Source organism: Rhodococcoides corynebacterioides (genome assembly GCF_019834675.1).
Taxonomy (GTDB): Bacteria; Actinomycetota; Actinomycetes; order Mycobacteriales; family Mycobacteriaceae; genus Rhodococcoides; species Rhodococcoides corynebacterioides_A.
In genome coordinates this window covers 1-57,671 of sequence record NZ_JABUBU010000012.1, presented here as the reverse complement: position 1 = coordinate 57,671, position 57,671 = coordinate 1, and the positions used below count along the sequence as shown (strand labels likewise).

41 protein-coding genes and 1 rRNA gene (1 of these 42 running past the window's edge) are annotated in these 57,671 nt (G+C 70.4%); 19 read left to right on the top strand and 23 right to left on the bottom strand.

Features of this window, described 5'->3' with window-relative positions; genetic code table 11:
- A protein-coding gene (locus tag HQ603_RS12955; protein ID WP_222684934.1) for an NAD(P)H-quinone oxidoreductase crosses the window boundary here: on the top strand, positions 1-233 show its 3' portion. 757 nt of this gene lie to the left of the window's left edge; only the last 233 of its 990 coding nucleotides appear in the window; its start codon lies beyond the left edge, outside the window; the stop codon is at positions 231-233.
- A 28-nt stretch (positions 234-261) separates the two neighbouring features.
- Here the strand turns inward: HQ603_RS12955 and HQ603_RS12950 are convergent, their stop codons facing one another.
- Positions 262-1,461: a cysteine desulfurase-like protein gene (locus HQ603_RS12950; protein ID WP_222684933.1), complete on the bottom strand. Its 1,200-nt coding sequence runs from the start codon at positions 1,459-1,461 to the stop codon at positions 262-264.
- 93 nt (positions 1,462-1,554) lie between these two features.
- Here HQ603_RS12950 and HQ603_RS12945 point away from each other — a divergent pair, with 93 nt between their 5' ends.
- The 5 genes from HQ603_RS12945 (at position 1,555) to HQ603_RS12925 (ending at position 5,677) form a co-directional block, all read left to right on the top strand.
- Positions 1,555-2,175: a bacterial proteasome activator family protein gene (locus HQ603_RS12945; protein ID WP_222684932.1), complete on the top strand. Its 621-nt coding sequence runs from the start codon at positions 1,555-1,557 to the stop codon at positions 2,173-2,175.
- An 18-nt stretch (positions 2,176-2,193) separates the two neighbouring features.
- Entirely contained in the window at positions 2,194-3,054 is an 861-nt protein-coding gene (gene wzm / locus HQ603_RS12940) for a galactan export ABC transporter permease subunit Wzm/RfbD (protein WP_222684931.1), read from the top strand.
- 15 nt (positions 3,055-3,069) lie between these two features.
- Positions 3,070-3,906, top strand: a complete 837-nt coding sequence (gene wzt / locus HQ603_RS12935; protein ID WP_222684930.1) for a galactan export ABC transporter ATP-binding subunit Wzt/RfbE — start codon at positions 3,070-3,072, stop codon at positions 3,904-3,906.
- Positions 3,899-4,786: a galactofuranosyltransferase GlfT1 gene (glfT1, locus tag HQ603_RS12930; protein WP_222684929.1), complete on the top strand. Its 888-nt coding sequence runs from the start codon at positions 3,899-3,901 to the stop codon at positions 4,784-4,786. Before wzt ends, glfT1 begins: the two co-directional genes overlap by 8 nt.
- Before the next feature lie 75 nt (positions 4,787-4,861).
- The gene (locus tag HQ603_RS12925) at positions 4,862-5,677 is read left to right on the top strand and encodes a class I SAM-dependent methyltransferase (protein WP_222684928.1); all 816 of its coding nucleotides are present in this window, start codon (positions 4,862-4,864) and stop codon (positions 5,675-5,677) included.
- A 9-nt stretch (positions 5,678-5,686) separates the two neighbouring features.
- Here HQ603_RS12925 and HQ603_RS12920 read toward each other — a convergent pair whose 3' ends face one another.
- From HQ603_RS12920 to rfbB, 5 genes are all read right to left on the bottom strand, one after another.
- The gene (locus tag HQ603_RS12920) at positions 5,687-7,558 is read right to left on the bottom strand and encodes a glycosyltransferase (RefSeq protein ID WP_222684927.1); all 1,872 of its coding nucleotides are present in this window, start codon (positions 7,556-7,558) and stop codon (positions 5,687-5,689) included.
- Positions 7,559-7,641: 83 nt separating this feature from the next.
- Positions 7,642-9,924 carry a YfhO family protein gene (locus tag HQ603_RS12915; RefSeq protein WP_222684926.1) on the bottom strand — a complete coding sequence of 761 codons (2,283 nt, stop codon included), beginning with the start codon at positions 9,922-9,924 and terminating at the stop codon, positions 7,642-7,644.
- Positions 9,921-10,325, bottom strand: a complete 405-nt coding sequence (locus HQ603_RS12910) for a GtrA family protein (protein ID WP_222684925.1) — start codon at positions 10,323-10,325, stop codon at positions 9,921-9,923. The genes HQ603_RS12915 and HQ603_RS12910 overlap by 4 nt, the downstream gene beginning before the upstream one ends.
- Positions 10,326-10,335: 10 nt before the next feature.
- Positions 10,336-11,427: a glycosyltransferase family 2 protein gene (locus HQ603_RS12905; RefSeq protein WP_222684924.1), complete on the bottom strand. Its 1,092-nt coding sequence runs from the start codon at positions 11,425-11,427 to the stop codon at positions 10,336-10,338.
- Positions 11,428-11,512: 85 nt separating this feature from the next.
- Positions 11,513-12,532 (bottom strand): dTDP-glucose 4,6-dehydratase, encoded by a 1,020-nt coding sequence (gene rfbB / locus HQ603_RS12900; RefSeq protein ID WP_222684923.1) that lies wholly within the window; start codon positions 12,530-12,532, stop codon positions 11,513-11,515.
- A gap of 54 nt (positions 12,533-12,586) precedes the next feature.
- Between rfbB and rfbA the strand changes: the two genes are divergently transcribed.
- Complete coding sequence (gene rfbA / locus HQ603_RS12895) at positions 12,587-13,459, top strand: glucose-1-phosphate thymidylyltransferase RfbA (RefSeq protein WP_222684922.1); 873 nt, start codon at positions 12,587-12,589, stop codon at positions 13,457-13,459.
- Positions 13,456-14,016, top strand: a complete 561-nt coding sequence (locus HQ603_RS12890) for a dTDP-4-dehydrorhamnose 3,5-epimerase family protein (RefSeq protein WP_222684921.1) — start codon at positions 13,456-13,458, stop codon at positions 14,014-14,016. The genes rfbA and HQ603_RS12890 overlap by 4 nt, the downstream gene beginning before the upstream one ends.
- A 37-nt stretch (positions 14,017-14,053) precedes the next feature.
- Here the strand turns inward: HQ603_RS12890 and HQ603_RS12885 are convergent, their stop codons facing one another.
- A complete protein-coding gene (locus HQ603_RS12885) occupies positions 14,054-14,509 on the bottom strand; it encodes a GtrA family protein (protein ID WP_308116065.1) in 456 nt (151 codons plus the stop codon).
- A gap of 85 nt (positions 14,510-14,594) precedes the next feature.
- Here HQ603_RS12885 and HQ603_RS12880 point away from each other — a divergent pair, with 85 nt between their 5' ends.
- The 7 genes from HQ603_RS12880 to HQ603_RS12850 are packed head-to-tail and all read left to right on the top strand — an operon-like array spanning position 14,595 to position 28,396.
- Positions 14,595-15,842 carry a hypothetical protein gene (locus tag HQ603_RS12880; RefSeq protein WP_222684920.1) on the top strand — a complete coding sequence of 416 codons (1,248 nt, stop codon included), beginning with the start codon at positions 14,595-14,597 and terminating at the stop codon, positions 15,840-15,842.
- An 11-nt stretch (positions 15,843-15,853) separates the two neighbouring features.
- Complete coding sequence (locus HQ603_RS12875) at positions 15,854-17,260, top strand: FAD-binding protein (RefSeq protein WP_222684919.1); 1,407 nt, start codon at positions 15,854-15,856, stop codon at positions 17,258-17,260.
- On the top strand, positions 17,257-18,021 hold the full coding sequence (locus HQ603_RS12870; protein ID WP_222684918.1) for a decaprenylphospho-beta-D-erythro-pentofuranosid-2-ulose 2-reductase: 765 nt from the start codon (positions 17,257-17,259) through the stop codon (positions 18,019-18,021). The genes HQ603_RS12875 and HQ603_RS12870 overlap by 4 nt, the downstream gene beginning before the upstream one ends.
- Complete coding sequence (locus tag HQ603_RS12865) at positions 18,018-19,967, top strand: galactan 5-O-arabinofuranosyltransferase (protein ID WP_371831052.1); 1,950 nt, start codon at positions 18,018-18,020, stop codon at positions 19,965-19,967. The genes HQ603_RS12870 and HQ603_RS12865 overlap by 4 nt, the downstream gene beginning before the upstream one ends.
- A complete protein-coding gene (locus HQ603_RS12860) occupies positions 19,964-21,760 on the top strand; it encodes a glycosyl transferase (RefSeq protein ID WP_222684917.1) in 1,797 nt (598 codons plus the stop codon). The genes HQ603_RS12865 and HQ603_RS12860 overlap by 4 nt, the downstream gene beginning before the upstream one ends.
- Positions 21,757-25,038: an arabinosyltransferase domain-containing protein gene (locus HQ603_RS12855; protein ID WP_222684916.1), complete on the top strand. Its 3,282-nt coding sequence runs from the start codon at positions 21,757-21,759 to the stop codon at positions 25,036-25,038. The genes HQ603_RS12860 and HQ603_RS12855 overlap by 4 nt, the downstream gene beginning before the upstream one ends.
- A 49-nt stretch (positions 25,039-25,087) precedes the next feature.
- A complete protein-coding gene (locus HQ603_RS12850) occupies positions 25,088-28,396 on the top strand; it encodes an arabinosyltransferase domain-containing protein (RefSeq protein ID WP_222684915.1) in 3,309 nt (1,102 codons plus the stop codon).
- A gap of 51 nt (positions 28,397-28,447) precedes the next feature.
- Here HQ603_RS12850 and HQ603_RS12845 read toward each other — a convergent pair whose 3' ends face one another.
- The 14 genes from HQ603_RS12845 to glf form a co-directional block, all read right to left on the bottom strand.
- Positions 28,448-28,867: a lipase family protein gene (locus HQ603_RS12845; RefSeq protein WP_222684914.1), complete on the bottom strand. Its 420-nt coding sequence runs from the start codon at positions 28,865-28,867 to the stop codon at positions 28,448-28,450.
- 57 nt (positions 28,868-28,924) lie between these two features.
- Entirely contained in the window at positions 28,925-30,469 is a 1,545-nt protein-coding gene (locus HQ603_RS12840) for an acyl-CoA carboxylase subunit beta (RefSeq protein WP_222684913.1), read from the bottom strand.
- Positions 30,466-35,727: a polyketide synthase Pks13 gene (gene pks13, locus HQ603_RS12835; RefSeq protein WP_371831050.1), complete on the bottom strand. Its 5,262-nt coding sequence runs from the start codon at positions 35,725-35,727 to the stop codon at positions 30,466-30,468. The genes HQ603_RS12840 and pks13 overlap by 4 nt, the downstream gene beginning before the upstream one ends.
- 29 nt (positions 35,728-35,756) lie before the next feature.
- Positions 35,757-37,679: a long-chain-fatty-acid--AMP ligase FadD32 gene (gene fadD32 / locus HQ603_RS12830; RefSeq protein WP_222684912.1), complete on the bottom strand. Its 1,923-nt coding sequence runs from the start codon at positions 37,677-37,679 to the stop codon at positions 35,757-35,759.
- 156 nt (positions 37,680-37,835) lie between these two features.
- Positions 37,836-38,822: an LLM class F420-dependent oxidoreductase gene (locus HQ603_RS12825; RefSeq protein WP_222684911.1), complete on the bottom strand. Its 987-nt coding sequence runs from the start codon at positions 38,820-38,822 to the stop codon at positions 37,836-37,838.
- 182 nt (positions 38,823-39,004) lie between these two features.
- On the bottom strand, positions 39,005-39,994 hold the full coding sequence (locus HQ603_RS12820; RefSeq protein ID WP_222684910.1) for a cutinase family protein: 990 nt from the start codon (positions 39,992-39,994) through the stop codon (positions 39,005-39,007).
- A 6-nt stretch (positions 39,995-40,000) separates the two neighbouring features.
- Positions 40,001-40,534: a DUF732 domain-containing protein gene (locus HQ603_RS12815; protein WP_371831049.1), complete on the bottom strand. Its 534-nt coding sequence runs from the start codon at positions 40,532-40,534 to the stop codon at positions 40,001-40,003.
- A gap of 116 nt (positions 40,535-40,650) precedes the next feature.
- Complete coding sequence (locus tag HQ603_RS12810) at positions 40,651-42,516, bottom strand: alpha/beta hydrolase-fold protein (protein WP_222684908.1); 1,866 nt, start codon at positions 42,514-42,516, stop codon at positions 40,651-40,653.
- A gap of 245 nt (positions 42,517-42,761) precedes the next feature.
- Positions 42,762-43,715, bottom strand: a complete 954-nt coding sequence (locus tag HQ603_RS12805) for an alpha/beta hydrolase (RefSeq protein WP_261773795.1) — start codon at positions 43,713-43,715, stop codon at positions 42,762-42,764.
- Between the two features lie 388 nt (positions 43,716-44,103).
- Positions 44,104-45,993: a flagellar motor control protein ZomB gene (gene zomB, locus HQ603_RS12800; protein WP_308126509.1), complete on the bottom strand. Its 1,890-nt coding sequence runs from the start codon at positions 45,991-45,993 to the stop codon at positions 44,104-44,106.
- Entirely contained in the window at positions 45,971-46,876 is a 906-nt protein-coding gene (locus tag HQ603_RS12795; protein ID WP_222684907.1) for a decaprenyl-phosphate phosphoribosyltransferase, read from the bottom strand. Before HQ603_RS12795 ends, zomB begins: the two co-directional genes overlap by 23 nt.
- Positions 46,873-47,385 (bottom strand): phosphatase PAP2 family protein, encoded by a 513-nt coding sequence (locus tag HQ603_RS12790; RefSeq protein WP_222684965.1) that lies wholly within the window; start codon positions 47,383-47,385, stop codon positions 46,873-46,875. Before HQ603_RS12790 ends, HQ603_RS12795 begins: the two co-directional genes overlap by 4 nt.
- A gap of 28 nt (positions 47,386-47,413) precedes the next feature.
- The gene (locus HQ603_RS12785) at positions 47,414-49,273 is read right to left on the bottom strand and encodes a glycosyltransferase (protein WP_222684906.1); all 1,860 of its coding nucleotides are present in this window, start codon (positions 49,271-49,273) and stop codon (positions 47,414-47,416) included.
- Complete coding sequence (glf, locus tag HQ603_RS12780) at positions 49,270-50,481, bottom strand: UDP-galactopyranose mutase (protein ID WP_308126508.1); 1,212 nt, start codon at positions 50,479-50,481, stop codon at positions 49,270-49,272. The genes HQ603_RS12785 and glf overlap by 4 nt, the downstream gene beginning before the upstream one ends.
- Before the next feature lie 240 nt (positions 50,482-50,721).
- Here glf and HQ603_RS12775 point away from each other — a divergent pair, with 240 nt between their 5' ends.
- Positions 50,722-52,809, top strand: coding sequence for an N-acetylmuramoyl-L-alanine amidase (locus HQ603_RS12775; protein ID WP_222684964.1), 2,088 nt, complete (start codon positions 50,722-50,724; stop codon positions 52,807-52,809).
- A 19-nt stretch (positions 52,810-52,828) separates the two neighbouring features.
- On the opposite strand, the gene HQ603_RS12770 is transcribed toward HQ603_RS12775, so the two are convergent.
- Entirely contained in the window at positions 52,829-53,650 is an 822-nt protein-coding gene (locus tag HQ603_RS12770) for an HAD family hydrolase (RefSeq protein WP_222684904.1), read from the bottom strand.
- Between the two features lie 80 nt (positions 53,651-53,730).
- Between HQ603_RS12770 and HQ603_RS12765 the strand changes: the two genes are divergently transcribed.
- The 3 genes from HQ603_RS12765 to HQ603_RS12755 all read left to right on the top strand — a co-directional run bounded on the left by HQ603_RS12765 (position 53,731) and on the right by HQ603_RS12755 (position 57,466).
- Positions 53,731-55,413 (top strand): ABC-F family ATP-binding cassette domain-containing protein, encoded by a 1,683-nt coding sequence (locus tag HQ603_RS12765; protein ID WP_222684903.1) that lies wholly within the window; start codon positions 53,731-53,733, stop codon positions 55,411-55,413.
- A 120-nt stretch (positions 55,414-55,533) separates the two neighbouring features.
- Positions 55,534-56,913, top strand: a complete 1,380-nt coding sequence (locus HQ603_RS12760) for a GntP family permease (protein ID WP_222684902.1) — start codon at positions 55,534-55,536, stop codon at positions 56,911-56,913.
- A gap of 1 nt (position 56,914) precedes the next feature.
- On the top strand, positions 56,915-57,466 hold the full coding sequence (locus HQ603_RS12755) for a gluconokinase (RefSeq protein ID WP_371831048.1): 552 nt from the start codon (positions 56,915-56,917) through the stop codon (positions 57,464-57,466).
- A 106-nt stretch (positions 57,467-57,572) separates the two neighbouring features.
- On the opposite strand, the gene rrf is transcribed toward HQ603_RS12755, so the two are convergent.
- Positions 57,573-57,671 (bottom strand): 5S ribosomal RNA (rrf, locus tag HQ603_RS12750); the annotation flags it as partial.

Here is a 57,671-nt window from a genome sequence, read left to right as displayed (position 1 = left end):
TGGCCCGCCGCGGCACCGTGCACTGCGCGGGACTGCGGGCGCGCCCGGTGACGGGGCCGGGCGGCAAGGCCGAGATCGTGCGTCAGGTGCGCGAGCGCGTGTGGCCGATGATCGCCGACGGGTCCGTCACTCCCGTTGTGCACGAGGAGGTTCCGATCGCCGAAGCACCGCGGGCACACCGTCTGCTCGACGAGCACTCCACGGCCGGCAAGGTGATCCTGCGAGTGCGGTGATCGACTCCGGGGCCGATCGCACCGCGCCTCAGGCCATCGAGTCCAACACCGACGCGAGCTGATCGATCTCGTGCCGCGTGGTGTACGGGGCGAGGCCCACCGTGATCGCTCCCCCGGCATCGGCGACACCGAGCGCCTCGAGCAGTCGGCTGCCGCCGTGCACCCCGCCGACGACGTCGATGCGGTGGTCCGCCAGCCGCGCCGCGACCTTGTCCGACTCGACCCCGTCGACGCTGATGCTGACGCACGGCACCCGGCTGGCGGCGGTACCGATGGTCATCAGGTGCGGACGGTCGAGCCGCTCGAGCAGGTAGGCGAACAACGAGTCGTGGTAGTCCTGCAGCGAGCCGATGGACAGCTCGAGCTTCTCCCGACGCGTGCCGCGGGCGCTCTCGTCGAGCGAGGCCAGGCAGTCGATGGACGCCGTGGCGCCGGCGAGCAGCGAGTAGTGCAACCCGCCGAGCTCGAGCCGGGCGGGACCTGTGGCCTGCTGATCGAGCGCGATGGAGGGCAGCCGGTCCAGCAGACCCGGGTCACGGAACACCAGCGCCCCCACCCGCGGGCCGCCCCACGCCGCCGCGTTCACGGCCACCACGTCGGCCTTGAGGTCCTCGATGTCGAGGACCGCGTACGGCGCCGCACCGGAGGCGTCGACCACCACGAGGCCACCGACGTCGTGCACCCGGTCCGCCGCCACCCGCACGTCGGGCGCGGAGCCGACCAACGACGACGCGGCCGTCACCGCGACCAGGCGCGTGTTGGCGGCCACCAACTCGTCGAACTGCCAACTCGGCAACTCGCACGTCTCGATGTCGACCTCGGCCCACTGCACCTGCGCGCCGTAGCGGTTGGCGATGCGGAGCCACGGTGCGACGTTGGCCTCGTCGTCCAGACGGGAGAGCACGATTCCGGTGCCGAGTCCGAGCCGAGTGCTGAGTGCCTCGGCGAGCCACGCCAGGAGAACGGAGTGGTCCGGACCGAGCACCACCCCCTCCGGAGTGCCTCCGACCAGATCTGCGACGGCCTGCCGGGCCTCGTCCACCACCTGCGTGCTGCGCTGCGCTGCGGGGTAGCGGGACGCGTGCGACGTGGCCGATTTCCGGAACGTCGTCGACACCGCCGTCGCGACGCGGTCCGGGATCTGGGCACCCAGCTGCGGATCGAGATGAATCCAGCCGTCGCCGAGCGAGGGAAAGAGCCCTCGTACGCGGGCGACGTCGTAGGTCATGCCGAACACTCTAGGCGTCGACACCGACTGCTCGGTGGGTCAGGCGGGTCGGCCGCCTTCTGTCCTGTCGGTGTCCCGGGTCAAGATGGAGGCATGACCACTTCCCCCGGTTCGGCTTCCCCCGGCGGCTCGGACGGCCACGACGGTGACGGGTCGGACCACGTCGTCGTCATCGGCCCGGACGGGCAGCCGCTCGCGCTGAGTCCCAGCGAGGCCGCGGCCGCGGCGGCGCGGGCCAACGTCACCGGGGCGGCCCGCTCGGGCGACGACGACGCCGAGGAGTCCCTGGCCGACATGGTGGAACAGCCGGCCAAGGTCATGCGCATCGGCACCATGATCAAGCAGCTGCTCGAGGAGGTGCGCGCCGCTCCGCTGGACGACGCCAGCCGCACCCGCCTCAAGGAGATCCACACCTCCTCCATCCGCGAGCTCGAGCAGGGGCTCGCGCCCGAGCTGCGCGAGGAACTCGAGCGGTTGGCGCTTCCGTTCGGGGAGGACGCCGTGCCGTCGGACGCGGAACTGCGCATCGCTCAGGCGCAGCTGGTGGGCTGGCTGGAGGGGCTGTTCCACGGCATCCAGACGGCGCTGTTCGCGCAGCAGATGGCTGCCCGCGCCCAGCTCGAGCAAATGCGGCAGGGCGCGCTGCCGCCCGGCGTCGCCATCGCCGGTGGCGGTCCCGCCCAGCACAACCAGGGAACCGGTCAATATCTCTGACGGGTACTCTCGTCCGTCGTGGTAGCACCAGCGATCGACTCGGACACCGGCGGCGAGCCCGCGTCGGACTCCCAGACCTATCGCCGGGCGGTCCGCGACCTCCGTGACGGCTACGCGCAGCGTGAGCTGTGGCTGAGCCTGGGGTGGCAGGACATCAAGCAGCGCTACCGCCGGTCCGTGATCGGCCCGTTCTGGATCACCATCGCCACGGGCGTCCAGGCCGTCGCCATGGGCCTGCTGTACTCGGTGCTGCTCGACATCGACCTGCGCTCGTTCCTGCCGCACGTCACCGTCGGCCTCATCATCTGGAACCTCATCAGCGCGTCGATCCTCGAGGGCGCCGACGTCTTCATCGCCAACGAGGGACTGATCAAACAGCTCCCCTCGGCGCTGAGCGTGCACGTCTACCGCCTGGTGTGGCGGCAGGTGCTGCTGCTCGCGCACAACCTGCTGATCTACCTGATCATGTTGGCGGTGTTCCGGCCGGAACTGCACTGGACCATCATCACGGCCGTTCCGGCGTTCTTCCTGATCGTCGTGAACATGGTGTGGGTGGCGCTGCTGTTCGGCATCGTCGCCACCCGGTACCGCGACCTCGCGCCGATCCTCGGCAGTCTGGTCACGCTGCTGTTCTTCATGACGCCGATCGTCTGGACCACCGCCAACCTGCAGACCATGGGCGGTGAGGCCGCGCAGCGCGCCCGCCTGGTCGAGATCAACCCCCTCTTCCACTACCTCGACATCCTGCGCGCGCCGTTGATCGGCGAGGACCAACAGGCGTACCACTGGTACATCGTGCTGGGCTGCACCGCGGCCGGCATCGCCCTCACCATGGTCGCCATGCGCACCTTCCGCGCCCGCGTGCCCTACTGGGTCTGATCGGAGACCGCGACCATGACCGTCAGCATCGACACGCATTCCGCGTGCGTCGACTTCCCCATCTTCGACGCCAAGACCCGCTCGCTGAAGAAGGCGTTCCTGGGCAAGGCCGGCGGAACGATCGGCCGCAACGCCAGCGACGTCGTCGTCGTCGAGGCGCTGCGCGACATCACCCTCTCTCTCCGCGAGGGCGACCGCGTGGGCCTGGTCGGCCACAACGGCGCGGGCAAGTCGACGCTCCTGCGACTGCTGGCCGGGATCTACGAGCCCACGCGCGGCAGCGCCGTCGTCCGCGGCCGCGTGGCCCCGGTCTTCGACCTCGGCGTCGGGATGGACCCCGAGATCTCGGGCTACGAGAACATCGTCATCCGCGGCCTGTTCCTGGGGCAGACCCGCAAGCAGATGGCGTCCAAGATCGACGAGATCGCCGAGTTCACCGAGCTCGGCGACTACCTCGACATGCCGCTGCGCACCTACTCCACCGGCATGCGCGTACGCATCGCGATGGGGGTGGTGACCAGCATCGACCCCGAGATCCTGCTGCTCGACGAGGGTATCGGCGCCGTCGACGCCGAGTTCATGAAGAAGGCCCGCACGCGCCTGCAGGAGCTGGTGAAGCGCTCCGGCATCCTCGTCTTCGCCTCGCACTCCAACGAGTTCCTCGCCCAGCTCTGCGACACCGCGATGTGGATCGACCACGGCCAGGTGCGGCAGCAGGGCGGGATCGAGGACGTCGTGCGTGCCTACGAGGGCGACGACGCCGGTGACCACGTCGCGCACATCCTCCGCGAGTTGGCCGTGAGCGACGGGGAGCGTGACGGCACCGCGAGCGACGGGGAGCGCGGTGCCTGAGACGATCGTCGGCGTCGTCGTCACCCACCGTCGTCGAGCGTTGCTGGCGGAGTCCCTCGCCGTCCTGGCGTCGCAGACGCGGCCGTTGGACCACCTGATCGTCGTCGACAACGCGTGCGAGGACGACGTCCGGACGTTGGTGGAATCTCAACCCCTCGCGACGACGTACCTCGGCAGCAAGCACAACCTCGGCGGCGCCGGCGGCTTCGCCCTCGGCATCCTCTACGCCCTGTCCCTCGGTGCGGACCGCGTCTGGTTGGCCGACGACGACGGTCGGCCGGAGGGTCCCGACGTGCTCGCGACGCTGCTGCGCTGCGCCGAGACCCACGCGCTCGACGAGGTCTCGCCGGTGGTCTGCGACATCGACGAGCCGGACCGGCTGGCCTTCCCGCTGCGCCGCGGCACGGCGTGGCGACGGTGGCGGTCGGAGTTGGGAACCGAGGAGTTCCTCCCGTCCTACGCGTCTCTGTTCAACGGGGCGCTGTTCACGGCGGCGGCCGTCGAGGCCGTCGGCGTGCCCGATCTGCGCCTGTTCGTGCGTGGCGACGAGGTCGAGGTGCACCGTCGCCTCACCCGCTCCGGACTGCGGTTCGGGACGTGCCTGCAGACGGCGTACCTGCATCCCAACGGCAGCGACGAGTTCAAGCCGATCCTGGGCGGTCGGATGCACACGCAGTACCCCGACAACGACGTCAAGCGGTACTACACCTACCGCAACCGTGGGTACGTGCTCGCGCAGCCGGGAATGCGGAAGCTGTTGCCGCAGGAATGGATTCGGTTCGGGTGGTACTTCCTGGTCACCACCCGCGACGTCGCGGGACTCCGCGAGTGGCGGCGTCTGCGGGCCCTCGGTCGGAACGAGCGATTCCGCCGCCCCTGACCCGACGAACCGGACGCGTCGGCGACGGGGCCGTGAACTACGGTATGTGTCCATGACACGACTGCGGTGGCCGCGATGAGGTGGGGTCGGCGCATCCGGTCGTCGGCACGCGCGAAGGTGGTCCGGGCCGTGCACGAGGTGGTCGCGGAGACCACCGAGGACGCCGAACGTCGGCACCGCGAGCTGCTGGATCTGCTGGTGGGCCAGGCCCGCACGATCGCCGAACTCCAGGAGTCGGTGTCCTCCCTCGAGTTCCGGATGCGACGCGATCTGCCGTTCGCCTCCGACGTCGAAGCGGCCGCGTCGAGCGCCGACTTCGTCGAGCAGCACCTCCCGACGGTCCCGTCGTTCACCCACCCCACCGCCATCCTGCGGCACGCCGTCGACGCCGTGTCGATCGACGGCATGGCACTGGAGTTCGGGGTCGCCACGGGCACGACGCTCAACGTCGTCGCCGAGCAGTGGGCCGCCAACGCCAACGTGGGCGTCGTGGCGGGCTTCGACACGTTCGAGGGCCTCCCGGAGACGTGGCGAACCGGCTTCGAGGCCGGCACCTTCGCACAGGACACCCTGCCCGAGGTTCCCGGAGCGCACCTGGTCCGGGGCCTGTTCCAGGAGACGCTCGGCCCGTTCCTGTCGAAGAACCGCGGGCCCGTGGCGTTCGTCCACATCGACGCCGACCTCTACTCCTCGGCCGACTTCGTCCTGCGCCGCCTCGAATCCCGTCTCCGGGCAGGCACGGTGATCGTGTTCGACGAGTTCTTCAACTTCCCCGGCTGGCAGGCGCACGAGTACCGGGCGTGGACCGAGTTCGTCGAGCGGACGGGCGTGAAGTTCGAGTACCTCGCCTACACCTCGAACAACGAGCAGGTGGCCGTCCGGCTGCGCTGACGCGGTCGGTCAGCGCATCTCGGCGTGGGCAGGGGTGTCGAGTCCGTAGAGGCGGGCCCAGTTCTCGCGCGTCGTCAGGTCCGATCGCGCGGCGCGATAGGTCTGCGCCACCGCCGGCGTCTCCTTGCGCAGTCGGTCCAGTACCCGGCGACCGCGCTTCAGCAGCTCCAGCGCCCGCTGACGGTCGCGTACCCGTACGCGGACACCCTCCTGCGACCGGTCGGTGACGACGGCGTGAGCGAAGAGCGAGACGTGCCACCAGTGGGCGTCGTCGGCCGAGATGGCGACGGGGCCGGGATGAACCCTGCCGTGGAACTGCTGCACGATGCGCTTGGCCAGCACCGCCCATTCCATGCTGGGCTTGGGATTCGGTCCGGCCGGCGTGATGACCATGTCCGCGGGACGGACCCCCGGAACATCGTTGGCGTTGTGACGCTTGGTCTCTCCGTAGCGGGCGCGTTCCCGACGGATCGCGGCGGCGGCCTCCATGCCGCCGTCCGCCAGCAGCGCCGGGCCGCCGAGGAAGTCCTCGACGGACTTGATGAGGGTGTACGCCATGCCGTACTGCATCGACACGAGGTACCGCAACAGATCTCGCCGCAACTGCTTGGCCAACGCGACGCCGTCGAGTTCGGTGTGCAGTGCGGCCGTGATCATGCCGTTCCGGAGGTTGAAGTAGCGGTGCCACTCGTCCCAGTCCTTCCAGGCGAAATCGGCATGCCAGACCGCCGCCCCGGGCAGCGTGACCGTCGCGAATCCGTGTGCGCGCGAACGGTAGCCGTACTCGATGTCGTCCCATTGGAAGAACAGGGGAAGCGGGTAGCCGACCTCCGCCACGATCTCGGACGGGATCAGGCAGGACCACCAGCCGTTGTAGCCCGCGTCCACGCGGACTTCCTGCTGCTTCTTCTTCAAGACGCTGCGGTCGGCGAACGCGTCCTTGACGTGCAGTCCGGCCTCGAGCCGCTGGAGGTTCGCCACCTCGGCCCCGACGTGCACGCGATCCGGGTGCAGCAGGTAGAGCATCTGCGCACCCACGATGGCCGGCTCCACCGTCTTGTTGGCGAAGGCGTTCATCCGCACGAAGGCTTCCGGCTCGCACAACACGTCGTCGTCCATGAACACCACGTTGGCCGGATCGCCGCCCTTGCCCTGCACCTCGTACAGGCCGCGGGTGAACCCGCCCGCACCGCCCAGGTTCGGCTGGGTGATGTACACCAGCTTGTCTCCCAGATCTCCTGCCACACGCTGGAATTCCGCCCGCGTCTCGACCCGGTCGGTACCTTGGTCGACGACGTAGACGTGGTCGACGTCCCGCAGGGCGAGGGGATCGTCCGCCAGTGCGGCCACGGTGGCAGCGCAGTCGTCCGCCCGGTTGAACGTGCACACCACCACCGAGGTGGGGCGCATCCGTTCCGGTGCCTCGACCCGCCACGTCGCATCGTCCAGAACGAACTCGTCGGCCGACGTCATGATGCGCACGAACAGCGCGCCGCCGTCGAGGAACTGCGTCGTCGGCACGGTGAGGCTCACGCGGTCGTCGGCGTCGGTGATTGCGCGACTGGCCATGATGCGCTCGCGACCCAGGTAATCGGTGGCCACCACGTCGAGTCGCGCCCGACCGTCGACCCGTGCATCGAACGTCACCTCGGTGACGGTGGTCCACCGCTGCCAATAACTCGCCGGAAAGCGGCCGAAATAGCTGTTGGTGGAGACCACGCTGCGCTTGGCCATGGCGACCGCCGCGCGGGAACGCTCGGCGGACCCCTTGGCGATCTCGGCGTACATATCCGCACTGACCAGCGGAGAAGGACCGTCGAACAGGACCCGCTGGGCCACCGTCGTCCCGGATGTCGTCGGCACGACAGCGTCGCTGTTCATGATGAGAAATACCCTCCGCGTCGCGTTCTCTCGGCATTGTCCCGTGAAAAGCGGACAATCGTTCTTCGACCGTCGTCAGGCTATCAATCCGCGCGTGCGGGGCCCGCATTCACGACGGAGCGGCGACGGCGGCGGCGATCCAGCACCGAGATCGCCGCCGATGCCAGGACCGCGACCACGGCCGCGGCAACGGCGACCGCGCGGCCGGGTGCCAGTCCCGGGGACGAGTAGACGACGTCGAGCTGCCCACCACCGGCCGGAACGTCGACCGAGAGCAGGCCGGCCGGTCCCTCCGCCACCTCCACGGGCCGACCGTCGACGGTGGCGGAGTACCCGGGCCAGGCCAGTCGGGAGAACAGCACTGTTCCCGCGCGGTCGGCGGTGACGACGACCGTCTCCGATGTCGGAGTGCTCGACCGGGTCTCGGTGTCGATGCCCGCGGACGCCCACGTGACCGGACCCGCCGACGCCGCCATCGGGCTGTCTCGCACCCATACCACGCGCGCGGGGTCGGCTGCCGCCAGTCGCCACCCGGGCGGCGGCGGTCCCGCCGTCTCCACGGGCGCCAACGTGCGCTGAACGACGAGGGTGGACACTCCCATCACGTCGACGAGAGGAGCGTCGACCGCAGCGGACGCCGGTGCGAAGATGCGCTCCACCGCGCCCGAACAGACGGCGCCCCGGTAATCCATGCAGAGCTCGTCGGCGAACGAGTCGAATCCCATTCCGGTGTAACTGGTCACGGCACCGGGGTCCGCCACTCTCGCCAGATTCCCGAAGAGGAGTCGTCCTTCTCGCGAGTCCTCCGTCGTCACGGAGAGGCGGTCGGCCAACTGCAGCACCACCCCTCGGTACTCGGCGGCGCCGCGCCGCATGTCGGCGACCGAAAAGACCGGCGATCCCCCGTCCGGCAGCGGGTCCGGCCGAGGTTCGTCGTCGACCGCTATCGGTTGCGCGACCGAGGGAAAGGCCGAGAACTGCACCATCGACACCGCAGCGGTGCCGACGACGGCGACCACGGCCAGCGCCGCGACGCCCGCTCGTCGGCCTACGGTGACCGCGGCCGCCACTCCGGCCCCCACCACGAGCAGGCCGACCAGATGCTCGAGCCACAGATCGGGACGGACGGCCCAGGCGGAGTAGGCGCCGAACGCCACGATCGCCACGGTCGCTCCCACCCGCCGTCTCGTCATCGGAGCGAGCCCCCGGCTCAGCAGCACGGCGAAGACGACCGCCACGACCACGTAGAGATACTCGACCAGACGGAACGGCCACCTGAACAGCCAGAGATTCGAGGGTGCGAGGGTCGCGATCAGATAGAAGGAACCCACGACGAGCAGCCCGACTCCGCCCGGGATCCGACGCCGACCACTCCAGCGCAACCAGGGCAACAGCGGCAGAACGAACCAGGCCAGGTACGTCGAGGGCACGCTGTCGAGCGGCCCCTTCCAGTTCGAGATCGACGGGAGATACGTGGGCGAGCTACCCGCCGCCAGGTCACCGAGATCCGGCACGAGGAACGTGTCGTTCGCGATCGCCGCCAGGCTCTGCCGGGTGGTCACCTCGCTCGCCCCGAGCAGGGGCAGGAACACCATCGGAGCGATGGCGCCGACGCAGGCACCCATCACGGTGAGCAGGACGAGGCGACGGCCGTCGCGACGCAGGATCAGCTCGATGCCCAGCGCGGCCAGGACGACCACCAGACCCAGCGGGGCGTACGGGTTACCGGCGGTCATGGCGAGGAAGCCGAACGCGAAGGGGACGATCATCGGGGCGCGACCGAGGGCGAAGCGTCTCGCCGACCACCAGAAATGCACGAACCAGGTGAACGCGGCGAGTCCGGCCGGCCACCCGGCGGCCTCGTACCAGAGCGTCAGTCCGGACACCGGTATCGCGACGGCGACCAGGAACGACGGCCCCCGGTGAGCGCCGTAGGTCCGTGCGAGCAGGTAGACCCCGATCGACAGGATCGCGAGCATCTCGGCGGCGACCACGAACGCCGCGAGCGAGAGATTGTCGAAATAGGACACCAGGACGAAGTTGGCCAGGTTGACCGGGTTCCAGATGCCGTCGAGCGCTTCGGCTGCGTAATTGCCGCCCATCCACGCAGCCGGGTCCATCGCAACCCACTGCCCGCTACGCAGCTGCGACCCCAGGACGTGCCAGAGTGGCGCGAACTGCTCGTACATGTCTCCGACGTAGAAGAACCGAGTGCCGCGCCACTGCGCCAGAGCCACCAGGCCGACGACGGTGACGGCGGCCAGAATTCCGAGCAGAACGTCCCATCGACGTCCGGGACGCGGGTTGCCGACGGCGGCGTCGCCCGTCGCCTCGATCGCCTCCGTGGTGTCGGCCGATGCGGTCACGGGTCACCCGCCCCGGTCGGGTCCGCCGGCGCAGGCGCGCTCCGACCGATCAACAGGCGCCGGGACAGCAGGAAGGTCACGGGAATGGCAGCTGCCGCCGCGACCAGCGGCGCGACGCGCTCGTCCATTCCGAGACCACTGACGAGGACGATCACTCCGACCGTCGTCATCACGTAGTTGGTCGCATTGGTGAGCGGCCACAGGGCGAATTTCCGCCAGGTCGGTCGAGTGCGAAAGGTGTACAGACAGTTGAGAAAGAAGGAGAACACCATCGCCGACGCGATGGCGAGCAGATGCGCGGCCCAGTACGGAACGACCAGGCGGAAGGCGAGGTAGAGACCGTAGTAGACGCCGGTGTTCAGAACACCGACGAGCGCGAAGCGAAGGATGTGCGTGGGCATACGTCGGTCGTCAGGCGTCCCCGCCGCGGCGGGACTCGCGCCGGGTGGGTCCGTTCGGGCCGGAGTCGAACGCCGGGACCGCATGGGACGGCCGAAAGCGTCCGCTCGGCATTCCGGAGGACTGCTCGATGCGGGGATCGATGTGGCCACCCGTCGGGATGCCGGGCTCGGTCTCCGCGACCAGGTAGTGCGGGCGTTGCTTGACCTCGTAGTAGATGCGCCCCACGTACTCCCCGATGACGCCGAGGAAGAGCAGCTGCAGACCACCGAATCCGATGATGGCCGCCACCAAGGTGACGTACCCGGGCACCGTGACCCCGGCGACGACCGCCGCGCAGATGAGGAACACCACATAGGCGAAGCCCACGACCATCGCTGCGGCGCCGAGATAGATCGCCAGCCGCAGCGGCGCATTGTTGAACGACATCACGCCGTCGAGCCCGTAGTTGAGCAGGCGCCGGAGCGTCCATTTGCTCTCACCGCCACCCTGGCGAGGCTCGTTGCGGTAGTCCACGGTGACGGCCGGGAAGCCGATCCACGAGAAGAGGCCCTTGGAGAACCTGTTGTATTCGCCCATCTGCAGGAGCGCGTCCACGGCCCGCCGACTCAGCAGGCGGAAATCGCCCGCGCCGTCCTCGATGGACACGTCGACCACACGATTGACCAACCGGTAGTACATCCGCGACATCGCGGTTCGGCCACGCGAATCTCCGTCACGCGTCCGCCGGGCGACCACCTGGTCGTACCCCTCGCGGTGCAGTCGGACCATGTCGGCGATGAGGTGCGGCGGGTGCTGCAGATCGGCGTCCATGATGACCACGGCATCGCCCCGCGCGTAACTCAGTCCGGCCAACATCGCGGATTCCTTGCCGAAGTTCCGGCTGAAGGAGACGTACCGCACGCGCTCGTCACGCTCGTGGCGGGCTCGCATGATCGACTTGGTGGCGTCGCGACTTCCGTCGTCGACCAGAACCACCTCGAGACGCGGAGAGTCACCGTCCACGGTCTCGGGCAGATCCGCCTCGACCGCGAGGACCGCATCGACGAGGGCATCGAGAACGCTCTCCTCGTTGTGACACGGAACGACGACGCTGAGCAGCACTACTCCCCCATCGTCGCCTCCGCGCACCCGGACGGGCGCCGGCCGTGAAGTCTACCCATACCGCTCGTCACGGTCGGCGACTCGATCAGTGTCGTGAACCGGCCCCGGTCACCCGCTCGGTGCCGGCGTAGACGGCTTCGGTGGCGTCCTTCTGCGGTCGCCACCAGTTCTCGTTGGTGCGGTACCAGTCGATGGTGGCGGTGAGGCCGGCGCGGAAGTCGGAGTAGGTGGGGGTCCAGCCGAGTTCGGTGCGCAGGCGGGTGGAGTCGATGGCGTAGCGCAGGTCGTGGCCGGGGCGGTCGGTGACGAAGTCGAAGTCGTTCGGGTCCTTGCCGCAGAGTTCGAGGATGGTTTCGACGACGGTGCGGTTGTTCGCTTCGCCGTCGGCGCCGATGAGGTAGGTCTGGCCGAGTTCGCCGCGCTCGACGATGGTCCAGACGGCGTCGTTGTGGTCGTCGACGTGGATCCAGTCGCGGACGTTGGCGCCGGTGCCGTAGAGGCGGGGGCGCACGCCGGTGAGGACGTTGGTGATCTGGCGGGGGATGAACTTCTCGACGTGCTGGTAGGGGCCGTAGTTGTTGGAGCAGTTGGAGATGGTGGCGCGGATGCCGAAGGAGCGTGCCCACGCGCGCACGAGCAGGTCCGAGGAGGCCTTGGTGGAGGAGTAGGGGCTCGACGGGTTGTACGGGGTGGTCTCGGTGAACCGGGCCGGGTCGTCGAGTTCGAGGTCGCCGTAGACCTCGTCGGTGGAGATGTGGTGGTAGCGCACGTCATGGGTGCGGACGGCCTGGAGCAGGGTGGTGGTGCCGACGACGTTGGTGCGCACGAACGGCCAGGGGTCGGCGAGGGAGTTGTCGTTGTGCGACTCGGCGGCGAAGTGGACGACGAGGTCGGTCTCGGCGACGAGGCGGTTCACGAGGTCGGCGTCGCAGATGTCGCCGTGGACGAACGTGATGCGGTCGGCGACCGGGGCCAGGGAGGCGCGGGTGCCGGCGTAGGTGAGGGCGTCGAGGACGGTGATCCGGGCGTCCGGGCGGGTCGCCAGGGTGCGGTGGACGAAGTTCGCGCCGATGAATCCGGCCCCGCCGGTGACGAGCATCCTCATGCGCGAAACAGTACGTGGCGTGCGGTCGCTTCTGCAGTCTGGGAGACTCCCCCGGTGCGAGGAATCATTCTGGCCGGGGGAACCGGGTCGCGGTTGCATCCCATCACGCAGGGGATCAGCAAGCAGTTGGTGCCGGTCTACGACAAGCCGATGATCTACTACCCGCTGACGACGCTGATGCTCGCCGGGATTCGCGACATCCTCATCATCACCACCCCGCAGGACGCCGACCAGTTCGCCCGCCTCCTCGGCGACGGCTCCCGGTTCGGCATCTCCCTGACCTACACCGTCCAACACGAACCCAACGGTCTCGCCCAGGCGTTCGTCCTCGGCGCCGACCACATCGGCGAAGACGCCGTCGCCCTGGTGCTCGGCGACAACATCTTCTACGGCCCCGGCCTGGGCTCCCAGCTCACCCGCTTCGAGGGCCTCGACGGCGGTGCGGTGTTCGCCTACGAGGTCGCCGACCCCTCCGCCTACGGCGTCATCGAATTCGACGAGCACGGCCGCGCGATCTCCCTCGAGGAGAAGCCCGCCGTGCCGAAGTCGACCTTCGCGGTGCCGGGGCTGTACTTCTACGACAACGACGTCGTCGAGATCGCCCGCGGCCTGACCCCGTCGCCGCGCGGGGAGTACGAGATCACCGACGTCAACCGGCACTACCTCGAGGCGGGTCGCCTGCAGGTCGAGGTGCTGCCCCGCGGCACCGCCTGGCTCGACACCGGCACTTTCGAATCGCTGCTCGAGGCGTCGAACTACGTGCGCACCATCGAACACCGCCAGGGCCTGAAGATCGGCGCCCCCGAGGAAGTCGCGTGGCGACGCGGATTCCTCACCGACGACGACCTGCGCACCCGCGCGGAGGGCCTTATCAAATCCGGTTACGGGTCCTACCTGCTCGCCCTGCTCGAGAGAGGCCACCGATGAACATCCGAGAACTGTCGGTACCGGGAGCGTTCGAGATCACCCCCCGCCAGTTCGGCGACGACCGCGGCGTGTTCTTCGAGTGGTACAAATCGTCCGCGTTCACCGAGGCCGTCGGACACCCCGTGGACCTGGTGCAGGCCAACTGCTCCGTCTCCGCCGCCGGCGTGCTGCGCGGCATCCACACCACGATCGCCCCGCCCGGGCAGGCGAAGTACGTCACCGCCGTCACCGGCGCGTTCCTCGACGTCGTGGTCGACCTCCGCCCGCAATCGCCCACCTACGGCACCTGGGACTCGGTACTCATCGACGACGTCGACCGCCGCGCGGTGTACCTGCCCGCCGGCCTCGGCCACGCCATCCTCTCCCTCGAGGACCGCTCGACGGTGATGTACCTGTGCAGCCTCGAATACAGCCCCCACCTCGACCGCGACATCCACCCACTCGACCCCGACCTCGCCATCGACTGGCCCACCCGCGGCCGCGACGGCACCGCCCTGACCTACCAACTCTCCGACAAGGACGCCGCCGCCCCCGCCTTCGCCGACTGGAACCGCTGAGCGGACGAGTCGGCTCGGCGTCACGACACCGTCGGCGTCAGGACACGCGGAAGATGACCGTCCGCTGCACGACGAAGTTGATGACCGTCGCCGTGCCCTGCGCGATGACGAAGGCCGCGGCGCTGTAGACCACCGTCTCCGGCCAGAGGTGGCCGAACAGGGTGTAGAGCACGTTCTGCACGCCGAACGTCGCCAGGTAGAGCAGCACGACGGCGACGAACCGCTTTCGGCTCGGCGCGGCGGCGAACGTCCACCGCCGGTTGATCAGGTACGCGACGGTCGTCCCGACGACGAAGCCGACGGCCTTGGCCAGCGACAACTGCACGTCCAGCCCGTACTGCAGGGCGATGGTGATGGAGAAGTCGACGATCGCCGAGAGCACGCCGGTGACGAGGAACCGCACGATCTGCGTGCGCAGATCCGGGGCGGCGTCGGCCGTGTTCTCCGTCAGCGGGAGTTCGACGGGAAGCGGTGCATGAGGCTGGTCCGACACGCGTGCGAGCCTAGCCCCACGGCCCCGGGAGCCCCCGCGCGAGAACATAACGTATGGTCTCGTGGTGCCCATGACAGCGACCCCCATGGACAGAGTGACCGACCGCGGTACACGCCGCGTCCTCGCCGCCGCGCTCGTCGCCGTCGGTGTCGCGCTGTTCGCCGCTCGCGCCCTGCCGCGTTTCCGCGACCCGGCCCTGTTCGCCGAGGACGGCGAGATCTTCCTGGCCGGCGCGTACAACGAGGGACTCGCCGCACTGCTCGAGCCCTATGCCGGGTATCTGCACCTCGTTCCTCGCCTCGTCGCGGCGGCGACGGTGTGGGTACCGATCACGGCTGTTCCGCTGGTCTACCTCGTCGCGACGGTGGTGATCCACCTGGCGTTCCTGGCTCCGGCGCTGTCCCGTCGCCTCGACCCGGTGCTTCCCTCGGCGCTGTACCGCAGCGGCCTGTTCGTGTCCCTCTGCCTGCTCCCCGCTTTGTGGGAGGTGTACGGAAACATCGCCAACCTGATCTTCGCGGCGGCGACGGCCCTGACGTTGGTCGTCATCAGCGTCGATCCGCGGACTCGACCGGGTCGCTGGATCGAGATCGTCGCGATCGGGCTCATCGGGCTGTCCGGTCCGCTGATCGTGCTCTTCGTCCCGTTCTTCGTGTGGCGCTGGCTGCGTCTCGGCAGAACGCGTCATTCGCTGGCGGTGACGATCGTCGCCGTGGCCACGGCCGCGGTCCAGCTGTCGGTCTATCTCTCCTCGGATCGCTCGACCCCCGGTGGCGGAACCGTGACGATCCTCGTTCGCAGCGCGGTCGAGCGGGTGGGCGGCGGCTACCTCGTGGGACACCGGGCGGGCTTCGTCGGCGCGCTGGGATCGCCGACGGCCGTGGCCGCGGCACTGTGGCTGACCGCGGCCGTCGTTCTGACGTGCTGGGCCGTGGGACGAATCGCTGTCCCGCTGTGGCTGCTCTTCGTCGTTCTGCTGGCATCGGCGGTGAACGCCTACGGGCCGATCGTCCTGGCCTCCGGGGAAGCGCTGCAACGACACATCACCACCCCCATGGCCATCGTGGTGATCCTGATGTGGGTGACCATCGCGTCGAGAGCGCTCACCGCTGTGCGGGTCGTCGCGGCCGGTCTACTGCTCTGCGGTGCGCTCGGCGTGGTGCGCGATTTCGCCCCTGAGCCGTATCCGTTCCGGCCCGACCTCCGCCCTCTCGAACGCTGCGTCGAGGCCGACGCCGGCGTGTGTCGGCAGCTGATCTTCGGACCGGGGTGGGAGGTGGTCCTCGCACCGGATGGGCCGCGGCTCGTCGGGGGCACGCCGACGGACGGGTAACCTGACTACCGATGTCCATCACCGATATGCCCCCGACCAGCGCGCGCACCCTCACCGGGTGGGCCCGCACGTCGCCCACCACGGCGCAGGTTCTCTCCACGCCGGACCCGGCCGTCGTCGCCGACGCGGTGCGGGTGGTGGCGGAGCAGAACGAGAGCAAGCCGTCGCACCTGCGCCGCGGTGTCATCGCCCGCGGGCTGGGCCGCAGCTACGGCGACAACGCGCAGAACGGCGGCGGCCTCGTCGTCGACATGAGCGCGATGAACCGCATCCACTCCATGAACGCGGAGACGCACATCGTCGACGTCGACGGTGGCGTGAACCTCGACCAGCTGATGCGCGCCGCGTTGCCGCTGGGCCTCTGGGTCCCGGTGCTGCCGGGCACGCGGCAGGTGACCATCGGCGGCGCCATCGGCTGCGACATCCACGGCAAGAACCATCACAGCGCGGGCAGCTTCGGCAACCACGTGCGGTCGATGGACCTGCTCCTCGCCGACGGCACCGTCCGGCACATCACGCCCGACGGCCCGGACTCGGCGCTGTTCTGGGCCACCGTGGGCGGCAACGGGCTGACGGGCATCATCCTGCGCGCCACCATCCAGATGACCCCGACCGAGACGGCGTACTTCATCGCCGACGGCGACGTCACGGCGAGCCTCGACGACACCATCGCGTTCCACAGCGACGGCAGCGAGAGCAACTACGACTACTCGAGCGCCTGGTTCGACGCGATCTCCGGCCCGCCGAAGCTGGGCCGCGCCGCCATCTCGCGCGGCTCGCTGGCGCGGCTGGACCAGCTGCCGACCAAGCTGCAGAAGGATCCGCTGAAGTTCGACGCCCCCCAGCTGCTGACGTTCCCCGACGTCTTCCCCAACGGTCTGGCCAACAAGTGGACGTTCGGGCCGATCGGCGAGCTCTGGTACCGCAAGTCGGGCACCTACCGCGGCAAGGTCCAGAATCTGACGCAGTTCTATCACCCGCTCGACATGTTCGGTGAGTGGAACCGCGCGTACGGATCCGCCGGCTTCCTGCAGTACCAGTTCGTGGTGCCGCCGCAGGCCGTCGAGGAGTTCAAGCGCATCATCGTCGACATCCAGCGCTCGGGGCACTACTCGTTCCTCAACGTCTTCAAGCTGTTCGGCGAGGGCAACCAGGCCCCGCTGAGCTTCCCCATCGCCGGGTGGAACGTCTGCGTCGACTTCCCCATCAAGGCCGGTCTCGGCCGGTTCGTCGCCGATCTGGACAAGCGCGTCCTCGAGTTCGGCGGGCGCCTGTACACGGCCAAGGATTCGCGGACCTCGGCCGAGACGTTCCACGCGATGTACCCCCGCATCGACGAGTGGATCGGTGTCCGCCGCTCCGTCGACCCCACCGGCGTGTTCGCCTCCGATATGGCCAGAAGGTTGGAATTGCTGTGACGATCGACGCCGTGGGCGACCCCCAGACCATCCTGGTGCTCGGTGGCACCAGCGAGATCGGTCTCGCCATCACCGAGGAGTACCTGGCCACCGCTCCCGCGCGCGTGATCCTCGCTGCGCTGCCGAACGATCCGAAGCGCGACGCCTCGGTCGCGCAGATGCAGGCGGCCGGCGCGCGGGAGGTCGAGGTGATCGACTTCGACGCCCTCGACACCGACGCGCACCCCGCCGTGATCGAGAAGGCGTGGGAGAAAGGCGATGTCGACGTCGCCGTCGTCGCGTTCGCGGTCGACTTCGACCCCGAGGAGCTGTGGCAGGACCAGCGCAAGGCGGTCCTGACGGCGAACGTCAACTACACCGCCTCCGTGTCCGTCGGCGTGCTGCTCGGGCAGAAGATGAAGGCGCAGGCGTCGGGACGCATCATCGTGATGTCCTCGGTGGCGGGTGAGCGGGTCCGCCGCTCCAACTTCGTCTACGGCTCCACCAAGGCCGGACTCGACGGCTTCTACCTGGGCCTGGGAGAAGCGTTGCGGGAGTACGGTCCTCGCGTCACGGTCATACGCCCCGGCATGGTGCGCACCGAGTTCAGCGCCCACGTCAAGGAAGCCCCCCTGACGGTGAACAAGGAAGACGTCGCCAAGCTGGCCGTCTCCTCGGCCCGCAAGGGCAAGGACCTGGTGTGGGCACCGGGCCCCTTCCGCTTCGTGATGATGGGTCTGCGGCACGTGCCGCGTCCGGTCTTCCGCAAACTCCCCCTCTGACGGTGCGGGCGGCAGCGCCGGCGCGGACGGCTCTCACCGTCGCCGCCGAGGCAGTGGCGGCGGTCGTGGTCGCCGCCCTCGTCGCGGCGACCGGCCTGATCGCCTTCTCCGTGGTGCAGTGGCCGGCGTTCAACTCCTCCAACGTCACTCGGGCCGTCACCACGGTCGGCCAGGTGGTGACGACGGCCGTTCTCGGGGCCGCGGTGGTGCTGGCCCGCCGGAACGGTCGGCCGCTGCTGTGGAAGCCGTTGTCGTGGATCGGGCTGTCCGGCTTCGTCACCGTCACGCTGGGCATGCCGCTGGCGGCGACGAAGCTCTACCTGTTCGGCGTCTCCGTCGACCAGGAGTTCCGCACCGAGTACCTGACGCGTCTGACGGATTCGGCTGCGCTGCAGGACATGACGTACGCGGACCTGCCGCCCTACTACCCGGCCGGGTGGTTCTGGGTGGGCGGGCGCATCGCGGACGCCCTGGGGCTCGCGGGCTGGGAGGCGTACAAGCCCTGGGCCATCGGTTCGCTCGCGGTCGCCGCCGTGATCGGCCTGGTCCTGTGGTCCGCCCTGGTGCGCCGGGATCTCGCGATCCTCGCCGCGCTTGGTGTGACGGCCCTGGTCCTGGCGTACGCCTCCCCCGAGGCGTACGGCGCGGTGATCGCCGTCCTGATCCCGCCGATGCTGATCCTCGCGTGGGGCGGTCTGCACCGCCCGGACGCTCCGCGCGGTGCAGGGTGGGCCGCCGTGGTCGCCACCGGCGTGTTCCTCGGGGTCGCGGCCACCGTCTACACGCTCTACCTGGGGTTCACCGCCTTCGCCGTCACGCTCATGGCCCTGGTGTCGGCCCTGCTGCGCTACCGCGCGTCGAGAACCCCGTCGTCCCTGGTGGATCCGGCCGTGCGCCTGATCGTGATCGCCGCGCTGTCGGGGCTGATCGCCCTGACCGTCTGGGCCCCGTACCTGGCCGCGGCCCTCACCGGGAGAACCGCCGAATCCGGCACCGCCCTGCACTACCTACCGGAGACCGGCGCCGAACTGCCGCTGCCGATGACGCAGTTCACGCTCCTCGGCGCGCTCTGCCTGGTCGGCACGGTGTGGATCCTGTTCCGGCTGAAGGACTCCCGCCGCGCACAGGCCCTCGGCGTCGGCGTGGCGGCCGTGTACCTGTGGGCGCTGCTGTCGATGCTCGCGACCGTCGCCGGGACCACCCTGCTGGGGTTCCGCCTCGAACCGGTCCTCATCGCCCTGCTCGGCGCGGCCGGCGTGTTCGGCGTCGTCGACGGCACCCGCGTGCTGTACCTCGTCGCCTCGGAGTCCCCGCGTGTCCGGACGGCCTCGGTGGCCGTCGCCGTGGTCGGGGCGCTGGCGTTCGCCCAGGACATCCCCCACGTCCTGCAGAACGAGATCACCGTCGCGTACACGGACACCGACGGCAACGGCGATCGAGCCGATCGCCGCGCGCCCGGCGTCGCGTCGTACTACGGGGAGGTCGACGCCGCTCTGCAGGCCGCCCGACCCGGCCCGCGGACCGACACCGTGGTCCTCACCTCGGACACGTCCTTCCTGGCGTTCCTGCCCTACTTCGGGTTCCAGGGCCTGACCAGCCACTACGCCAATCCGCTGGCCGAGTTCTCCGCACGGGCCGACGCGATCGAGTCGTGGAGCGAGCTCACCACGCCCGAGGAGTTGGTCGCCGCGCTCGACGCCGCACCGTGGCGGGCACCCGACGCGTTCCTGTTCCGTCGCGGCGCCGACGGCTACACACTCCGCCTCGCCGAGGACGTCTACCCGAACGATCCGAACGTGCGTCGGTACTCGGTGACGTTCCCCGAGACCCTGTTCGACGACCCGCGATTCGACGTGCAGGAGATCGGCCCGTTCGTGCTCGTCGTACGCGGTGCCGACGCCGGTGTCGCCGCGGCCGGTGCGGGTGGTGCGGGCGGCGGCTCGTGACCGAGGTGCTCGACCCGACCGTCGACGACGTCACGACGGCGCGCCGACGGCGTCGTCCCGACGTCGTGGCCGCGGGCGTCTACCTCCTGCTCGCGGTGATCGTGCTCGGCGGGCAGTGGCACCGTCTCGGCACCGGGTACCTCCGATTCTCCGGCCAGGACCAGACCATGTGGGAGTGGTTCTTCGCCGTCACCGCGAAATCGGTGGCCGCGCTGGAGAACCCGTTGTTCTCCGATCTGCAGAACGCCCCCGCCGGGGTGAACATGATGGCGAACACCGCCATGCTGGGCCTGTCGATCCCGCTCACCCCCGTGACCCTCGCGTTCGGTCCGACGGTGACGTTCACGCTCGCCCTGACGCTCGGCCTCGCGACGACCGCGTTCGGGTGGTACTTCCTCCTCTCGCGCACGGTGATCAGATCCCGCCTCGCGGCCGGGTCGGGCGGACTGATCGCCGGATTCGCCCCCGGCATGATCAGCCATGCGTCCGCCCACCCCAACTTCACCTTCCTGGGCGTCCTGCCCGTGCTGGCGCTGTGCCTGATCCGGCTGGGTCAGGGCCGGAACGTCCGCCGCCACACGGTGGCTCTCGGCCTGCTCACCGCGTGGCAGGTACTGCTCGGCGAGGAACCGTTGCTGATCTTCGCCATCGCCGTCGCCGTGATGCTGGTGGCGCACACCGCGGCGGCGCCGCGCGCCACGCTCGCCACGATCCGGCGCGGTCTCGGCCCGGTTCTGCTCGCCGCCGCACTGGCCGCCGCCCTGGTCGCGGTGCCCCTGTGGTGGCAGTTCCGCGGACCGCAGAGCTACACCCACCTCGACCACCAGCTGCCCGGCAACTCGCTGCTGTCCTTCGTGGCGTTCCCGCCGCAGTCGCTGTGGGGCACGGCGTTTCCCGCCGAGGACGTAGCACTCAACCCCACCGAGCAGAACGCCTACTTCGGCGTCCCCCTGCTGCTGCTGGTCGCGGCGTGCGTCGTCGTCCTGCGGCGTCTGCCGATCGCGCGCGCTGCCGCCGCGACCGTGCTCGTGCTCGCCGTGCTGTCGGTGGGGACCGAACTGACGATCACCGAGGATCCCGTCGCGCGCTGGCTCCCGGGCGAGTGGCTCGACCGCACGCCGCTGCTGGAATCCGTCCTCGAGACGCGGTTCGTGTTGGCCGCGGTGCCGCTCATGGCGATGCTCGTCGCCCTCGTCACCGATCGCGTCCTGTCCGCCCGCGGCGATCGGAGCGGCCGACGCCGGACCGCTCTGTGGGCGGGCGCGCTGGCCGTCGCCCTGGTTCCGCTGATCCCGGTCCCCCTGCCCACCGCCGAGCGCACCCCGGCACCCACCGTCCTCGCCGGCGGTCTGCCGGGCGCCCTGGTCGACGGCGCCGAGACCGGCGCCGAGACCGGCATGGCCACCGTGGTCACCGTGCCGATTCCGAGCCCCGGCAACGCCGACGCACTCCGGTGGCAGGTCGACGCCGGCCTGACCTACCGCATCGCCGGCGGCTACTTCGTCGGCCCGAGCGGGGAGGCCGACGGCGAGGCGAAGTACGGCGCCGTCGATCGGCCCACGGCCCTGCTCCTCGGCCGGGTCGCGCGCACCGGTGAGGTGCCGCCCCTCGCGGACGTCGATCGCACCCGCGCCCGCGAGGACCTCGCCTACTGGAACGCCGACGTCGTGATCCTGCCCACCGCGCAGTCGACGGCCGACGCCCTGCGCCGCACCGTCGCCGACCTGCTGGGCGAGGACGGCACCGTCCTCGGCGACGCGGTGCTCTGGGACGTCCGCGGCATGCGGGAATGACGGGCCCCGCGGAGCGGTCGCCTAGCATCGGGGCCGTGTCGAATGCCGTCGTCGAATCTCCATCCCCGTCCGACCCGGCAGCACGGTCGTTCCGCACGGCACGGCTGGTCGCCGTGGTCACCGGTGTTCTCGGCACTCTGCTCGCGCTGATCACTCCGTTCCTGCCGGTCGAGCAGGACGCAGCCACCGTCTCCTGGCCCGACGGGCAGTTCGAGTCCGTCTCCGCTCCCCTCGTGTCCTACCGACCCCTCGCCCTCGACGCGACCATCCCCTGCTCGGTGCTCGCGGACGCGCCGGCGGACAGCGTCGTGCTCTCCACCGCGGCGCCGGGTGCGCCCGATGCCCGCCGGGTCGGACTGGTCGTCTCCACCGGGGCCGACCGCGGCCTGTCGGTGGTGCTGCGGGACCAGTTGCTGCTCTCGGCGCCCGCCGACGCGCTCACCGGCTGCGACGGACTGACCATCACCTCGACGCAGGACGGCACGACGGCCACGCTCGGCGAGCGGGTGGGCGAGGTCGCCGGCGACCAGCGACCACAGACCGTCGGACTGTTCACCACCCTGACCGGCCCCGCACCCGACGGCACCACGGCCACGGTCGCCGTCGACTCGCGGTTCTCCTCCTCGCCGTCGACCGTCAAGTTGCTCGCGATGATCGTCGGCGCGCTGCTCACCGTCGCGTCGCTGGTGGCGCTGCACCGTCTCGACGGCGTCGACCGTCGACGTCCGCGTCGATTCCTCCCCGCCCACTGGCTCCGCCTCACCGGCGTCGACGCCGTCGTCCTGGGCACGCTCGTCGTCTGGCACGTCATCGGCGCCAACACCTCCGACGACGGCTACCTGCTCAACATGGCCCGCGTGTCCGAGAACGCCGGATACATGGCCAACTACTACCGCTGGTTCGGCGTCCCCGAAGCGCCGTTCGGCATGCCGTACTACGACATGCTCGCGGCGCTGACCAAGGTCTCCACGGCCAGCCCGTGGATGCGCCTGCCCGCCCTGCTCGCCGGCATCCTGTGCTGGCTCGTCATCAGCCGCGAGGTCATCCCGCGCCTCGGCCGCGCGGTGCGCACCCGGCCGGTCGCGGTCTGGACGGCGGGCCTGGTCTTCCTCGCCTTCTGGCTGCCCTACGACAACGGCCTGCGCCCCGAGCCCGTCATCGCCCTCGGCGCGCTCCTGACGTGGTGCTCCATCGAACGCGCCATCGCGACCGGCCGACTGCTTCCCGCGGCGGTGGCCGCGGTGATCGCGGCCTTCTCGCTGGCGGCCGGCCCGACGGGTCTGATCGCCATCGCCGCCCTCGTCGCCGGGTCCCGTCCCGTGCTGCAGATCGTGATTCGACGACGTCGTGCCATCGGGCTGCCGGCGTTGCTCGCGCCGCTGCTCGCGGCCGGCACCGTGGTGCTGACGGCGGTGTTCGCCGACCAGACGGTGGCCTCGGTCCTGGAGGCGACCCGCGTCCGGTCCGCCGTGGGCCCCAACGTCGCGTGGTTCGACGAGCGGTACCGCTGGGACGCGCTCCTCAACATCTCGCCCGACGGGTCGCTCGCCCGCCGGTTCGCGGTCTTCGCGATGCTGCTGTGCCTGGTGACCTGCATCGTCGTCATGCTGCGACGCGGCGGCCGCATCCCCGGCACCTCGCTGGGGCCGTCCCGACGCATCCTCGGCATCGTCGTCGGCGCCCTCGCGCTGATGATGTTCACGCCCACCAAGTGGACCCACCACTTCGGGGTCTACGCCGGCCTCGCCGGGTCGTTGGCCGCGCTGGGCGCGATCGCCGTCATCTCCGCCACCGAACGCTCACCCCGCAACCGCACGCTCTTCGGCGCCGCCGTGCTGTTCCTGACGGCGCTCGCCTTCACCGGCTCGAACGGCTGGTGGTACGTCTCGAGCTACGGCGTGCCGTGGTTCGACAAACCGCCGTCCATCGCCGGCAAGGGATTCGCGACCGTCCTGCTCGGGCTGACCGTCCTGACGTTGGCCGTGGCGGCGTGGCAGCACTTCCGCGCGCCGTTCCGCCCGCCGCAACCCACCCGCCTGCGGCGCTGGAGCGGGGCGCCGCTCACGATCGTGGCCGCCGCCGTCGTCCTGTTCGAGATCCTCTCGCTCCTCAAGGGCGCGGTGTCGCAGTACCCCGCGTACTCCGTGGCGCGCTCGAACCTGAACGCGCTCACGGGCGAGACGTGCGGCCTGGCCCGCGACGTCCTGGTGGAGTCCGATCCGAACTCCTCGATGCTGCAACCGCTGAACCCGACGCCGGGCGTCGATCCGCTGGCCGGGACGTCGTCCGTCGGGTTCACGCCCGACGGTGTGGCGAGCGACCTCTCCGCGGACCGGGAGACCTCGGGCACCACGGGCGGCGCCAACTCCGTCGACCCGTCCGACACCGACCAGAGCAGCACCGCCAACACGGCGGGCACCGGCGGCGGCACCACCGCGGGCACCGGCGTCAACGGCTCCCGCGTGGCCCTGCCCTTCGGCCTCGATCCCGCGACCACGCCGGTCCTCGGCAGCTTCGGCTCCGGCGACAGTGCCCCGGCGACCCTCGAGTCCAGCTGGTACGCGCTGCCGCGGACGGAGGACTTCCTGGCCATCACCGCCGCCGGGCGCATCCGGTCGGTCGACGCGGACGGCATCGTGACGCCCGGTCAGTCGCTCGAGCTGGAGTTCGCCGCCGTCGACGGTGTCGGCGGTGTCGACGGTGTCGACGGTGACAACGAGCGGCTCCTCGGCCGCGTCACCCCGATCGACATCGGCCCGCAGCCGTCGTGGCGCACACTGCGCGTCGCGCCGGCGGACATCCCTCGGGAGGCGAACGCGGTGCGCGTCGTCGCGACGGACGACGACCTCGCGGGCGACCAGTGGCTCGCCGTCACGCCCCCGCGGACACCGCGGACCGAGACGCTGAACGCCGTCGTCGGGCCGACCGCGCCGGTGCTGCTCGACTGGTCCGTCGGCCTGGCGTTCCCCTGCCAGCGGCCCTTCGACCACCGCTTGGGTGTCGCGGAACTGCCGGAGTGGCGCATCCTGCCCGATCGCACGGGCGCGGAGTCGACCAACGCGTGGCAGGACTCCGTCGGCGGCGGTCCGCTCGGCTGGACTCCGCTGATCCTGCGCGCCGAGACGGTGCCCACCTACCTCGCCGACGACCTGCGGCGGGACTGGGGTTCGCTGGAGCGGTACCTCCCGCTCGACCCCGAAGCGGAACCCGCGACGGTGGACGTCGACACGGTCGGGCGGTCCGGACTCTGGAGTCCGGGACAGATCGGCTACCAGTAGGTAACCGGCGATTCGGGTGCGGCGTCACGGTCGCATAACATCGGTAGCCGTGCCTGACGCTCCCTCCGTGCCCGCTGCGCCGACACCCGACCGCGGGACACGATCGGCAGATCTGCGTGGGCAGTACCGCACCACCCGTCTGATCGCCGTCGTCGCCGGACTGCTGGGGGCGCTGTTCGCCGTGCTGACCCCGTTCCTCCCGGTCACCCAGGAGGACGCCTCGGTTCGGTGGCCGCAGAACGGCACGCTCGACAGCGTCGACGCCCCGCTGATGTCGCAGGTCCCGCAGTCGATGAGCGTGACCGTTCCGTGCACCGCGGTCGGTGCGCTGCCCGACGCCGGCGGCCTGCTGCTGTCGACCGCACCGCCCCAGGGCGAGGGCGCCGCGCTCAACGCGATGTTCGTCCGGGTCTCGTCGTCCTCGGTCGACGTCCTCGACCGCAACGTGGTCATCGCGTCCGCCCCGCGGTCACAGGTGGAGTCGCCGGCCTGCACCGCGATTCGGTTCGACTCCGACCTCGACGCGACCACCGCCTCCTTCGAGGGACTCACCGACGACCAGGGCGCGCCGCGCGCCGGCCGACTCGACGGGGACTTCCGGCCCCAGGTGGTCGGCGTCTACTCCGATCTGTCCGGACCGGCGTCGTCGTACCCCGGTCTGTCGGTCGACCTCTCGGTCGACTCCCGGTTCTCGTCGTCGCCCGGGTTGCTCAAACTGCTGGTGATGATCGGCGCGGCCGGCACCACCGCCCTCGCCCTCGGCGCACTGGCGCGGCTCGACGGTCTCGACGGCCGCTCGCACCGCCGCTTCTTCCCCACCGGCTGGTGGCGACCCACCGGGATCGACGGTGTGGTGGTGGGCGCCCTGGTCGGCTGGCACTTCTTCGGCGCCAACACCTCCGACGACGGCTACCTCCTCACCATGGCCCGGGTGTCGGAGAACGCCGGGTACATGGCCAACTACTTCCGCTGGTTCGGCGTACCCGAGGCCCCGTTCGGCTGGTACTACGACGTGCTCGCCGCCTTCGCGAAGATCTCCACCGCCAGCCCGTGGATGCGCCTGCCCGCCCTGGTCGCCGGCGTGCTCTGCTGGCTGGTCATCAGCCGCGAGGTCGTCCCGCGGCTCGGCCGCGCCGTCCGCACCAACTCGGTGGCGCTGTGGACCGGCGGCCTCGTCTTCCTCGCGTTCTGGCTGCCCTACGACAACGGCCTGCGTCCCGAGCCGGTGGTCGCCCTCGGTGCGCTGGTGACGTGGTGCTCGGTGGAGCGGGCCATCGCCACCGGACGATTGCTCCCGGCCGCGGTGGCGGCCCTGGTGGGCGCGTTCACCCTCGCCGCGGCGCCCACCGGACTGATGTGTGTGGCCGCGATCATCACCGGCATCAGGCCGCTCACCCGCATCGTGGTCAAGCGGCACCGCGCCGTCGGCACCCTGCCGCTCCTCGCCCCGATCGCGAGCGCCGGTCTGCTGGTGCTCATCGTGGTCTACGGCGACCAGACGTTCGCCGCCGTGCAGGAATCCACCCGCGTTCGCACCCTGATCGGGCCGAACCTGCCCTGGTACAACGACTTCCTCCGGTACTACTACCTCTTCGTCCAGACCGTGGACGGCTCGGTCACCCGCCGCTTCGCCTTCCTGGTGATGCTCCTGTGCCTGTTCACGACGCTCGTGGTCCTGTTGCGTCGCAAGCGCATTCCGGGTGTCCCGTCCGGTCCGGCGTGGCGACTGATCGGCGTCGTCTTCGGGACGATCTTCTTCATGATGTTCAACCCCACCAAGTGGACGCACCACTTCGGGGTCTACGCGGGCATCGCCGGATCGCTCGCCGCGCTCACCGCCGTCGCCGTGTCCGCCAGCGCGCTGCGCTCGCGCCGCAACCGCACCGTCTTCGTCGTCGGCCTCGTCTTCGTTCTCGCCCTGTCCTTCTCGGGCATCAACGGCTACTGGTACGTCTCGAGCTACGGCGTGCCGTGGTTCGACAAGGTGGTCTCCGTCGCCGGCATCCAGTCGAACACCGTCCTTCTCGGGCTGTTCTTCGTCGCGGTCGCGCTGGCCGGATGGCACTACCTCCGTGAGGGATTCGCCGCGCCGCAGCCCAAGCCGGGCAGCGTCCGCGGCCGCCGCATCCGGAAGTTCGCCGCCGCACCGCTCACGGTGGTGGCCGGCCTGATGGTGCTGTTCGCGATCGCGTCCCTGCTCAAGGGCGCCGTCTCGCAGTACCCGGCGTACTCGCTGGGCCGCTCCAACGTGCAGGCCCTCGCAGGCAACAGCTGCGGTCTGGCCCGCGACGTGCTGGTCGAGTCCGACCCCAATCAGGGTGTTCTGCAACCGCTTCCCGGACCCGTGAATCCCGAGCTCGGTCCCCTGGGCGGCGAGAACCCGGTCGGGTTCAGCGCCAACGGTGTGCCGACCGACCTCAGCGCGGACGCCGTGGAGGTCAAGCCCGGCCAGGGCAACACCGACTCGCAGTCCGTCGGCGCCTCCTTCGAGGAGGGCCAGTCCTCCGGTACCGCCGGCGGTGTCGGCGCGGTCGGCGTCAACGGCTCCACCGCCAAGCTCCCGTTCGGCCTGGACCCTGCCCGCACACCCGTGCTGGGCTCGTACCAGACCGGGGTGCAGACCCCGGCCGTCGCCACGTCGAGTTGGTACGGCCTACCCGCCGCCTCCGACGACGCCCCGCTGATCGTGGTCTCCGCCGCCGGCCGCATCTGGTCCGAGGACCCGACCGCGGGAACGTTCACCTACGGCCAGTCGCTGCGCGTCGAGTACGGGCGCACCCAGCCCGACGGCACCGTCGCGGTCCAGGGCGACTACCTGCCGAAGGACATCGGTCCGGCCCCCTCGTGGCGGAACCTGCGCATCCCCCGCGCGGACCTGCCCGCCGACACCGACGCCGTCCGCATCGTCGCCAACGATCCCAACCTCACCGGGGACCAGTGGCTGGCCTTCACCCCGCCGCGCGTGCCCGTCGTGACCACGCTGCAGGACGAGATCGGCTCGGAGCAGCCGGTGCTGCTGGACTGGGCCGTCGGGCTGCAGTTCCCGTGCCAGCGGCCGTTCGACCACCGCGTCGGCGTCGCCGAGGTGCCGGGCTATCGCATCCTGCCGGACCGCGGACTGGCCGTGTCCTCCACCGACACGTGGCAGGCGGCCGAGAACGGCGGACCGCTCGGGTTCACCGAGATGCTCGCCTCCCCCGTCGCGATCCCGACGTACCTGAACCACGACTGGGGACGGGACTGGGGCTCGCTGGAGCGCTACGACCGGTTCGACGCCTCCGCCCGCACCGCGGACGTCGACGTCACCGAGCGGAGCCGCTCGGGACTGTGGTCGCCGGGAACGCTGCGGGTCTACTGATTCGGGTCTACTGATTCGGATCCGCGGACTCGGGGTTTCCGACGCCGAGGGCTACGAGCCTGCCGACGCGGGCTCGACCGGTAGCGGGTCGTCGCAGGTCGATCCGGCGGGCACGCCCGCCAGCCGATCGGCCAGCCAGTCGACCGCGAGGAGGCCACCGGTCATGGCCGTGTCCTGGTGCGAGACCTGGCCGAGCCACGCCATCGTCAGCGCGGGTTCGGCAGCGCTGCACGCGTTCTCGGCGAGAAGAGCGGTGGTGTTCGGCAGCACGATCTGGTCTGCGAGCGACTGGACCACGAACAGCGGCTCGTCGGGGGTGGCGTAGAAGTCGGCGAGCGACGCCTGGAACGTGTCGTCGTCGCGCCGGGTTTCGCCGGTGCGCGTCACGATCACCACCACCACGACCGCCACGGCGATCACCACGACGGCGCCGAGCGCCGCCAACACGGTCACCAGGCGTCGTCGTCTCACGGCGACGGGCGGAACGCTAACCCACCCGCGGCGCGGACCACCGCGAAAACGGGTGGATCAGATGGGGAACAGGTGCTGCTTGCGTGCGCGACGCTCCGGCGTCCGGTCACGCAGCAACCGCAGTGCCTTGCGGATCTCGAGGCGCGTGGACGACGGCTCGATCACGGCGTCGATGTACCCGCGCTCGGCGGCGATCCACGGCGTCGCGACGTGCTCGTTGTAGAAGTCGATGAACTGCTGGCGGATGGCCGGCGCGTTCTCGCCCGCCTCGGCGAGCTGCTTGCGCGCCATGATCGACACGGCGCCCTCGGCACCCATCACCGCGATACGCGCCGTCGGCCAGGCGAAGTTGATGTCGGCGCCGAGCTGCTTCGAGCCCATCACGGCGTAGCCGCCGCCGTAGGACTTGCGGACCACCACCGTCACCTTCGGCACGCTGGCGCAGACGTACGAGAAGATGAACCGTCCGCCGCGCTTGATGACGCCGATCTTCTCCTGCTCGAGTCCCGGCAGGAACCCCGGCGTGTCGGTGACCAGCACCAGCGGGATGTCGAAGGCGTTGCAGATGTTGATGAAGTGCGACGCCTTGTCCGAACTCGCCGCGTCCAACGCCCCGGAGAGCACCATCGGCTGATTGGCGACGACGCCCACCGGACGGCCGTCGACCCGCGCGAAGCCCACGATCACGTTGTTGGCGGTCTGCGCGGTGAGCTCGTGGAACTCGCCGTCGTCGAAGATCCGCAGCAGCACCTCGTGCATGTCGTACCCGGCGTTGTCCGAGTCCGGCATGAACGTGTCGAGTTCGCGGTCGTAGTCGGTGAGCTCCGGCTCGAGACCCGGATTGATGACCGGGGGTGCCGAATTGCAGTTCGACGGCATGTACGACAGGTACTTGCGCACCCAGTCGAACGCGGCCTTCTCGTCCGCCGCCACGTGGTGGACGTTGCCGTACTCGGCCTGCTTCCGCGCACTGCCCAGATCGTGCAGGCTGACGTCCTCGCCGGTGACGGACCGGATGACGTCGGGCCCGGTCACGAACATGTACGCCTCTTCGGTGGCGACCACGATGTCGGTGTTGATCGGGGCGTACACCGCACCGCCCGCGCACTTGCCGAGGATCACCGAGATCTGCGGGCACATGCCGGACAGCGGCTCCTGGCGGCGGCCGAGCTCCGCGTACCAGGCCAACGACGTCACGGCGTCCTGCACCCGCGCGCCGCCGGAATCGTTGATGCCGATGCAGGGGCAGCCGATGTCGGCCGCGAACTCCATGATGTGCGCGACCTTGCGGCCGAACATCTCGCCCACCGTCCCGCCGAACACCGTCTGATCGTGCGAGAACACCGCCACCGGGCGACCGTCGATCAGACCGTGACCGGTGACGACGCCGTCGCCGTACAGCGCGTTCGGGTCACCCGGCGCTCGCACCAGCGCGCCGATCTCGACGAAGGTGCCCGGGTCGAGCAGCATGTCGATGCGCTGACGGGCGCTGGGAATGCCCTTCGCGGCCCGCTTGGCGATGGCCTTCTCGCCCGCCGGCTCCTTCGCGAGCTCCAGCTTCTCCCGGAGTTCGGCGAGCTTGGCGGCGGTGGTCGAGGTCACGGGTGCGACTCACTTTCCTTCGGTCCGGAAGCCGAGATCGTGTCCAGCTTCTTCGTCAGGTCGGCCGCGATCCTGCCGATGTACGGCTCGTCGATCACGGCGAGGTGGTCACCGCCGACGTAGACGATGTCCAGCTTCGGAGCGTACGGCCCCCACCCGCCGTGCTCCTCACGCCGGCCCAGCCGCGGCTCGAGCGCGATGGCGTCGTCGTGGTACTTGTCCGCCATGTACAGGGTGACGTCGCCGTCGTACCGCTCCGGCTGCGCCGTCTGGATGGCGCGGTTGTCCAACCACGACGTGCGCTGGTGCTCGATGATCCCGCTCGGAATCTTGGCGCTGCTCATCTTCAGCAGATCCATGATGATGCCGATCTGACCGTCGTCGTCGGCCTGCGCCAACTTCTCGTACGGCAGCGGGTAGTCGACGTTGTAGAGCTTCTTGCCCACCTGCGCGTACCGCTTCCACCGCAGCTCGATCTCCTCCGGGGTGTCCGGAATCGGCTCGTACGGCATCACGGTGTCGATGAGACCGACGTAGCGCACGTCGGCACCCTCCGCGCGCAGCAGCGACGCCACCGCGTACGACAGCACGCCGCCCAGCGACCAGCCCATGAGGACGTACGGTCCGTCGCCCTGGATCTCCCGCAGGATCGGCACGTACTCCGCGGCCCGCTTCTCGATGGGGCCCTCGGTGCGCTCGAGCCCGTACATCGGGGTGTCGGCCGGCAGTCGACGCAGCAGCGGCTCGTACACCACGCACGAGCTGCCCGCCGGGTGGAAGACGAACACCGGCACGGCGGTGGACCCCTCCGGACGGGCGCGCAGCGTGCGGACCAGCCCCGTCACGTCGCCGGCCTCGAGGAACGGCCGCACGATGTCGGCGAGCTGCTCGATGGTCTCCGAGTCGAGGATGTCGTCGAAGGTCACCTCGCCCTTGGCGCGCTCGCTGAGGCGTTCGGCCAACTTCTCGGCCGTCGGGTCGTCGAGGACCGGCAGGGGGTTGAAGATGCCCTTGGCGGACTGGCCCGTGACCGTCGCCCACGTGGCGAAGGTCAGGCGCTCCGCCGCGTCGCGCGGCGCGACGTCCGTGCCCGTGGCCTCGGCGAAGCTCTTCGCATCGGAGGCGTCGCTGCTCGGGGCGGGGGCCGCCTCCGTGACGGGAGCGGCGGTGTCGGTGACCGGTGCCTCGAACGCCGTCGCCACCGACGGACCGGTGGCCTCGGGCTCCGGAGTGGACTCGGCGGTGTCCGGCGCAGCGGTGGCCGCGCCGTCCTCGGCCTCGGTGCCTTCACCGCCCTCCCCGGCCTCCCGTGCCTGCTCCGCCTCGCGCTCGCGGCGCTGCTCATCGGCGAGCGCCTCGACCTCCTCGCGGTTCTCGAGGGCGTAGCGGAGGTACTTCTCCACCTCGCGGAGGCTGGCGTCGCGCACGGCCTGCAGCTGCACCTGCGGAATGTCGAACTCGAACTCCACGCGGTTCTTGATGCGCACGGCCATGAGCGAATCGAGCCCGAGCTCGATCAGCGGGATCTCCGCCGGCAGGTCCTCGGGGGCGTAGCCCATGGACTCGGCCACGATGATCGCGAGCCGCTCCTCCATGGTCTGGCTGCCCGTCGGGTCCCAGCGGTTGCCGAAGTCCTCGACCACCTCGGGCTCGTACTCGACCCCGTCCCCGTTCCCGATCGGCGATGTCCCCACGCCGTCGGCGACGCTCGGGGCGGCGGCCGCCGGGGCACCCGCGGACACCGCCGCGGCGCCGGACGTCACGACGGCCTCGGCCCAGGGGCGGAAGGTCCCGCCGTCGTTCCACTGCAACTGCAGTGCGGCGCCCCCCGGATGCGGGGTCAGCACCGTGGTGATCGATCCCGTGGTGGGCGGGTCACCTGCGACGACCGCACCCACGACGACGTCGGAGAGCACCTCGGACGCCAATCGACGCACCAACTCGTCGGCCGACGTGACGCGCGCGACGGGCGTCTCCCACACGGTGCGACCGTCCGGGAGGGCGACGCGGGCGGGCGAGCCGCCGAGGGTGACGTCGGCGTGCAGCCAGTGCTCCTTGCGGATGAACGCGGTGCGCGGGATCGGCGCGTACTCGCCGGGTCCGATCACCGCGGCCAGGTCGACCGGGTGCCCGTGCACGTACAGCTCGGCCAGCGCGGCCCGGAACGTCGCCGGCTCGCTCTCCTTGCGCTTGAGCGTGGCGATCAGCGTGGCGTCGGGAACGCCCGCGGCCCACGCGGTGGCCGCGACGGACATGAGCGCCACCGGGTTCGGGGCCAGCTCGACGAACGTGGTGTAGCCGGAGTCGACGGCCGTCTTCACCGCCTGGGTGAACCAGACCGCGTGGCGCATGCCCTTGGTCCAGTAGTCCACTCCGTGGATCGGCTCGTGGCCGGAGCGGTAGAACGCCTCCTTGTCCACCGACGAGAACACCGCGGTGGCCAGCGGGTGCGGCTCGATGCCCATCAGCTCGGCGGCGAGTTCGCCGAGCAGCGGGTCGACGGCCGAGGTGTGGCCGGCTCCGCGCACGTCGAGCACGCGGCCCATCTTGCCGAGCGACTCGGCGTACTCGACCAGCTTCTGCACCGGCTCGGCGGGACCGCCGACGGTGGTGTGCGTCGGCGCGGCGTAGACGCTGGGCTCGACGCCGGGGAAGCGCTCCGCCAGCTCGGCCACCTCGGCGGCGGAGAACTCCACCAGGGCCATGGCGCCGGCCTCGGCGTCACCGAGACCCTCCTGGCCCTCGCCCAGCAGGCGGGAGCGGGCGACGATGATGCGGACCGCGTCCTCGAGGCCGAGGCCACCCGCTGCGTACGCCGCGGCGACCTCGCCCATCGAATGACCCACCACCGCAACGGGACTCGCGCCGTAGGCGCGCAGAGTCTCCACCAGCGCCACCTGGATCGCGAAGATGGCGACCTGGGAGTTCTCGAACTCGTACGTCTGCGCGTCGTCGGCGACGATGGCGCGGATCGAGTAGCCCGACTCGTCCTCGATCAGCTCGTCGACCCGGTCGAGCGCGGCGGCGAACAGCGGCTCGGCCGCGTAGAGACCCTTCGCCATCTTGCGGTGCTGGGCGCCGAAGCCGGAGAACACCCACACCGCGCCGTTGGCGGCGGGACTGTCGGAGGACAGGACGCCCGTGCCCGGCTTGCCGGCCGCGACGGCGCGCAGACCGGTGATCGCCTCGGCCCGCGTGGTGGCCAGGACCACGGCGCGCGACCGGCCGTGGTTGCGCTTGGCCAGGGTTCGCGCGACGGCCTCGAGATCGGCGATGCTGCCCGCTTCGGTCTCGAGCCAGTCGGCGAGATCGGCCGCGGTCCGACGACGCCGCGACGGCATCGAGGCGGAGACCGCCAGCAGGACCGGCAGCTCGGGCTCGCCGGACGGGGTGGCCTCGGTAGACGGGGTCGCCTCGCCCGACGGGGTGGACTCGGCGGAGCCGGCACCGGTGACCTCCGCGAGGACCTCGCGCACCTCGGCGTCGGTCTCCTCCGGCGCGCCGACGGATTCGCCGACCAGCGCTTCCGGATCGACGGCCGCCGCGTCGAACGACACGGCGTCGGGATCGACGTCGGCCGGCGCGTCGGCGGTGGAACCGGGGACGTACTCGCGCACGACGACGTGCGCGTTGGTCCCGCCGAATCCGAAGCCGGAGACGCCGGCGACCGCGGACCCGGAGTACCGCGGCCACGCGGTGGGCGCGTCGACGACCTGCAGCCGGGCGGCGTCGAACGGAATGTAGGGGTTGGGACCGGCGTAGTTGAGCGACGCGGGGAGGGTGTTCTCGCGCATGGCGAGCACCACCTTGATCAGACCCGCCGCACCGGCCGCACTCTCGAGGTGCCCGAAGTTGGTCTTGGCGGAGCCGAGCAGCGCGGGCGCGTCGGCGGACCGGCCGCGACCGACGACGCGGCCGAGCGCGTCGGCCTCGATCGGGTCACCGAGGATGGTGCCGGTGCCGTGAGCCTCGATGTAGTCCACGGTCGACGGCAGGATCCCGGCGTCCCGGTAGGCCGCCCGCAGGACGTCGGCCTGCGCGTCGGGGTTGGGGGCGGCGAGTCCGTTGGACCGGCCGTCCTGGTTGACCGCGCTGCCCTTGATGACGGCGAGGATGTCGTCGCCGTCGCGCTCGGCGTCCTCGAGACGCTTGAGCACCAGCAGGCCGCCGCCCTCGGAGCGGATCATGCCGTCGGCGTCGGACGAGAACGCCTTGATGCGGCCGTCGGGCGCGAGCACGCCGGTCTGGCCGAAGCCCAGGGTCGCCGCGGGCGCGAGGATCAAGTTCACGCCGCCCGCCAGCGCGACGGACGACTCGCCGCTGCGCAGGCTGCGCACGGCCTGGTGCACGGCGACGAGCGACGACGAGCAGGCGGTGTCCAACGCGACGGACGGCCCGCGGAAGTCGAAGTAGTACGAGATGCGGTTGGCGACGATGGACGTCGACGTTCCCGTGAGCGCGTACGGGTGCGGGTCCGTGTCGCTGATCGCGATCATCTGGTAGTCGTTGGTCGACGTGCCGACGAACACGCCCACCGGCGCGCCCTTGAGCCCGCTGGCCGGGATGCGCGCGTGCTCGAGGGCCTCCCACGCCAGTTCCAGTGCCAGCCGCTGCTGCGGGTCGACGTTGGCCGCCTCGCGCGGCGACATGGCGAAGAATTCCGCGTCGAAGCTCTTGACGTCGTCGAGATAGCCGCCCTTGGTGACCGTGGTGCGCACGGCCTCGGCGATCCGCGCGTCGCCGAGGAACTCCGACCACCGCCCGTCGGGCAGGTCGGTGATGCCGTCGCGACCCTCGATGAGCAGGTCCCACGTCGATTCCGGCGTGTGCCCCGCGCCGGGCAGGCGGGTGGCGAGTCCGACGATCGCGACGTCGTGTCCCGTCCCCGCCGACGCGCCCAGGTAGAACGCGTCGTCCGACGCGCCCTCCGGCACGTCGGGCTCGCCCTCGATGATGCGGGTGGCCAGCGACGCGATGGTGGGGTGCTGGTAGGCGACCGTCGCGGTGAGCGTGACGCCGACCAGTTCCTCGATCTCCCCGCTCAGCGCGACGGCGTCGCGGGACGACAGCCCGAACTCCTCCATCGGCCGATCGTCGGAGATCTGCGAGACCGGCTGCCCGGTGACCTCGGCGACCCAGGTGCGCAGCCACTCGCGCAGCTGGGCGACGGTCATGTCCGACGACCCGCCGGCCCCCGTTCCGTCGGTGGTCTCCAGGTCCCCGGTGCGGGTCTCTTCGGTCGTGTTGTCGTCAGCCATCGAATCGCCAAACTACCCGCGGGGGGTGATCATGCTTCGGGAGAAGTCTCGTCCGGTGCGGCCTCGGGCGCGTCGGGGAACGCGGTCTGCTGGTAGCCACCGCGCAGCGTGCCCTCGATGTACGCCGCCTTGCAGGCCCGACGCGCGATCTTGCCACTGGACGTGCGGGGAATCGATCCCGCCGGAACCAGCAGGACGTCGCGGGCCGTGACGCCGTGACGCGCGGAGATCGCGGCGCGGACGGTGTCCGCGATGGGCCCCGGATCGGCCTTGCCCGCACCGGGGGCGCGCTCGGCGACGATGACCAGCTGCTCGGACGAGTCGCCCGGGTCCCGGCTCAGGCCGCCCGCGCCGAACTCGAAGACGACGTCGGGAAGCTGGTTCGCCGGGACGGCGAAGGCGGCGACGAAGCCCGGCCGCAGCGCCGAGCTCGACTCCTGGGCCGAGTACTCGAGGTCCTGCGGGTAGTGGTTGCGGCCGTCGACGATCACCAGGTCCTTGACGCGACCGGTGATGTAGAGCTCGCCGTCGACGTACACGCCGTAGTCGCCGGTCCGCATCCAGTTGGCGTCCTCGGGAACGCCGTCGGCGTGGCTGCCCTCGCCGAGCCGGGAGACCAGCTTGTTGTGAAAGGTCTCCGAGGTCTCCTTGCTGCGACCCCAGTACCCGCGGCCGATGTTCTCCCCGTGCAGCCAGATCTCGCCGACGTGGCCGTCGGCGACCTCGCTCGCGGCGTCGGCGTCGACGATCGCCGCCCACTGGCTGCGCGCGACGTAGCCGCAGGAGACCTGCGGGATGGCGTTCGGCGCGGACTCGTCCACCCGGACGATGCGTCCGGCGTTCAGCTCCGCCCGGTCGACGTAGATGACCTTGGCCTCGTCGGAGTGCTTGGTCGAGGACACGAAGAGGGTGGCCTCGGCCATGCCGTACGACGGCTTGATCGCCGTCTTGGGCAGCCCGTACGGCGCGAAGGCGTCGTTGAACTTCTTCATCGACGTGGTGGTGACCGGCTCGCTGCCGTTGATGAGCCCGATGACGTTGGACAGGTCCAGCGTGTTGCCGTTCTTCGGCAGGCCGCGCTGCGCGGCGTGCTCGAAGGCGAAGTTCGGCGCCGCGGCGAAGGTGCCGGCGCCGTCGGAGATCGCCGCGAGCTCCTTGATCCAGCGCCACGGCCGCTGCACGAACGCGCGCGGGCTCATGATGGTGATGTACTTGCCGCCCAGCGCGGGCAGGATCACCGTGAGCAGGCCCATGTCGTGGAAGAGCGGCAGCCACGTGACGCCGCGGGAGTCCTCGTTGAGCTCGATGGCGTCGACCATCTGCAGCGCGTTCACGCCGACGGCGCGGTGCGTGATCTCCACACCGGCGGGCGTGCGGGTCGAGCCCGACGTGTACTGCAGGTACGCGATGTCGTCGATCGACGCGCCGGGCTCGGTCCAGCTGTCGCCCACGGTGTCCGGGATGGCGTCCACGGCGATGATGCGCGGACGCTTGGCGGCCGGCAGCGACCGGAAGAACTGGCGCACCCCGGCAGCCGAGTTGGTGGCGGTGAGAATGGCCGACGGCTCGCAGTCGCCGAGCACGGCGTGCAGGCGATCGCTGTGGCCGGGCTCGTCGGGATCGAACAGCGGCACCGCGATGGCGCCCGCGTAGATGGCACCGAAGAACGACACGACGTAGTCCAGGCCCTGCGGCGCGAGAATCGCGACGCGGTCACCGGGCTGGGTCACCTGCTGCAGCCGCGCACCGACTGCACGCAGACGTGCACCGAACTGCGCCCAGGTGAGCTCGTGGACCTCGCCCTCCCGCTCACGGGAGTAGTCGATGTACCGGTAGGCGAGGGCGTCACCGTTCTCGGCGACGTTCTCCTCGACGTGACGCACCAGGGTCAGACCCTCGCGAATCCGGATGCGGCCGGTGTCGTCGACGAAGTCGTCGAACGAGTCTTTCATCTCATCTCCTCCGCGGCGCTGAGCACCGAGTCATCGCTGCGTACCCGCGACCGGCGCCGCGAGGCGCCGTGGGTCGTACTGGGGCATGAATGCCGACGATCGGCGCTCGACACGTGTCGACGCAGCCGACGATAGGGTACAGACCGTACTCCCACGTCATTCCCCCGCCAGCAGGGGAATGACCGGCGCGAATGCCTCCATCTGGGTGGGAAAGACGCCGACATAGGACATTCCGGTCGCCGCGCGGACCCCGCGGACCTGCTCGGCGATCTCCTCGAAGGTGCCGATCGCGATGTAGGGCGAGCGCAGCACGTCCTCGACGGTCAGCTTCACGTCGACGTCCATGTTGGGCGGAAAACCGTTGTCGAGCGCACCCAGCACCATCTCCGCCGTCTGTTCCCGATCGTCCGAGATCAGAATGGTCGTGATCGTCCAGTTCAGCTCGATGTCGGCAAAACGGTCGCCGGCGGCACGACGAATGACGTCGACCCGCTCGATGCTCTTCTCCATGGTGATCTCGGAGAGCTTGAGCTTGCCCTCCTTGGTGGTGCTGGGCACCAGCGAGATGATGTCGGCGTGCTTGGCCGCCAGGGCCAGCATGCGCGGTCCGCCGCCGCCGACGGCGATGGGCGGCCGCGGGCCCTGCCGCGGGCGCGGACTGCCCTGCAGCCCGCGGACCTGGTAGTGCTTGCCCTCGAAGGTGCATTCCTGACCCCGCAGCAGGACGTCGAGGATGGTGAGCGACTCGTCGAGCTTCTCGATGCGGACGCCCGGGCTCTCGTAGGCGATGCCCGCCTTGTCGTACTCCTCTTTCATCCACCCCGCGCCGATGCCGAACTCGAGCCGACCGCCCGAGATCTGGTCGATGGTGGTGGCGTCCTTGGCGAGCACCGCAGGATGCCGGAACCCGTTGGCCAGGACCGCGGTCCCCAGCCGGATCTTGTCCGTGGCCACCGCCAGCGCACCCAGCGCGGCGATCGGACCCACCTGGTTGCCCAGGTGGTCGGGGATCATGAAGCTGTCGTACCCGAGTTCCTCGGCCTTCTGCGCCAACTTCACGAATCGACGGGCACCACCCTCGTCCGGGTTGCCCTCACCGCCGGCTGCGAAGCGGAACTTGCGCACAGGCGCAGCGGCGGTCATTCGATCGGGTCTCCTGTGGCTCACGGGCGGGAATCTCGGGCCGGTTCTCGACCGGCCGAGAACCGAGGAGCCACTCTAGCCGTTACCGGGCCGAGACCAAAAGCGTCTGTGACGCGCACACACGCGCGTGCACGCGATCCTGTCGACGCGACAGTTGAGTCACGCACGACTCGCGTGCGCCGTCACGAATGTGCCGGTGTCGGCGCGGAGTCGATCAGCCCGGCGGCCCACTCGGTGGTCCACGCCGTCGCCGTCGTCCCGCTGTCGTCCACGACGTACGACGCGTAGCTGCCGTGGACCGGGTTGCCGGCCGCGCCCGCGAGCGCGCCGAGCGACGACGGGATGTTGCGCAGCGACATCGCCTGCGGCGGCGCGGCGCAGATCAGGTCGCCCGGTGCGCAGATGCTGTAGGTGCGGTCCGCGAGTGCCCCGAAGCCCCCGCGTCGCTCGCCCGTCATGGTGATGCCGGGAACGTCGAGGCCGCCGAGGGCGACCTCCGCGCCGACGCCGTCGACGGGCGCACCGATCTGCTGCGCACTGACACCGTCGCGTCGACCGTCGGCGATGAGGGTGACGCCGAGGACCCGGTCCGCCGGGACCGGCCCGGCGCCGGCGCCGATCGCCGCGGCCAGATCACCGACGATCACGGCGCCCTGCGAGAACCCGGCCAGGACGTAGGAGGTCAGTGGGCAGTCCGTGAACCGTTGCGTCAGAACCTCGTTCGCGCGGGCGGCCCCCTCGGACCGACTGACGTTGTACGACGCCTGGCCGTCCGGCGGGAACGCGATGGGATTGGAGAACTGCGCGACGTACGGAACGGTGTAGACCTCCGCCCGCCCCGGCGGGAAGCGGTTCTGCAGCTCGGAGGTCACCTTCAGCATGAGCGACGCCGGGTTGGCCGTCGGCGCGTACGGATCGTCCGCGGCGTTCGACTCCCAGGTTCCCGGCACCGACAGCACCATGACGTCGGGACACGACGCCGGTTGCGACGTCGGAGGTGCGGCGCCGGGCTCGCCCGGACGTCCGGGCTCGGGCTCGGTGAGCCGGCCGGCGAGCAGGTACCACAGCAGCAGCGCGACGAGCAGGACGACGAGGACTACGGCGACCAGCACGAGCAGCCGGCGCAGCGGTGACCGACGACGGACGGCGGATCCCCGCCGGGCGGACGACACGGCGGCCTACCCGCAGTACGTCGACCGCGCCGCGTCGATGTACTTCTGCGCGGTGGCGGCGGCGTCCTCGGCACTGATCTCGGTGCCGGCGGCGGAGGCCTCGGCACCGACGTTGGCAGTGACGAAGGTCGTGATCTGATCGGCGGCGACGCCCTCGCTCTGCGCGGCGCAGATGTAGTTGGCGGTGCCGATCGCGATGTCGCCGTTGCCGGCGACCGCGACACCGTCGGACCGCAGCGCGTCGAGGAACGCGTTCGCGCGGGGATCGCGGGGAACCTCGGTGGGCCCCGGGTACCCGCTGGGCACCGCTTCCTGCTCCTCCGCGGCCGCGCCGGACGCGGTCGCGCTCGCCGTGGTGGTCGCGGACGCCGACGTCGAACCGGACGGCGCCTCGCTGCTCGACTGCGCCGCCGTCGTCGTCGCGGACGGGGTGGGCGTGCTGCTGGCCGACGAGTCGTCGCCGCCGCACGCCGTCAGCAGTGCGCCGGCCGCCGTCGCCAGCAGGACGGGCGCGAGCAGGGAGACCACTCTCGAAGTCACGTGCGGTTCCTCTTCCATTCGGGACGGGTGCCGAGCGGAGCACACGCTACCGACCGGGGCTGAGAGAACTCTGTGCTCCCTCGTGCGAGACGGTGTCGGCCCCGGTCGGGCGGTGGTCAGGGGACGATCTGGGCGACGCCGTCGCGCACGGTGACGAAGCCGTTCTGGAAGTTCTGCTGCACGCCACCGGGGATCGGGAACTCGTCACTGGTCACGTACCCCAGCCGTCCGTTCTCGTAGCCCACGCTCTTCCACGCGTCGAAGATCGGTCCGTTGCGGATCACCCAGGCACCGGTGGTGGGCGACCAGTAGATGTTGCCGCCCTCGAACTGGGTGAAGCGGCCGTTGTCCCGCACGGCGATCTCGTTGGTGCGGGCGAACCCGAGCGGACCGTTCTCCCAGCCCGTCTGTCCGTACTTCTCCATGATCTTGCCGAGCACGGCGTGCGTGCCGGTGTCCGGCGAGAAGTACATCGCGCCGATCTCGAAGCCCTGCACCGCACCCGGGCGGTTCGGGGTCGCCACCTCGTCGCGCAGCGGGTAGCCGAGCGGCCCGCGCTCGTAGCCCTGGCGGGCCCACTCGTCGAGAATCGCCCCGCGCACGGCGTGCGCCCCGGTCTGCGGCGTCCAGTAGACCATTCCGTTGCGGAACGAGTTGTAGCGTCCGCGGCCGTCCGGCACGCCCAGCTCGCCGGAGGTCGGCATGCCGAGCACGCCCGCCGGCCCACCGAGACCCGCGTACGCGCCGCCGATCGCGCCGGCCACCACGTGCGTGCCGCTGTCGGAGGAGAAGATGCGTCCGCCGCGGAAGTCCTGCGCGCGGCCGCCGGGCACGTCGTACTCCGCCGTGAGGCAGTCGCCGAGCCACCCGTTGGCGCTGGCCGCGCCGCCGATCGGACCGCCGACCCCGCATGCGGGCTTGTCGACCTCGACGCCCAGCGCCGACGCGATCTGCGGCCACGCCTGCTTGATCTCGAACTGCCAGTACGCCCACGAGTGGACGCCGGAGGGCCGGTAGTTCACCGTGGCCGGAATGCCCAGCTTGGTGAGCTTGGTGGCGAACGTCTGCGAGGTCAGGCGCGCCAGGATCTCGAGGCCCATCCCGGCGTAGTTGGTGCTGATGCCGGGGATGTCGGAGACCTGGTCGTACGGGCCGGCCGCACCGCTGCCGCTCGAGACGTACAGGCTGGTGCCCTTCAGCTTCTCGGCCAGCACGTAGGGATCGTGCTGGGCCCACAGCTCACCGGAGGGCACGCCCCACATGGACCCGACGTCGAAGCCGCCCGCGTCCTGCATGGCGTACCCGATGGCCTGCGGCATGCCCAGCGTGGAGGTGGACAGGATGCCGGAGAAGGAGCCGGCGAACCGGAAGAAGCCGGGGTTGCGGGCGGCCAGCGTCATCGCCGCCGTGCCGCCCATCGACAGTCCCGCCACGGCCCGCACGTCCGTCGACCGCCAGTCGCGCTCGAGGATCGGCGGCAGCTCCTTGGTCAGGAACGTCTCCCACTTGTAGTTGCGGCCGTTGTTCTGCTCGACCCAGTCGGAGTAGAAGCTCGACTGCCCGCCGACGGGCAGGACCACGTTGACGTTCTTGTCGGCGAACCACGTCTCGGCGTCGGTCTCGGCGGTCCAGCCGTTCTCGACGTCGGTCGCGCGCATGCCGTCGAGGAGCCACAGGGTGGGGAACGACGCCTGCGGGCTGCGGTTCCAGTCGCGCGCGAGCAGGATCTGCACCTGGATCGGCACGCCCATCGACGGGGAGTTCACCCACACGGCGACGCGGCGGTCGGTCAGCCAGTCGACCCGCGAGACGGATGCCCCGGCGTCGTTCTGCGCCCGCACGGGGGCGGCCTGCACGGGCGCGGCCGCGGCGGGCGCCGCGAGTGCGGTCGTGGTCGCGCCGCCGACGAGCGGCAACACCAGCGCCAGGGCCACGGCTGACATCCGCAGCCGACGCCGGCCGGTCGTCCTCGGTTCACGCATGGGACTTCTCTCGCTTCCTCGGGTGGCGACGCCGTCGGCGGGCTCGGATCCCGGGGGACCCCGGGAACAACACCGCCGTCGGCGCGGTCGGTAGTTCCGATTTCTACACGTCCAGGCGCCTCTCCCCCGAGAGGCTCGCTGTGACGGATGGTGCGAATGTTACTGGCCGATCCGACCCGAACAGACGAACGACCCCGACACCGCAGTGCCGGGGTCGTTCGTGAGCGTGCTGTGGTCGGCCTCGATCAGCCGATGTTGGCGCGCAGGTCGGGCATCATCTGCACGACCTGGTCGAACCAGTAGCCCCACCGGTGGGTGCCCTGACCCGGGAAGCTGTAGGTCACGTTGTTGGCACCGATGGACGCCATGCGCACCTGGAAGGCGCGGCTGTTGGCCAGGGCCAGAGCCTCGAGGCCCATGCCGTTGGCGGTGTTGTAGTAGTCGAGCAGCGAGGCCGGGCGGTCGTAGACGCCGGGCAGACCGCTGGCGGCCGAGACCCACACGCGGGTGCCGTTGTCGCGCAGACGCGGAGCGAAGACGAACGGGTCGTTGCGCAGCCACGCCGGATCCCACGGCGGTCCCCACATGGAGTCGACGTTGTAGCGGCCGGCGTCCAGCATGGCGACGCGGATGGCCTCACGCATACCCGGGGCCGAGATGTTCAGGTAGCCGGACAGCGATCCCGCGTAGCTGAACTGGTTCGGGTGGTACGCCGCGAGCGTCAGCGCGGCGGAGCCGCCCATCGACAGGCCGACGACGCCGTTGCGGGTGGTGGAGAAGCCGAGCTGACGGTTCAGCTGCGCCGGCAGGTTCTGCGTCAGGAAGGTTTCCCACTTGTACGTGGTGCGCTGCCCGTTGAAGTTCGACGGGGCGTACCAGTCCGAGTAGAAGCTGGACTCGCCGCCGACCGGCTGCACCACGTTGATGTTGTTGTCGGAGAGGAACGAGCCCGCGTTGGTCTCGTGCTCCCAGCCGCTGATGTCGTTGGTGGCCCGCAGACCGTCCAGCAGGTAGACGACCTTGCTGGTGTTGCCGTCGGCGGCACGCCAGACACGGCTCTTGATGTCACCCATCGAGGACTGGGTGATCACGTCGAACCCGGCACGCACCTCCGCGTTGGCCACGGGGCCGGTGCCGACCACGGCGAGGCCGAGCGGGACGGCCGCGGCCATCGCCAGGGACACGACGGCGCGGCGCATACGACGGCCGACTCGGGGGGTGCGAAGGCGAGTTGCCTTTCGCGGCTGAGCGCTGGCTTCACCAGCGGCTTCGGTCACGAACCCGTCACGCATACATTCGGCCTCTCACCTTCACACGTGCGGCCGGTCGGCCACACCGCTTCGTTCCGTTCGATCGGGCGGCGTTCCCGTTTCGCTTCACGAACGCCGTCCCTCGGTTTCGTCCACTGCGCGCACGTCGCCCGGTGGGCGAGTTCGCACGTCGACGCACATCATCTCTGCATATCCCCCGCGACGATGACAGCGTTACACAACCGAGATGCAAGATTCCAGCCGGTCGCGTCGTGACATCGCACGGTCGAGGGGGAAACAGCACGACGCGACACGCCGTGTGTGACGTAGATCTCACTCACGACGTCGGTCCCGTCGGAGTCCGCTCGGGGGGCAAGGTCAGGCCGCAGCGCTCGATCTCGTACTTCGGCACCCGGTCGATGCGGTACGCCGCGTAGTCGAACGCGTGCTTGAGGTTCTGCACGAAGCGCGCCCGCGTCAGGTCCGACCGATACGAGGTCAGCAGGGCCTCGGTGTCCGGGCACGTCAGCGCGACCTTCGCCTGCGCCACCCAGTCCTCGTCGAGGTAGAACGGCAGGAACGGGTGCACGTCGACCATCCCCGTGTCCGCGACCACCCAATCGGGGAACAGGTTCTTGTCGTGGCCGATGCGGCCGTTCTCCAGCCGCTCGGTGTGCGCGGCCAGCGGGTACGCCAACCCCATCTGATCGAGCACCCGCACGTCGAGCCCGACGTTCATGCTGGTCATGCCCAGATTGAGGAAGAACACGACGTGCTCGGCGCCGCCCTCGGGAATCGGCAGCGGCGGCGGCACCACGTCCCAGCTCGTGAACTGGGCGGACGGCAGCAGCAGCCCCCCGTCGGGCGTGCTCTCGATCGCGTCGACCATCGCCCGCATGCGCGGGTAGTCGAGGTAGTCGCTCGCGAGGATCGGATGCCGGTGACCGGTGTTGACGGAGTAGAAGGCACGCTCGTCGACGATGCCGCTGCGGCCGACCTGCGTGCCCTGCGGCATGGCCGTCGTGAACGCCGCGGCCACGGCCCACACCAACACGCCGACCCACACCAGCAGGGCGCTCACCAGCGCGATCGGGCCGCGGCGCAGCGGAACCGGAATCACCGCGACGGGCAGCAACAGCAGGAACAACGCCGGCAGCAGCGTCCGGCCGTGCATGAAGTCACCGCCGACGCGCACCGCGTAGACCACGGACAGCAGTCCGGCGAGCAGCGCGAACGCCACCACCGCGGACGGGGTCCGCAGGGCGTCGAGGCTCGTCGGGAGAGTCGGGCGCGCCCGTCCGACACGCGCAGTCGAGCGCGGCGCCGCAAGCGCCCACACCAGGACGGCCATCGCGACGAGCAGCAGCGGCACCCACAGCGCGTAGGGGCCCACCAGGTTGCCCAGGTAGGTCAGCCCCTGCTCCCACTTGGCGCCGCCGGCGTCCTTCGACACGGCCGTGTTGGGGTAGGGCAGCGCGTAGTAGCCCATCCGCCAGATCTGGTAGCCCACCGGCGTCACGCCGGCGACCACCACGATCGCGGCGCGCCGGGCCCACGACTGCGGAACCGCGACCAGCATGAGCAGCGCGATCGCGCCGACCAGCACCAGTTCGGGACGCACCAGCGGCGACAGACCGCCCCAGAAGGCCAGGAACAGCACAGCGCCGAGTCCGGGACGGGTGGCGCGGTCGGCCCACCGCAGCATCGCCCACCACAGGACGGCGATCCAGAAGATCACCAGGCACGTCTCGAGTCCCGACGTCGCGAAGTCGCGCGCCGGCGGAACCGCGACGTAGACGACGGCTCCGGCGGGCAAGAGCACCACCGCGCGCCCACCGTAGAGGCGCATGGTGCCGAGCATCGCGACGACCACCGCGGCCGTCGTCAGCACCAGGGCGATCGTGAGCACCACGTACTCGAGCCGCACGTCCGTGAGCCAGGAGAAGAACCACACCACGTAGGTCCACGCGGTACTGGTGTTGGCCTCGACCCGCTCGCCCGCGTTGAAGACCGGCCCGTTGCCGGCCAGCAGGTTGCGGACCGTGCGCAGCACGATCAGCCCGTCGTCGGCGATCCAGCGTCGCTCCCAGGCGCCGAGGAACGTCACGACGCCGACCACCAGCACGCCCACCGCGCCGACGACGCGGGCCCAGCGAGGGGCCGACGTCGCGGTCGGGTCGACTGCTTCCGTGCGCGTCGTCCCCCTAGGCGAGGTAGACAGCGACACCCACCACTCCGATCCACGCGATGGCGAGCAGTTGGAGCACTCGATCGCCGAGGGCGATCTCCTCGGGCTCGCCGGCTTCACCGCCGTCGACGTCGACGGCGTATCGAAGGATAGCGACGGTGAACGGAACCATCGAGATGGCGAACAGGGTGCTGTCGTTCTTCGCGTCCTGATCGAAGGCCCACAGGCCGTAGCAGATGACGACGGCAGTGGCGCTCAGCGTCCACACGAAGCGCAGGTAGGTGGTGGTGTAGTTCTCCAGCGACCGGCGGATCTTGGCGCCGGTGCGCTCGGCGAGCTGCAGCTCGGCGTAGCGCTTGCCGGCCGCCATGAACAGCGACCCGAACGCCATGATGAGCAGGAACCACTGCGAGAGCGGGATGTCGGCGGCCACACCGCCGGCGATCGCGCGCAGCAGGAACCCGGACGAGACGATGCAGATGTCGAGGACGGCCTGGTGCTTGAGCCCGAAGCAGTACGCGAGCTGCACGCCGATGTAGACGGCCATCACCACGGCGAGGTTCCAGTTGGCCAGGAACGACAGCGCGATCGCCCCACCGAGCAGGACGACGGCCATCGCGTACGCCAGCTGAACCGGCAGGACCCCGGCCGCGATCGGCCGGAACCGCTTGGTGGGGTGAGCGCGGTCGGCCTCGACGTCCATCGCGTCGTTGACCAGGTAGATGCCCGACGCCGCCATGCAGAACACCACGAACGCGAGGGCGACGGGCAGCAGCACCGAGCCCTCGGTGACCGACCCGGCCGCCAGCGGCGCCGCGAGGACCAGGACGTTCTTCACCCACTGCCGGGGGCGCACGGCCTTGACGATGCCGGCCGCCAGGTTGGCCGGCGGTCGACCGACCTCGGTGGGTTCCTCGCTCATGACGCCGCCTTCTCGAGTCGAACCGCGACCGCCGCGCTCGCCGCGCCGAGAGCGGCGCCGCTGAGCACGTCGGACGGGTAGTGCACGCCCAGGACCAGCCGCGAGAGCAGCATGGTGGGCACCAGGACCGGCGCGACCGGGAGCCCGCAGGCCCGTCCGATCAGCAGCGCGGCCGCCGTCGTCGACGTGGCGTGCGACGACGGGAAACTGAACTTGCTGGGGACGCCGACGCCGATGCGGACGTCCGGATGGGTCGGTCGACGGCGACGCACGACGCGCTTCACGGCGATCGAGGCGGCGTGCGCTCCGACGGCCCCGACGACGACGGTGGTCCACTGCGGACGTCGGGCCGGGTCGAGTGCGGCGCCGAGCCCGCCGACGGCGATCCAGCCGAGGGCGTGCTCACCGAGATGCGACAGGCCCCGCGCGGTCCGCACGGCGCCGGGCACCGAGCCGACGGTCCGCTGGACCGCGAGCAGCACCCGGACGTCGGCGTTCGGCGTCGGCAGCGTGACCGGCGACGGGCCGGCCGCGTCGTCAGCCGACCGGGGTAGAGAAGACACGTTCCCACCGCTCCTTGCTGGTCAGTTCGGGGACGGCGCGACGATACTGCTCGGACACCTCGGGGAAGCGTCGCAGCAGCTCCCGACGCAGCGCCAGCGCCTCCCGGCCCAACGACGCCGCGACGGCCCGATCCCGCTTGCGGTAGACCACCCCGCGGCCGTCGGCGGTGGTGACCGTTACGCCGTCGACCTGCGAGAGCAGGAACCAGCGCGAGTCCATGGTGGGCACGTTCAGCTGGGGCGTCTCGTGATGCCCGTCCTTGGCCGGTCGGAGGCTGTGCACCAGGCCGCGGGCCAGCCGGGAGACCTTGGCGACCGCGCCGACGGGCATGCTCACGTCGGGCACGTCGGCGCCGCTCGCGGGCGGCAGCGCCGTCGACGACGGCAGCACGACGGCATCCGGGTACTCCCGACGCGCGGCGTGCACGTCGCCAAGGGCGGTGGGCAGGATGTCCACCAGGTTCTCGGGTCCGGCGAGGAAATCGCGGACGGCCATGTTCTGGATCGCGACCGTGGAGTACTCGAGGCACAACAGGTGCTTCGTGGTCGCCTTGAGCGTGTCCAGGACCAGCCCGCGCGCGGACTCGGGCGCGTGCAGAGCCGCGACCACGAGCCGGTTGCGCAGGTGGAAGTACGCCTGCCAGTCGATCGCGTCGTCCTTGTCGCTCCACGCCATGTGCCAGATCGCGGCCCCGGGCAGCGTGACCGTGGGGAAGCCGGCGGCGCGGGCGCGCAGGCCGTACTCGGCGTCGTCCCACTTGATGAACAGCGGCAGCGGCTGCCCGATGGTCTCGGCGACCACGCGCGGGATGAGGCACATCCACCAGCCGTTGTAGTCGACGTCGATGCGGCGGTGCAGGAGCGTCGACTCGCGCAGCGGCTTCTCGGCGAAGTCGTGGTCGTACTCGACGTTGTCGGCGCCGCCCCACATGAAGCGGGACCGGTCGATGCGTTCGCCCATGACGTGCAGGTGGCTGCGCGCCTGCAGGTTGAGCATCTGCCCGCCGACGAGCGTCGGCACGGTGGCGAAGCGGGCGAGGGCGAGCGCACGCAGGATCGAGTCCGGCTCGATCTCGATGTCGTCGTCCATGAACAGGATGTGCTCGGCGTCCGTGGTGGTCAGCGCCTCGTACATGATGCGGCTGTAGCCGCCCGACCCGCCGAGATTGGCCTGGTCGTGAATGCGGAGCCGATCGCCGAAGTGCGCGGCGACCTCGTCGAAGTCGGGCCGATCGCGCACCTTGCGCGTGCCCTGGTCCGGCACGATCACCGCGTCGACGACGTCCATCACCAGCGGGTCGGACGCGATCGCGGCCAGGGCGGCGACGCAGTCGGCAGGACGGTTGAACGTCGGGATCCCGACGGCGACGCGCCCCGACCCCGGCGCGGGCACGGTCGCGTACCACCCGGCGGCGTCGACGCGCACGTCGTCGTACGTGGTGACGTCGAACCAGATCCATCCGCCGTCCTCGAACGGCCCCAGATCGATCTCGAACTCGAGCGCGGTCGCGCCGTCGGTGGCCGCGCCGTCCACGTGGATGCGGGAGCCGTCGGCCTTGGAGCGGTAGACGTCGATGCGGCACTCGCCGGACAGCTCGACCCGCAGGAGCACCGAGGTCAGCACGCTCCACCGCCGCCAGTAGCCCGCCGGGAACGCGTTGAAGTAGGTGCCGAACGACACCTCCGACTCGGCGCCGATGGCCACCGAGGTCCGCGAGAGCGAGTGCGCGCGTCGGGGATTGGTGAGCGCCTCGTCCGTGTACAGCGACCGCACGTCGAGCGGTTCTCCCGCACGCGGGAGGAGAATGCGGTGCAGCAGAGCCCGGTCCGTCACGACGTGCCGCCGGCGGCGCCGCCCAGAGCGGCGCCGGTCTCGAGGTGCGGGCGCAGCGTGTTCTCGAACGCGGTCAGCGCGCTGGCGATCGCCATGTGCATGTCGAGGTACTGGTAGGTGCCCAGGCGCCCGCCGAACAGCACCCGGTTCTCCGCGGTCTCGCGCTTGGCCCGCTCGCGGTAGGCGGCGAGCTTGCTGCGGTCGTCGGGAGTGTTGATGGGGTAGTACGGCTCGTCACCGGACTCGGCGAAGCGCGAGTACTCCCGCATGATGACGGTCTTGTCCGCCGGGTAGGACCGCTCGGGGTGGAAATGGCGGAACTCGTGGATGCGCGTGAACGGGACGTCGGCATCGTTGTAGTTCATGACCGGCGTGCCCTGGAAGTCGCCCGTCGGCAGGACCTCGGTCTCGAAATCGAGGGTGCGCCACCCCAGTTCGCCCTCCGAGTAGTCGAAGTAGCGATCGAGCGGGCCGGTGTAGACGACGGGCGCCTCCGGGCTCTCCGCGCGCAGCGCGTCCCGGACGTCGAACCAGTCGGTGTCCAGGCGCACCTCGATGAGCTCGTGGGCGGCCATGTTCTCGAGCCACGCGGTGTAGCCGTCGACGGGCAGACCCTCGTGCGTGTCGTTGAAGTACCGGTTGTCGAAGGTGTAGCGCACGGGCAGTCGCGTGATGTTGCCGGCGGGCAGATCCTTGGGATCGGTCTGCCACTGCTTGGCGGTGTAATCGCGGACGAACGCCTCGTAGAGCGGTCGGCCGATCAGCGCGATCGCCTTCTCCTCGAGGTTCGCGGCGTCGTCCACCGAGATCTCGCTGGACTGCTCCTCGATGAGTGCGCGCGCCTCCGCGGGCGTGAAGTAGCGCCCGAAGAACTGGGAGACCAGGCCGAGTCCCATGGGGAACTGGTAGGCCTGGCCCTGGTGGAGGGCGAAGACCCGGTGCTGGTAGCCGGTGAAGTCGGTGAACCGGTTGACGTACTCCCACACCTTCTCGTTCGAGGTGTGGAAGAGGTGCGCTCCGTACTTGTGCACCTCGATGCCCGTCTCGGGCTCGGGTTCGGAGTACGCGTTGCCGCCGAGGTGCGAGCGCCGATCGAGAACGAGCACGCGCTTGCCCAGTTCGGTGGCGCTTCGCTCGGCGATGGTCAAGCCGTAGAAGCCGGACCCCACGACGATGAGGTCGTACCGGCCGTGCGAAGAATCAGTCACGGGTGACCAGGGTATCCGACGCCGTGTAGTGGAGCCGCGTCCCCAGCCGGACGACCCGCCGTTCGAACACCTGGCCGAACCCTCTAGTAGAGGTTGATGGTTGACTGTTCTGTGGTTACTGTGACGCTTGTTGCGCATCAGAAGCCACATCAGTCACATCCGTGACACGACGACCCGGTGCGCAACGACGTCTACCAGGGGAGTTCATCAGTGCACCGTCGCCCGAAGCCCGCACTCGTCATGGGTGTCGTCGCCGCGCTGGCGGTGACCACCCCCGTCGCCGTCCACCTCGTCCGCGAGCAGTCCACCGACGTGCAGACCGCCACCGATTCGGCCGTCGTGGTCCCCACCAGGATCGCCAAACTCGCGTTGGCGAACGCCCCCGACATCGTCATCCCGCTCGAACAGCTGACCGGCCTCGCACTGCCCGACATCAACCTCGGCTCGCTGCGTGACCTGCCGATCCCGGACAACCTCGAGATCCCCGCCATTCCCGGCATCACCGTGCCCGGGGCAGCGGCGCCCGCACCCCTCGCGCCCGGCGACGTGGCCGACGCCGTCGAGGTCCCCGCCGGCGGCGCCGTCGTGAAGGAGATCGCGCAGGACACGCCGTTCAGCATGGTCGCGCTCACCGCGGAGCAGCTCGGCAACGCCGTCGCCCGCGTGCGTGCGCAGCTCGACGACGGGTCGTGGGGGCCGTGGAACGAGACGCAGCCCATCGACACCGGCCGCTCCGACTCCGACGTGCCCACCGCGTCCCCCGGGACCGAACCGATCTACGTCGGCGCCACCAAGCGCGTCCAGTTCCTGCTCACCCCCACCGTGCCCACCCCGGCCGTCAACCCGGCGGACCCGGCGTTCCCGGTTCCCCCGGCGCCGGCCCCGGCTCCCGCAGAGGCCGCAGCTCCGGCTCCCGCCGATCTCCCCGCCCCGGCGCCGGCCGATCCCGCGCCCGCCGAGCTCGGCTACGTCCCCGCGTCGTCGTCGAGCCCGCTGCGCGCCCAGCCGGCCGCACCGGTCGCCCAGACCCTCGCCGACGCGACGGCCGTCCTCATCACCCCCGGCACGTCGGCCGCCGACGCGACCCTGGCGGACATCGCCGCCCCGGTCTCCGGTTCCGGCCCGGCCGTCATCTCCCGCGCACAGTGGGGCGCCGACGAGTCGATCCGCTGCGGCAGCCCGACGTACGACGACTCGCTGGGCGGCGCGACGATTCACCACACCGCGGGCAGCAACAACTACACCCGGCAGGAGTCCGCGGGCATCGTCCGCGCGATCTACGCGTACCACGCGCAGACGCTGGGCTGGTGCGACATCGGCTACAACGTGCTGGTCGACAAGTACGGTCAGGTCTTCGAGGGCCGCGCGGGCGGTCTCGACCGCAACGTCGAGGGCGCGCACGCCGGCGGCTTCAACGAGAACACCATGGGCCTCGCGCTGATGGGTGACTACAGCCGGACCGCTCCGACCCAGGAGTCCATCGACGCCGCCGGCCGCTTCCTCGGATGGCGCCTCGGCAAGGCGGGGCTGGATCCGCAAGGCCGCACCACCATGTACTCCGAGGGCACGCAGTACACCTTCGTGCCGCAGGGCAATGCCATCGATCTGCCGGTGATCTTCGCGCACCGCGACGTCGGCAACACCGAGTGCCCGGGCGACGCCGCGTACGCCCGACTCGGCGACATCCGGTCGATCGCCGCGGCCAACCTCGGCGCCGGATCGCCGACCGCACCGCAGCCCGTCACCTCGCCCGACACCGTCGTCGGCGACGGTACGGTCCCCGCACCGCCGAGCACCGACGCGTCGGGCCGCGACAGCAGCGCCGCCCTGCGCGGCCTGGTGTCCGACCTCCTGCGCATGGGCGTGCAGAACCCCGTCGTCCAGAAGTGGGTCGCCGAGGGCGGCGAGACCGGACGCCTCGGCGCCGCGCTGACGGGCCTCCTGCCGATCGCCGACGGGCTCGAGAAGGCGGACTTCGTCAACGGATCGATCTACACGACGCCGACCGGCCAGGTGGTCTCGGTGCTGGGCAAGATCTACCAGCAGTTCCTCGCACAGGGGTCGGAGTCCGGGTCGCTGGGCCTGCCCGTCACGGACGAGTACGACATCCCCGGCGGCAAGCAGACCGACTTCACCAACGGCTCGCTGATCTTCGACCAGGTCACCGGCATCGTGACCACGGTGATGAAGACGTTCGTCGACACCTACACGACGGAGATGAACGCCGGCGCTCCCGCACCGGCACCCGAGGCGGCCCCGGCGCCCGAGGCCGCACCCGCACCCGCACCCGAGGCGGCACCGGCACCCGAGCCCGCCCCGGTGGGCTGACCCGGCCGTCGTCGGTAGCTCAGGTCCACCAGCGCTCGACGACGCGGGCCACCCCGTCGTCGGCGTTGGTCGCGGTGACCTCGTCGGCCGCGGCGATTGCATCAGGATGGGCGTTGCCCATCGCGACGCCGTGGCCGACGGCCGTCAGCATGGGGACGTCGTTGGGCATGTCGCCGAACGCGACCATCTCTGCGGCGTCGATGCCGAGGGTGCGCCCCACCTCGAGCAGGCCCGACGCCTTGGTCACGCCGGGTGCGCTGAGCTCGACGAGCCCGTTGTCGGTGGAGAACGTCACGTCGGCCAGATGCTCGACGTGCGCGGTGATGGCCGCGGCCATCGCCCCACTGGTCATCGACGACTGCCGGACGAGCAACTTCACCGCCGGCGCCGACAGCACGTCCTCGGCGGAGGTCTCGGTGTTGTCGGGGTTCAGCCAGGCGTGTTCGTACCCGGGTTCGCTGACGAACTGGGGTGTCGCCGAATCGTGGGCGGATTCGCCCACCCGCTCCACCGCCAGGCCGCAGCCCGGCAGCAGGGCGCCGACCACCGCGGCGATCTCGGCCAGCTCGTCGACCCCCAGCGTCGCCGCCGAGATCACCCGGTCGGTCTCGCTGTCGTAGAGCACCGCGCCGTTGGCGCACACCGCGCGCGGGGCCAGGCCCAGCTGCTCGACGACCGGGGTGATCCACCGCGGCGGCCGACCGGTCGCGAGGACGAAGACGTCCCCTGCCGCGACGATCGCGTGCACGGCGGCGCGGGTGCGGGCACTGACGCGCTCGTGCCGGTCGAGAAGCGTTCCGTCGACGTCGGAGGCGACGAGGCGCGGTCGGGTGGGCTGCATCGTTCGAGTCTGCCCGACCGGACCGACACCGCCGAATATCGGGTGACGCCCGTCGGCCCGTCGCCGTACGCTGACCGCCCGTGGCTCATCTCGAACTGGTCGACGTCGACCTCGCGCTTCCCGACGGTCGACCGCTGCTGAACGGCGTGTCGTTCCGCGTCGGCGACGGCGCCAAGACCGCCCTCATCGGACCCAACGGGGCCGGAAAGACCACGGTCACACGGCTTGTCGCCGGCGAGATCGAGCCCGATTCCGGCACGGTGACCCGATCCGGTTCGCTCGGGGTGATGCGCCAGTTCGTGGGGAAGGTGCGAGACGAGACGACGGTGCGCGACCTCCTGCTGACCGCGTGTTCACCCGCCGTGCGCGCCGCGGCGACCGCGCTCGACGACGCCGAGACGGCCATGATCGAGTGGGACGACGAGCGAGCCCAGATGGCCTACGCCACAGCGCTGTCCGACTGGGGCGACGCCGGGGGCTACGACCTCGAACCGTTCTGGGACGAGGTCACCACCACCGCCCTCGGGATGCCGTACGACCGCGCGAAGTGGCGCGCTGCCGCGTCACTGAGCGGCGGTGAGCAGAAGCGGCTGGTGCTCGAGGCGCTCTTCGGCGGCACCGATCGGCTCCTGCTGCTCGACGAGCCCGACAACTACCTGGACGTGCCCGGCAAGCGGTGGCTGGAACGCACCATCGCGGCGTCGGACAAGTCCGTGCTCTTCATCAGTCACGACCGAGAGTTGTTGGCGCAGGCGGCCACTCGGGTGGTGACGCTCGAGCCGGGCGTCGCCGGCGCGACGGCGTGGGTCCACGGCGGCGGGTTTTCCACCTACGCCGACGCGCGCGTACGGCGAACCGAGCGGCTCGACGAACTGCGCGCCCGCTGGGACGAGGAGCGCGCCAAGTTGCAGGCGTTGGTGCTGCGGCTGCGAGAGAAGGCGAAGTTCAACGACGGCGTGGCCTCGCGATACCAGGCGGCGCGCACCCGACTCGAGAAGTTCGAGCAGGCCGGTCCGCCGGAGGCGGTTCCGTTGCGGCAGAACGTGTCCGTGCGCCTGACGGGTGGGCGGACCGCGAAGCGCGCCGTGGTGTGCACCGGTCTGGGGCTCACCGGACTCATGGCGCCGTTCGACACCGAGCTCTGGTACGGCGACCGCGTGGCGGTGCTCGGCTCGAACGGGTCGGGCAAGTCGCACTTCCTCCGGCTGCTCGCCGGCGGGGGGTCCGATCCCGCCCCCGAGCATCGGCCCGTCGACGAGCTGGACCTCGCGCCCGTGCCGCACACCGGGACCGCCGTACTCGGGTCCCGGGTTCGTCCGGGACTGTTCGCGCAGACGCACACCCGGCCGGACCTCGAAGGGTCGACGCTGCTCGAGATCCTGCATCTGGGGACCGCGCACCGGGCGGGCATGGGACGGGAAGCGGCCTCGCGGGCGCTCGATCGGTACGGCCTGTCCCGGCAGGCCGAGCAGAAGTACGACGACCTGTCCGGCGGGCAGCAGGCACGCCTGCAGATTCTGCTGCTCGAGCTGTCCGGGGCGACTCTGCTGCTCCTCGACGAGCCCACCGACAATCTCGACCTGGAGTCGGCGGACTCGTTGCAGGACGCCATCGCCGCGTTCGACGGCACGGTGATCGCCGTGACGCACGACCGCTGGTTCGCGCGGAGCTTCGATCGCTTCCTGGTGTTCCGGTCCGACGGCCGTGTCACCGAGGCGGACGAGCCGGTCTGGGACGAGGCCCGGGTACAGCGACAGCGGTAGCGGGGTGCGGTCCGCCGCGCACGCCGAACGTGACGATTGGGACACGGTGCGCGTGCGTCCGGCTCGGGCGCCGACCACCGGACCTTAGGGTCGGGTCACACCGAGGAGAGGCGTGACCGCGTGGACATCATGGAACCGGCGTACGGGACCGCGTACCTGCTGACCGTGGCGGCGGTCGCCGTCGCCGTGTTGCTCGTGCTCATCATGAAGGTGCGGCTGCACCCGTTCCTGGCGCTCGTGCTCGTCAGCATGGTGACGGCCGTCGCGGCCGGCATCCCACTGGCCGACGTCCCGGACACCCTGCTGGCCGGCTTCGGCGGCACGCTCGGCAGCGTCGCGTTGCTCGTCGCGCTCGGCGTGATGTTGGGTCGCCTGCTCGAGAAGACCGGCGGGGCACAGGTTCTCGCGGACACGCTCATCTCGCGGTTCGGGGCCGCGCGAGCGCCGTTCGCTCTCGGCGTGGCCGCGTTGATCTTCGGCTTCCCGATCTTCTTCGACGCCGGCCTGGTCATCTTCCTGCCCATCATCTTCTCGGTGGCGCGGCGGTTCGGCGGCTCGGTGTTGCTGTACGCGCTGCCCACGGCCGGCGCGTTCGCCGCCATGCACGCCATCGTGCCGCCGCACCCCGGTCCCGTCGCGGCCGCGGACCTCATGGGCGGCGACATCGGTCTCACCCTCATCGTGGGGGTCCCGGTGGCCGTCGTCGCCTGGTTCGTCGGCGCCTACCTCGTCGGTACGCGCCTCGGCCGGCGCTTCGTCACCTCGCCCGCCGCGATGTTCGGCGACGCCTCGGACGACGACCGCATCGCCGCGGATCCGCCGAAGTTCGTCGCGGTGCTGGGCCTGTTGCTGTTCCCGTTGATCCTCATCTGCCTGAACACCGGCATCTCGACGCTGCAGACCGCCGGCACCGTTCCCGAGGACGCCGCCTGGGCCGATGCGCTGGTGCTGATCGGCCAGACGCCCGTGGCCCTGCTGCTCACGGTGTTGCTCGCCCTCGTCGTCCTCGCGCCGGGACGGTTCTCCGTTCAGCGGGCGACGGACCTCATGGACGACGCCCTGGGCCCGGTGTGCGCGATCATCCTCATCACGGGTGCGGGCGGCATGTTCGGCGGCGTCCTCCGCGCCAGCGGCATCGGGACCTCGCTGACGGAATCGTTGTCCGGTCTCGGCTTCTCGCTGATCGTGCAGGCGTTCCTCATCGCCACGGCGCTCCGGGTGGCGCAGGGCAGCGCGACGGTGGCGTTGACGACGACGGCGGGACTGGTGTCGGCGCAGGTCGCCGAACTGGGTCTCGACGACTTCCACATCGCCCTGCTCGTCTTCGCGATCGCGGCCGGGTCGACGGTGCTGTCCCACGTGAACGATTCGGGGTTCTGGTTGGTCAGCCGCTTCTTCGGCATGGACGTCAAGACCACCCTCAAGACCTGGACGGTTCTGGAGACCACGCTCGGCCTTGCGGTCTTCCTGGTGGCGGCACTGCTCTGGGTAGTGTTCTGAGGTGACCACCGATACCGGCGCCGGCCACCCGGACGCCTCGCACGGCCCGCCTCGCCACATCGTCGTCATGGGGGTGTCGGGGACGGGGAAGACCACCGTCGGCAAGCGGGTGGCGCGCAAGCTCCACGCGTCGTTCGTCGAGGGCGACACCCTGCATCCGAAGGCGAACATCGACAAGATGTCGGCCGGCCATCCCCTCACCGACGAGGACCGGGCACCGTGGCTCGCGGCGATCGCGGCCGAGATCCGTCGTCTCGACCAGGACGGCGTCGCCTCGGTCACCGCCTGCTCGGCGTTGCGGGTGACATATCGCGACAAGCTGCGCACGGGCTATCCCGAGCTGTTCTTCCTGCACCTGCAGGCGGACTACGACACCTTGCTGGCCCGCATGACCCGTCGCAAGCACTTCATGCCGCCGTCGCTGTTGCATTCGCAGTTCGACACCCTGGAGGATCTCGAGCCCCGTGAGCACGGCGCCGGCATCGCGGACGTCGACGGGATCGACACCGTCGTGGCGGCCGCGCTCACGGCGCTCGGCGTTCGCCGCGACTGACGCGCCGGCAGGTTCGACGGGCCTGTCGCGCAGCGCATCTCGACAACAGGGTCCCGAACGCACGGCACCCCCCGACCGGGTGGTCGGGGGGTGTCGTGGAATGGTTGTTCGGCGGTGTCCTACTCTCCCACACCCTGTCGGGTGCAGTACCATCGGCGCTGGAGGGCTTAGCTTCCGGGTTCGGAATGGGTCCGGGCGTTTCCCG

What these genes read in the sequence shown, in the direction of transcription:
- HQ603_RS12950 (WP_222684933.1), bottom strand. Translation starts at nt 1,461, where the DNA reads ATGACCTACGACGTCGCCCGCGTACGAGGGCTCTTTCCCTCGCTCGGC.
- HQ603_RS12945 (WP_222684932.1), top strand. Translation starts at nt 1,555, where the DNA reads ATGACCACTTCCCCCGGTTCGGCTTCCCCCGGCGGCTCGGACGGCCAC.
- wzt (WP_222684930.1), top strand. Translation starts at nt 3,070, where the DNA reads ATGACCGTCAGCATCGACACGCATTCCGCGTGCGTCGACTTCCCCATC.
- HQ603_RS12925 (WP_222684928.1), top strand. Translation starts at nt 4,862, where the DNA reads ATGAGGTGGGGTCGGCGCATCCGGTCGTCGGCACGCGCGAAGGTGGTC.
- HQ603_RS12920 (WP_222684927.1), bottom strand. Translation starts at nt 7,558, where the DNA reads ATGAACAGCGACGCTGTCGTGCCGACGACATCCGGGACGACGGTGGCC.
- HQ603_RS12910 (WP_222684925.1), bottom strand. Translation starts at nt 10,325, where the DNA reads ATGCCCACGCACATCCTTCGCTTCGCGCTCGTCGGTGTTCTGAACACC.
- rfbB (WP_222684923.1), bottom strand. Translation starts at nt 12,532, where the DNA reads ATGAGGATGCTCGTCACCGGCGGGGCCGGATTCATCGGCGCGAACTTC.
- HQ603_RS12890 (WP_222684921.1), top strand. Translation starts at nt 13,456, where the DNA reads ATGAACATCCGAGAACTGTCGGTACCGGGAGCGTTCGAGATCACCCCC.
- HQ603_RS12880 (WP_222684920.1), top strand. Translation starts at nt 14,595, where the DNA reads ATGGACAGAGTGACCGACCGCGGTACACGCCGCGTCCTCGCCGCCGCG.
- HQ603_RS12875 (WP_222684919.1), top strand. Translation starts at nt 15,854, where the DNA reads ATGTCCATCACCGATATGCCCCCGACCAGCGCGCGCACCCTCACCGGG.
- HQ603_RS12855 (WP_222684916.1), top strand. Translation starts at nt 21,757, where the DNA reads ATGACGGGCCCCGCGGAGCGGTCGCCTAGCATCGGGGCCGTGTCGAAT.
- pks13 (WP_371831050.1), bottom strand. Translation starts at nt 35,727, where the DNA reads ATGGCTGACGACAACACGACCGAAGAGACCCGCACCGGGGACCTGGAG.
- fadD32 (WP_222684912.1), bottom strand. Translation starts at nt 37,679, where the DNA reads ATGAAAGACTCGTTCGACGACTTCGTCGACGACACCGGCCGCATCCGG.
- HQ603_RS12825 (WP_222684911.1), bottom strand. Translation starts at nt 38,822, where the DNA reads ATGACCGCCGCTGCGCCTGTGCGCAAGTTCCGCTTCGCAGCCGGCGGT.
- HQ603_RS12810 (WP_222684908.1), bottom strand. Translation starts at nt 42,516, where the DNA reads ATGCGTGAACCGAGGACGACCGGCCGGCGTCGGCTGCGGATGTCAGCC.
- HQ603_RS12805 (WP_261773795.1), bottom strand. Translation starts at nt 43,715, where the DNA reads ATGCGCCGCGCCGTCGTGTCCCTGGCGATGGCCGCGGCCGTCCCGCTC.
- HQ603_RS12795 (WP_222684907.1), bottom strand. Translation starts at nt 46,876, where the DNA reads ATGAGCGAGGAACCCACCGAGGTCGGTCGACCGCCGGCCAACCTGGCG.
- HQ603_RS12775 (WP_222684964.1), top strand. Translation starts at nt 50,722, where the DNA reads ATGGGTGTCGTCGCCGCGCTGGCGGTGACCACCCCCGTCGCCGTCCAC.
- HQ603_RS12770 (WP_222684904.1), bottom strand. Translation starts at nt 53,650, where the DNA reads ATGCAGCCCACCCGACCGCGCCTCGTCGCCTCCGACGTCGACGGAACG.